We start from the raw sequence: 55,732 nt of genomic DNA, 5'->3' as shown, positions 1-55,732 counted from the left end.
GCCGAATTGATCTCGCGCCACGCAGCCGCCGATGCCGCGGTGATCAGCCTGCAGAATGGCGTCGGCAATGTGCCGCTGCTGCGCGACCGCCTGCCGGCCCGCAAGGTGCTCGGCGGCATGGTGCCGTTCAATGTGGTCGCGCTCGGCGACGGCCGCTTCCATCGCTCGACCTCGGGCGACATCGTGATCGCGCAGGACGATGCCGGCACCGCCGCGCGGCTCTCGGTGCCGGGTCTTGCGATGAAGGGCACCGGCAACATCGACGGCGTGCAGTGGGGCAAGCTGATCGTCAATCTCAACAACGCGCTCAACGCGCTGTCCAACATTCCGCTGCGGCAGCAGCTCGCACAGCGCGGCTGGCGACGACTGTTCGCCGACCAGATGGCCGAGGGTTTGGCCGCGATTCGCGCCGAAGGGATTGTGCCGGCGTCGCCGACGCCGCTGCCTTCGAGCTGGATGCCCGCATTGTTGCGGCTGCCGGACGCGCTGTTCGACATGCTGCTCGGCCGTACCATGAAGATCGATCCCGAAGCGCGCTCCTCGATGTGGGAGGATCTGCAGCGTGGCCGGCGTACTGAGATCGACTATCTGCAGGGCGTGATTACCGCGATCGCGGATCGCCGCGGCCTAGCGGCTCCGTTGTCGCGCCGCGTCATCGCATTGATCCGCAAGGCGGAGGCCGACGGCAAGGGCTCGCCGGGGCTGACACCGGAGCAGATTCGCGATGGCCGCTGACCGTGAGCGCCGACGATCGTCTGGCATAGCATTCGGATAACCGAGGAGGTGACATCGTGAAACGATCCTGCATCATGCTGCTCACGCTTGTTGCGCTTGGCACCGGCCCGGTGCGCGCGGCGCCGCCGACCGTGACACCTTCGCCGGGCTATGATGCGCGTTTGCAGGAGCAGCGCGCGGCGGCGTCGAGCCGATCGGCCGAGCCTGCGCGCAAACCGGTCACGCATCGACACCACAAGCGCGGTCGCGCGTACTGATCCATTGCAGAGAAGACCTCAGATGAAGCTGCTGTTCCTCGCGCTCGCCGTCGTACTCGGCATCACGACGGCTGCCGACGCCGCCGACTATGCCGATTCGATCAGTGCTTACCGGCGCGCCAATCATATGCCCGCGGTGAAGCTCGACGCGAAGCTGAATGCGATGGCGCTGAAGCAGGCGCAGGCGATGTCGGCGACCGGATCGGTCAGCCACTCCGCGGGCGGCAGCTTCTTCACCCGCATCGCGCCGCTGAAGAAGCAGCGCGCCGCGGAAAATATCGGCGCCGGCTTCATCGCCTTCGCCGAGATGCTGAAGCAGTGGGAGAACTCGGCGGGGCATCGCGAGAATCTCTTGATGCCAGGCGCGAAGCGCGTGGGCGTGGCCTTCGTCGACAATCCGAAGTCGCCGTACCGCCGGTTCTGGGCGATGGTGATTACCGACTGAAACTGTGAAGGTCAGTTTCGCTTCGCGAGCTTGGTCGGCGGCGGCGATGCCGGCGTGAACAGCTTCTTCAGATCGTTCAGTCCGTCGGAGAGCCGCGGCCAGTCACAGGAGAACGTACCCTTCACGCAATTCGCCGCCTGCGGCCGCACCCTGGGAAGAGGGGCGGCAGCGACCCGCGGCTTGATCGATCTTGCAACCGGGACCGGGACTTTCGCCGGCTCGCTGTGCACTGGCTCGTTGCGCACCGGCTCGTCGTGCAGTGACGCCTGCTGAAGCTGCGGCGGCCGCACCTGCTGCTTTTCCTGCCGCTCGAGCTGCTTGGCATTGAACGCCGCGACGATGCTCGAGCGGCGCTCCTTCTCGAGATAGCCGGTATATTCCTGGTCGATCTTTCTCTGCTCGTCCGGCGTCGGATTGGGGCCGGCGATGTCGAAGCTGCGGTCCTGCATGAAGTCGTAATAGGTGTAGCCGCCGCCGGGCTTGCGGCGTCCGGCAAACTTGGCATTGCAGTCGGCGAGTTGCGCGGTCTTGTCTTCCCTGGACTTCGCCTTCTCGGCGAGGTCGGCGCAATCCTCAAAATCCTTCGGCGCGCTGCGCCACCATTGCGCGTGCGCGGTCGTCGGCGCCAGCGCGAACGCGGCGACAAAAGTGGCAACAGCCAACGTCGATGATCGTGACGGCATCACGGACATTGCAACCAAATCCGAACGACACAGAGTGACCAGATTGTCGCCATTTTAGTGACGGTTGTCACCCCGGAACCGGACGATTTCCCTGATCATTTAAGTCGCAGATCAGCCGTTTGGCCTGATCGAGTAATCGCTGTACGCAATTGCTATGTATCAAGAATTCTTACCGTAACGGCGCGGCGGAAATTGGAACAATTCGCCTCGAATAGTTCATTTCACTCTATGCAGCAATGCGACGAGTTCCGCCTGCCGATGCGTGCCGGTCTTCTGGAAAATCGTCTTGAGCTGATTGCGCGCGGTGGCAAGGGCAATGCCGGCTTCCTGTGCGGCCGCTTCGATCGAATCGCCGCGTGCAAGTCGCGTGGCGAGGCGCGCCTGCGCCGGCGTCAGCTCGAACGCCGCCGCCAGCAGCGCCTGATCGAATGCGGCGTTGCCCTCGAGATCGCGGATCAACAGGATCGCGCGCGCGCCCAGGAACGGTGAGCGTGCGGCGGGAGGCACCGGCTGCATCTGGATCACGATCGGCCGCTTGTCGATCCTGCGCACCACGATCGGCGATGTCGGGAGCGGATGCAGGTCCGAGCTGTGGGCCAGCAGATCGATCAGCCTGGTCAGATCGGTATTGGCCTGCCGGTCGAGCAGGGTGAGGCGGTTGTTGCGGATCGCAAGTTCATGGCCGAGGCAGGCTTCCGCCTGGCCGTTCATGCCGATGACGGCGCCGAAGCGGCCGACGGCAATCGCCGCGACCTGGATCAGGTCGAGCGCACTGGTGATGCCCGAGATTGCGGAGCGGCCGACGATAGTGGACAGCGTCGCGGCTTCGGTCAGCCGCGCCGACATTCTCGAGAGCGCCTTGACCTCGTCGGCGTCGAACATGCCTTCCTTCGGTGAGCGCTGGATGCTGAGTGCCCACAATGCCGGGCCGGCGCGGAAGCCGATCCCCGCGAACCACTTCAGCCCGAACTGTCCAAGTGTGGCGTAGAGTGGATCGCGCAGCATCTCGGTTTCGCCGCCGAACAGGTCGGCGTCGGTGATGACGTTGGTGCCGGCGAGCATCAGCGGCACGCCGCGTGCCGCGCGAATGTCGGTGAGATGAAAATTCTGCGGGAAGTAGGTCTTGGTGAAATAGTCGGTGATCGATTGCGTGCGCGGAATGTCTTCGGTGCGGATATCGCTCTGAAGCATCGCAGCCCCGGTCGCGCCGACGGCCGCGCAGACCTCGTCCATGAAGGACGGCCAGGTCGCGGGATCGAGAACCACGTCGCCAAGGCGCGCGGTCACGTCGTCCAGCCTGTGCACGTCGACCAAAGGCTCAGCTCCGCCTGATGCAGATTGTTGTTGTTTCACAGGACGAAACAGGCCGGACCTGTTTGCTCCCGCTACCGTGCATAAGAAAGCCCGGACCGCCAGATATGCAAGTTAAATCAGCGGCGCGGCCGAGGGCCGGGCCCGCAAACCCTGGCGAAACATGATCGAAAATCGGCGAGTGGCGCGAGCCCAACGCTACAGCAAATGCAGATCCCGGCGGCGATCGGCCTCGGTCAGCGCCACGCGGCAGAAGCTGGCGGCGATCGCGACGACGTCCTCGACGGCTTGCGGATATTGCTTCGAGACCCAGCGCAGCGCGATCGAGATGACCGCGCCGACCATGCCGATCGAGAGCAGCGTGGCAGCGGCGGCCTTGTCGCCGTGTTGGGGATCAGGCGTCGGCGGCACCAGGATGTCGCTGAAGACGCGCAGGGCGTCGAGCTTGACGGCATCGACTGCCGGACTGATGCCGGAAATCTCGAGCAGGAACACCCGCGCGGGCTTCGGATGCTCCTTCAAACGCGTGAAATACAGCGTCAGCGCGGCGCGCAGCCTCATCTCGGCATCGCCGCCGGCGGCCGCCGCGGCAGCCGTCATCTCCTCGTGGAGGTGGCCGACGACATGGTTGTAGGCGGCGATCAGCAGGGCTTCGCTGTTGGAAAAGGATTCGTAGAAATAGCGTTCGGTGAGCTCGGCCGCCTCGCAGATCGCCTTCACGGTGGCGCCGCGATAGCCGACCTCGCCATAGACCTCGATCGCCGCGTCGATCAGCTTCAGCCGCCGCTCGGCGCGGCGTTCCTCGGCGTCCATACCGCCATAGAGGCGGGCTTTCCGGCTGCTTGCCATGAAAAGTGTATTGACACGCGCCGTTGTCAGATGTCAAGTTATCTGACAATACGGATTGTCAATTCTGCCGCGGGAGGGTCAGGGCATGTCTGCTCATTTCGACGTGTTGATCGTGGGTGCCGGGCTGTCGGGCATCGGTGCCGGCTATCATCTGCAGACCAATTGCCCGGACCGCAGCTACGCCATTCTCGAAGGCCGCGATTGCATCGGCGGGACCTGGGACCTGTTTCGCTATCCCGGCATCCGCTCCGACTCCGACATGTACACGCTCGGCTATTCGTTCCGGCCCTGGACCGAGCCGAAGGCGATCGCCGATGGCCCGTCGATCCTCAATTATGTGCGCGAGACCGCGCGCATGTACGGCATCGACAAGAATATTCGCTTCAATCACCGCGTCGTGCGCGCCGACTGGTCATCGGCCGACTCGCAATGGACGGTCGAAGTCGAGCGCGGGCCGGAGAAGACGATCGAGCGTCTCACCTGCAGCTTCCTGTTCATGTGCAGCGGCTACTACAAGTATGAGCACGGCTACACGCCTGACTTCCCCGGCATCGCCGATTTCGCCGGCCGCGTCGTCCATCCGCAGAAGTGGACCGATGACATCGACTATGCCGGCAAGAACGTGGTGGTGATCGGCAGCGGCGCGACCGCGGTGACGCTGGTGCCGGAAATGGCCAAGACCGCAGCTCATGTCACGATGCTGCAGCGTTCGCCGACCTATGTCGTCGCGCGGCCCGACGAGGACAAGGTCGCCAACTGGCTGCGGGCGCGACTGCCGGCAAAACTCGCTTACGGCCTCACGCGCTGGAAGAACGTGCTGTTCGGCATGTATTTCTACCGGCTCTGCAAGCGCGATCCGGAGCGCATGAAGAAGCTGATCCTCGGCGGCGTCCGCCACGCGCTCGGCCCCGATTACGACGTCGCCACCCATTTCACGCCGAGCTACAATCCGTGGGACCAGCGGCTTTGCCTGGTGCCGAACGGCGATCTCTTTCAATCGCTGCGCAGCGGCGGCTCGTCCGTTGTGACCGACCAGATCGAGACCTTCACGCCCGGCGGCATCAAGCTCAAGAGCGGCAATGTGCTCGACGCTGACGTCGTGGTGACCGCGACCGGCCTCGATCTGCAGGTGCTCGGCGGGCTCGAGATCAAGGTCGACGGCGTGCCCGTCGATCTGTCGAAGACCATGAACTACAAGGGGCTGATGTATTCGGGCGTGCCGAACCTTGCCGCGGCGTTCGGCTACACCAACGCGTCCTGGACGCTGAAATGCGACCTCACCTGCGAATATGTCTGCCGCATGCTCAACCACATGAAGGCGCATGGCTACGCACAAGTGACGCCGCGGCGGAACGATCCGACCGTGACCGAGCTGCCCTGGGTGGATTTCTCCTCGGGCTACATCCAGCGCGCCGCCGCCAGGTTCCCAAAACAGGGCTCGCGCCGGCCGTGGCGGCTCTACCAGAACTATGCGCTCGATATCATGACGCTGCGTTTCGGCTCGCTGAAGGATGAGGCGATCGAGTTTCTGCCGGCGCGCCGGGCCGGCGCGGCGAATGCCGCCGCGAATCCGGCCCGGCAGGTGGCATAACGACGACACGTAAGGCGCGCGCAATCTCGCGTGCGCCCGATGCGGCGCGGGCTGGCGATCAGGCGGCGGCTCTGCTATGGGAGGGCGACGCCCGCATGCTTCGCTGCGGGCGGTGCGGTCCCGTAGCTCAGCCGGATAGAGCGACGGTTTCCTAAACCGTAGGTCGGAAGTTCGAGTCTTCCCGGGATCGCCATTTTCCGCCTGGCCCGCTCCGCAGATCGGCATCCTATCTGTTCGGAGCTTCCTTGCGCCAATCGATGGCTGATTCCGAGATTGCGGACCATGGCCGGCGGAGTTGCGGTCGGCGCAGCACTGCAATGTCGCAAGCGTGTGCCGCCCGGCGGCGACTTTCGCTGGAGCTCCGTCGGCGGCAGTGATAACGGCTGGGAAAACCATCTCATGACGGGCCGCATGCCGAAACCTCCGCCTCCTTCCCATCGCGGGCCCAGCCCACCCCCGGCTCTGCAACGCGCCATGTTCGCGTTGCAGATGGGGCAGGTCGTCGAAGCCGAGCGGCTGGCGGCGGAGGTGTTGAAGGCAAACCGGACCGACGTCGGCGCGGCCTCGATCCTGGCACGGGCGCTGATGGCCCAGAGGCGCAACGAGGAGGCGATCGCGCCGCTCGAGCGCGCCACGCGCCGCGTCGAGGATGCCGGCCTCGAAACCCTGCTCGGCGCGGCACTCGGCGGCGCCGGTCGCCGCAGCGAGGCGATCGAACTGTTGCGGCGAACCACCGCGCGGCGGCCGCCGTTCATTCCCGCATTTCAGGAATTGGCAGGGCAATTGGCCGCGGCCGGCCGCTTCGACGAGGCGGTTGCCGTCATCGATAGCGCGCTTGCACTCGCGCCCGCGAGCCTCGAATTGCAGCTCTTGCTCGCGCAGATCCTGCCCCATCGCAATGAGCGCGGCCGCGCGCGCGAGATTCTGGAGAAGCTGCGCACGGTGGCGCCGGGCCATCCCGATATTCTGGCCGCGCTCGCGCGTGTGCTGCTGCTCGATGGCGAATACGCGGCTGCGGCGGATCTCTACCGTCAGGTGCTGGCGCAGCGCCCCGACGATCCCCTGACGCGTACCAGCTTCTCCGCCTGTCTTCTGGAAATGGGCGACCGCGCTGCCGGCGAAGCCAATCTGCGCCTGGCGTTGCGCGGCCGGCCGCAAATGATCGGCCGCACGACGTCCGCGCTGGCCATGGCATCGCATGGCCGCTTCTTCTTCCGTCCCAGCGCGGTTGCGAAATTTCTGAGCTAGGCAAACCTCGGGCAAATCATGTCGCGAGACTGTGGGTGTATGATTCACAAGCGGCGCAACACACTCGGTGTCGTCCCTGCGAAAGCAGGGACCGATAACCACAGCTAGTCATTGTTGTGCGATCGTGGAATGACGAGTCCCGTTCACAATTCGGGCCGCGGAGTATGGGTCCCTGCTTTCGCAGGGACGACGCGTGGGAAGAGAATTGCGTCTTCACTCCGGTGTCATTGCCCCGCAGAAAGCAGGCGATCCAGTACGCCGCGGCTTCTCGATCAAGCGGCTCCGCCTCTGGAATACTGGATCACCCGCTTGCGCGGGTGATGACACCGAACTTGCTCAGGATCGCGCCACATATTTGGTGTCGTCCTGGCGAAAGCCAGGACCCATTACCCCAAGAGTCAATTCTTGCGCGACGCTGGGGCCGCGATCCAGGTCACAACTACATGCGGTGGTTATGGGTCCTGGCTTTCGCCAGGACGACGGCGGTGGATGCCGAGCCTCCGACCGGGTGGCTCGCAATGACGCAGGAGGCCGCAACTTGGTCTCTTGCGCTCGCTCTACGTCCGAAACTGGCGGCGATAGAGTCCGGGCTCGCGGGCCATCCTGTTGGACAGTTCCTGTGCGCGCGATGTTTCATCCGGCGTCATCGCCGCGGTCTGCGCGACCCAGTTTTCGCGCTTCACCGGGAAGCATTGCGCAACCGGCGTGCCCTTGGGCAGGGTGCCGCTGAAATTGGTGTCGTGCCAGCGCGCCGGGAAATGAATCCAGCTGTCGTGAAACTGATCGCAATCGACCATGCCGGTCAGTGTGGTGAACGGCAGGTCGAACCGATTGACCGGATGCGTGAAGAACAGCGAGTAGCCCGCCGGCGCCTCGATGGTCCACAGATTGACGAACTTGATCACGAAGCGGTCCTGCTCGAACAGCGGTGAGCCGATCACCTGGCTTTCGTCGTGGAATCCGACCGGCGAGCGCGGGAATTCGAGCACGCCTCCGGACGGAAGGTCGTTGTCCCATGTCATCTCGCCATTCTCGATCTTGAGATCGCAGATCAGCGGCATCAGGAAACCCGATGTCATCGCATCGATGAATGGCGGGCAACGCTTGACGGTATCCTCCTCGCGGTTGCTCATCGCATTGAAGGCCTGCGTCGGCATCGCCTTGAGCCATCCGGGAAGACCCAATGACGCAGGCACCGGCGGTGGAATCTTGCCCTCGAGCTCCGCTGGGCAGCGGAATTTGATGGCTAACGCTTCGTTGTTGTTGGACACGGTTTGGCCCTTGGTTCGTTCAGTGTCGGCAGCGCCCTTGCGCCAGTCGATGCTGATCTAGCACGCGATGACAGGGCGGAGAAAGCAGCCGCAACTCGCGCAGGACGTGCCGCGGTGTAGAGCTATAAGTTGTTGTTATCATGACGGATAAGGTAAGCCCTCAATTCCCCGTGCGGCACGCATGCCGATCCCGTTTTGACGCGTCTTTCCGTTCGCCGGTGTGCAAGACTTTGCCGATAGGCATTGGCTTTCGATACCTGTCGGGCGCATCATGGCTGGTGTCGCTGACGACGAGACTTGCAGCAGGTAACGGAGGGACTGATGGCCGAATCGAAGGTTGAGACCGCCAACACTGCAGGCGCCGCGCCACCCTCCGGCGACAGCGGCGGCGTCAGCGAGCTCGCGATCGCTACCGTCCGCACCGTGCCGATCGAGCAGGCGCAGTCCCGCACCGAGCACGATCTGCTCGGCGAGGACGATGTGCCGGCCAATGCGCTGTGGGGCATCCACACCAAGCGCGCGGTGGTGAACTTTCCGATCACCGGCGTGCCGGTCGGCCATTTCCCGGAATTCGTCCGCGCGCTGGCGCTGGTGAAGCAAGCGGCCGCCCGCGCCAACAAGCGCCTGGGTTATCTCTCGCCGGAAAAGGCCGATGCGATCGACAAGGCATGCACCCGGATCGCGACCGACAAGGTCTACGCCGAGTCCTTCGTCGTCGATGCGATCCAGGGCGGCGCCGGGACCTCGACCAACATGAACGCCAACGAGGTGATCGCCAACGTCGCCCTAAAGTTGATGGGCAAGAAGCCCGGCGATTATCACACGCTGCATCCGAACGACGACGTCAACATGGCGCAGTCGACCAACGACGCCTATCCGACCGCGCTGCGGCTCGCGGTGATCTTTGCCACCCAGCCGCTGGTGCGCGCGCTCGATGACCTCGCCTATGCCTTCAAGGGCAAGGCGGTGGAGTTCGCCGATGTCCTGAAGATGGGCCGCACCCAGCTTCAGGATGCGGTGCCGATGACACTCGGCCAGGAGTTCGACGCCTTCCACGCCACCGTGAAGGAGGACGTCGCCCGATTGAACGAGATTTCGAGCCTGTTCCGCGAGGTCAATCTCGGCGCCACCGCGATCGGCACCGGCATCAATGCCGATCCGCGCTATGCGGCGCTTGCGGTCGAGGAGCTGTCGCGGCTGTCGGGCCAGCCCATGGTGCTGGCTTCGAACCTGATCGAGGCAACCTCCGACCTCGGCGCTTTCGTGCTGTTCTCCGGCGTGCTGAAACGCGTCGCGGTGAAGGTGTCGAAGATTTGCAACGACCTCCGCCTGCTGTCGTCGGGGCCGCGGACCGGCATCGGCGAGATCAGGCTGCCTGCGGTGCAGGCCGGCTCGTCGATCATGCCCGGCAAGGTCAACCCGGTGATTCCGGAGGTGGTCAACCAGGTCGCCTTCCTCGTGATCGGGCACGATCTCACGGTGACGATGTGCGCCGAGGGCGGCCAGCTCCAGCTCAATGCCTTTGAGCCGACCATCGGCTATTGCGTGTTGAGCTCGCTGCGCATGCTGACGGCGGCGATCGATACGCTGACCAAGCGCTGCGTCGATGGCATCGAGGCCGACCGCGAGCGTTGCCGCAGCCTGGTGCAGGGCTCGATCGGCCTGATCACGGCGCTGGCGCCGGCGCTCGGCTATGAGGCCTCATCGCGCGTGGCGCGCCGCGCGCTTAAGGAGAACCGCTCGGTCGCCGACATCGTGCTGGAGGAAAAGCTCCTGACCGAGGATCAACTCAACCAGCTGCTCGAGCTCGAAGCCATGACCCGCCCGGCGCGCCGTCAGCCCGTGCCCAAGTTGAAGGACAGTTGAGCGCAAGCGTTACGGATCCCGCCCGACGAACATCCATTTTGACCCTTGCAGGACGGACCTGCCGGCCGCATGCCGACGCGCGTCCGTGATGGCGCTTTTGTGAAGCCGATCACACGTCCATCGGAGATGTATGATACGATGAAGCAACTTTAGATAATTGATGTACCGCGCTCGCGGCACAGGGAATGCGAGGTTGCCATGGCCACGCCGAACCTGCCGACGCCAGATTTTGCCTTCGATCCCGATCAGCCCGGCGCCTGCATTGCCGGCGTGCGGCCTTATCGCAACGGATCGTACCGGCTCGATGCCGAAACCATCTCGCAGAGCTTCATCGTGCACAATTACGGGCATGGCGGCGCCGGCATCACGCTGAGTTTTGGCTGCGCCGCGAAGGTCCGCGACATCGTCAGGGATCATCTGGCCGCAAGCCGTGGGGTCACCGAAGCCGCCGTGCTCGGCGCCGGCGTGATGGGTCTGACCGCCGCGACATTGCTGCTCGATCTCGGGCTCAAGGTCACGGTCTATTCCGATCGCGTGCCGCTCGAGACCACCTCCGCCAAGGCCGGCGGCCAGTGGGCCGTCTCGGTGGTGGAATTCGCCGGCAAGGAGCGCGAGCTCACCGACATCATCAAGAGCGCCTATCGTGCGTTCAAGGATCGGATCGGGCAGGGGTTCGGCGTGTTCGAGCGGCCGAACTACACCGCGACGCGCGCGCACAATCTCGACATCGTGCTGCAACTTGCGCCCGGCCTGATCCCGCCGCGGCAGCCGCTGCAGCGCTTGCCGTTCGCGCACCACACCAAGCCCGGCTTCGTCTACCAGACCCTGCTGATTGAGCCGCCGGTCCTGCTCGCCAGGCTGAAGGCTGACCTCGACCAGCGCGGCGTCAGCTTCGTGTCGAAGCGGTTCGTCAACCGTTCGGATATCCTGGCCAGCGTGCCGCAGCCGATCATCGTCAACTGCACCGGGCTCGGATCGATGACGCTGTGGAGCGACACCAAAATGATGCCGATCAAGGGACAGCTTGCGCTGTTGCGGCCGCAGCCGGCGCTGCAATATCTCTACGGCCAGAACGGCTACCTGTTCCCGCGCAGCGACCACGTCGTGATCGGCGGCACCTTCGAGCCCGGCGTCAACAACGAGACCCCGGACAAGGCGGTATGCCAGGGCCTCGTCGATCACATCGCCTCGCTGTTCGGCAAGGCACCGGCGAAGCCGCTGCCCGACATCCATATCCACAACCCCGTCCACGCGCCGATCGTCAACCCGGCAATTCCCGAGGTCTGAGGGTTCGCCATGGAACATCCGCTTCGCGTCGGCGAGTTCTTGCCTTCCGATGCGCCGGTTCCCGCCGCCGACGCCGAGATCGCCGCGCCGCCGGCGGAGGAGGCCGTGGCACCGCTGCCGCCATTGCCGAACCTGCCGGCGACCGACGTTGAGTTCCTGCGGCCGCAGGACGCGCACTATGCGGATTACCTGCCTGCCGCGAGCAAGCGCAAGCAATTGGCGCCGGCGCTGCGTGCGGTCTGCAAGACCGAGCACGCGGTTGCCGTGATGGTCGACTGGGTGCGCAGCAACGGATTGAGCTTCGCCGTTCGCTGCGGCGGGCATTCCTATGAAGGCCTGTCGCAATCGTCCGGGGTTGCGATCGACGTGCGCGGATTGAAGCAGATTGTCGTCGACAAGGCCTCGAACCTCGTCACGGCAGGCTCCGGCGTATCGCTGTACGAGCTCTATTCCGCGTTGGCCGCCCAGGGCCTCGCACTGCAGGCAGGGAGTTGCCCAACCGTCGGCATCTCCGGCCATCTCACCGGCGGCGGCCACGGCCTGCTCGCGCGCTCGCATGGACTGACCTGCGACGGCCTGCTGCAGGCGAATGTCGTCGACACTCAGGCGCGTGTGCTGCAGGCCAATGCGACATCGGAGCCGGACCTCTGGTGGGCCTGCCGCGGCGGCGGTGGTGGCAGCTTCGGCATCGCGACCGAGTTCAGGATCGAGGTGTTTCCCTTGAAGACGACGCGGGTGTTCGGTGTCTCCTGGAAACTGTCGCAGGCCCACGCCGCGCAGTTGTTCGCCGCCTGGCAGGACTGGGCGCCGAATGCGCCGTCGAACATCACCTCGATCATGAAGGTCGGCCCGGCCGGCCACGGCCTGATCACGATGCGCTGCATTGGCCAGTCGGTCGGCAGCGAGAGCGAGCTGCGCAGCGAACTCCGGCGATTGACGGCGGTGCGGCCGCCGTCATCGGCGCTGTCGGTGCAATCGCTCGCCTTCCTCGATGCGGTCAAGCACTTTGCCGGACCGCTTGCCTACGAGTCGGTACTGATGAAGGCGAAGTCGGACTATGTGCTGACGCCGCTCGCCTCCGACGGCATCGAAGCCATGATGGCGGCGGTCGCGCCGATCGTGTCGGGCGGCATCGTGCTGCTGTGCGATTCCTATGGCGGTCGGATCGCCGATGTTGCCGCCGACGCCGCCGCATTCCCGCGCCGCGCCGGCACGCAGTACTGTATCCAGTATTTCTCGAGCTGGAGCCGATCCGCCGACACCGCGGCGCATCTCGCTGACGTCGCAAGGGTCTATGCGGCGATGCGCCCTTTCATGCCGGGCGCGTCCTACGTCAATTATTGCGACCTCGACCTCGACGACTATGCGTCAGCCTATTGGGGCGACAACCTCGCCCGCCTGGTTGCGGTGAAGCAGCAATACGATCCCGATGATTTGTTTCACCACGCCCAAAGCGTGCCGCTCAGCGTCCCGACGGCATGAGGAGCAGGCCGAAGCTCAAAGCGTCTTGATGAACTCGATCAAGGAGCGGCGCTCGTCTTCCTTCAACTCCGGCCCGATCACGCCGACGCGCTTCTCGTTCGAGAATTCGTGCCCGGAATTGCTGTTGCCGCGTTTGCTGGTGTCGAGCACGAAGGCGTTCTTGATGTTGTCCTTCCAGACATGGCCGAGATCCTTGGGGTCATACTCCCGGTTGCCGAGATAGAAGGTCGAGGGACGATCCTTCACCGGCGACAGCAGCGCGTAGATGGACGGCACCGATCCGTTGTGCAGATAGGGCGGGGTCGCCCAGATGCCGTTGAGCGGCCGGACCTTGTAGGCGAGCGGCGCCTGGATCTCGTTCGGCCGGTAGCCGTTGATGCGCTTGCGGTTCTCCGGCGGGGTCTTGTTCTGGTCGTACCAGTAGTCGACGGTCTTCTCGACCAGTTCGCCGAGCGCCGGTCCGAAACCACCGTCCTTGATGTTCAGATTGGCGGGCGTCTCGACGGTGCGGCTCGCAAGGCCTTCGGCCTGCGCGCTGTCGGTGCCGATATGGCTGATCGGAATCATCTCGACGTCGAGCAGCGGCTGGCCGGCGTCGTTCTTGATCCAGCGCTTCTTGTCCTTGAACAGCGCAAAGGCTTCGCTGGCAGGCAGCGCCTTGCTGTCGATCGCCGGGCCATGGCAGCCCTGACAATGCGTCTTGTAGAGCTCGCCGCCCTTCTTGGCGATATCCATGTTGATCTGCCCCAGGATATTCTCCGGCCATTTCGGTGAGGCCAGGCCGCCAAAGCCCTTGTCCTCGCTGGGCGGCTCGCCGGCGATCATCCGCTCCATCTCGTGCAGCACGTCGATCCGCGCGCTGGATTTGAACAGGCCCCTGGACTCGTCGAGCAGATTGAGCTCGGCGCTGACGCCGAGCGCCTCGCCGGCATTGCGCACCATCGGCTGCATGATCGAGCCGTCATACTGCACCCAGCTGAACCACGGCGCGTTCCAGATCCGCGGGAAATGCACCGGCGCCGAATGCGCGGCGTAATTGTTCGGATTGTTCAGGTCGATCGAGAACACCTGGTTGCCGATCCGGTTCAGCGCGTCGAGCCGTGCATAGCCTTCTTCGACGCTGTTGGCGGCGACCTTGGTCTCCAATGAATTGATGTTGGCGTATTGCTTCAGCACGAGATCGAGCTGGCCGCGCAGCGCCATGCGCTCGTCGAGGCTGGCATCCTTGCCGAGGATCTCGTCGGCGAAGCGCGAGAAGCGGCCCGGCCAGAACCGCGTCAACAGCAGCGAGACGCCGACGCTCTTCTGGAATTCGAACAAATTGGTGTTGGCGGGCCCGCCGTCGATCACGATCTCCGTGCCGCGGTAGCTGAAGCTTCCGGTGTGGCAGGCGGAGCAGGTCAGCCCGACCCCGTTCATGTCGGCCTTGCTATGCGGGTTGCGCCAGGGCGCGCCGTTGGCGTCGGCCATCGCGCCGCTCGGCGCAAAGCCGATCGGCAGTGCATCGGGGCTACCCGGGATCACGATGTCGGGAATAAAGCCGAAGCGGCCGAGATAATTGGTCTCGCTGAGCCGCGGTGCCGCTGTGAGCAGCGGCCAGACCGTCGGCTGCTCCAGCGCCATGAACCACTCAAGGGGAATGCCGAAAGTCCGCGTGCCCTGGTCGGCGTGGTAGAACCAGCGCAGCCGTTCGGCGCTGACATTCTGATCCAGCCACACCGTCTTTGCCGGCGGCTGGTAGTCGACGACCTTGACGCGGAAGCCGCTCGCCACCGTCTCGATATCGTCCTTGAGGTAGAGGACACCGGCGACAATCAGCAGCCCGATGAAGAAGATCGTCTTGCGAGGCATGCCCCATCCCCCAATTCGCGGTACCCGCGCGTCATATTGATGAGATATTAAAAATCGCCGAAACAGGTTCGCGTTAAGCGTGTGATGCGCTGTGCGCCATCCTACAGTAGCGGCGCTGGGTCTACCAACGGAAATGTTGCAAAGGAAATGTTGCAAAAGAAATGTTGGTTGGCTGTGAGCCAGTTCACTTGCGGTGTGTTCTCCCCGGCGGCATTTGCGCGCATGGCTGCCTGCGGCTAGAAATGACGGAGCAACAATTCCTCGAGATGTCATCTTGAACGCGTCAGGCGCAGAACCGCTCACGATCACGGTCTCGGACGATCACGCGGTGTCCGCACTGCTGCTGCGCCCGGCGCAGGCCCGTAGCGCCTATGTGTTTGCGCATGGCGCCGGCGCGGGCATGACGCATGCCTCGATGGAGACGATTGCGGTCGGCCTCGCCGAGCGCGGCATCGCGACCTTGCGCTATCAATTTCCCTACATGGAGAAGGGCAGCAAGCGACCCGATCCGCCCGCCGTCGCGCAGGCGACGGTGCGCGCCGCGGTGGCGGAGGCCGCGCGCCGTTGCGGCGAACTGCCGCTGTTCGCCGGCGGCAGGTCGTTCGGCGGCCGCATGACCTCGCAGGCGCAGGCCAAAGCGCCGCTCGCCGGCGTGCGCGGGCTGGTGTTCCTCGGCTTTCCCCTGCATCCCGCCGGCCAGCCGTCGAGCGAGCGGGCCAAACATCTCGCAGAGGTCAAGGTCCCGATGCTGTTCCTGCAGGGCACGCGCGACGCGCTGGCCGAGCTCGACCTGTTGGAGCCGGTGGTGAAGGGACTGGGTGCGCGCGTGACGTTGCATCTGGTGCAGGAGGCCGACCATTCCTTCCATGTCCTGAAGCGCTCCGGCCGCAACGACCGCGAGGTGATGGCCGAGGTGCTGGACGCATTCGCGACCTGGGTCGCGAAGCATTCGTAGGTGTGTAGCCCGGATGAGCGAAGCGACATCCGGGGACTGCAGATCGATCCCGGATATCGCTTCGCTCATCCGGGCTACGCTTGACCGCGAAAGGGATGCTAATCTCGACCCATGACCAAAATCCTGATCGTCAATCCCAACACCACCGCGTCGATGACCGCGACCATCGCCGCTGCGGCCCAGGCGGTTGCCGCTGATGGCACCGAGATCGTAGCCGTCACGTCATCGATGGGACCCGCCTCGATCGAAGGCTTCTACGACGAGGCCTTCGCTGTTCCCGGGCTGATCGAGGCACTGCTGAAGACGCCCGACGCCGATGTCGGCATCATCGCCTGCTTCGACGACACCGGGCTCGATGCCGCGCGGTCGGCGGCGCGCTATCCGGTGGTCGGCATCTGCGAGGCGGCGCTGGTCACGGCCGGACAGATCGCAAAGCGCATCGGCATCGTCACCACGCTGCCGCGCTCGATCGTGCCGCTGGAGGAACTGGTCCGCCGCTACGGCTTTGCCGACCGCGCCACGGTCACCGCCTGTGACGTCGCGGTGCTTGATCTGGAGAAACCGGGTTCCGGCGCCAGGCCAAAGCTGGAGGCGGAGATCGCCCACGCGCTGGAGAAGGGTGCCGACGCCATCGTGCTCGGCTGTGCCGGCATGGCCGATCTCGCGCATGAGCTGTCGGCGCAATTCGGCGTGCCTGTCGTGGACGGCGTGGCCGCCGCGGTGAAGCAGGCGGAAGCGCTCGCCGGCCTCAAGCTCACGACCTCACGCCGCGGCGCCTACGCTGCGCCGGTGGCGAAAAGATACTCGGGGTTGCTCGAAGGATTCGCGCCGGTTCCAGAGGACTAACCGCCGTCATTGCGAGCGAAGCGAAGCAATCCATGGCGCCGCACGCCGAGAAATGGATTGCTTCGTCGCTGTCGCTCCTCGCAATGACGGGGAGACGGATTTATGGCGCCGCACCGCCATAGATCCGGTCGCGCAGGCGGCGCATGCCGGACAGCCAGCGCTCGCGATTGGTGGCCTTGCGCTGCATGTATTCCTGCACCTGGGGATGCGAGAGAATCAGGAAGCGTTCCTCGGCCATCGCCTCGATCACCATCCGTGCCACTTCGCCGGGCTGCAGCACGCCGTCGACGCGCGCCGCGCTCGGGCCCGGCGTGGTCATCCCCGTCTGCACCGATTGCGGGCAGAGCACGGAGACGCGGATGCCGCGATCGCCATACTGGATGGCGAGATGCTCGGCGAGCGCGACCGCGGCGTTCTTGGTCACGCCATAAGGCATCGAGTTCAGCGAGGCCAGCAGCCCCGCCGCGGACGCCGTATTGAGCAGATAGCCGGAGCCGCGCGCGAGCATGCCGGGCACCAGCGCGCGCGCCGCGAACACGTGGCTCATCACATGCACGCGCCAGCTCACATCCCAGTCGGCATCGGACGCTGATTCCTGTCCCTTGCGCGACAGCCCGGCATTGGAGAAGAACACGTCGACCGGGCCATACTTGTCCTCGGCTGCGGCGATCAGCGCCTTGACGTCCTCCTCGAGCCCGACATCGGCGGTGACCGCAAGCCCGTCGATATCGCCGGCGACGCTGGCGAGCCGGTCGCGCGAGGTTTTGAGATCGGCGACCACGACGCCGCGGGCGCCGGCGTCGGCATAGGCCCGCGCCACCGCTTCGCCGATCCCGCTCGCGCCGCCGGTGACGATGCAGACCTTGTCCTTGACTTGCATGGTTCGATATCCCTGCTTGTTAGCGTCATGGGGCGGATTGTCAGCTCTGATAGAGCCCCTTGTCACGCGCCTTCTGGATCGCGAGCGCGGCCATCAGGTCGAGCATCGGGGTCGGAAGGTTAGCTGCGCGGGCAAACGCCGCCGGTGCGCGCACCAGCACATCGATCTCCATGGCGCGGCCGAGCTCGTAGTCCTGCAGGATCGACGGCTTGTGGTCCGGCGCCGGCCCTGAGCGGGTGACGCGCTTGACCTCCGGAATGTAGTGCGTCGCCACCGCATTGGCCTCGTCGAGCAGGCGCGGGATCACGTCCTGCATGTCGGGATCGTCGCGGACGCCGCGTGCGGTCAGCCCGGTCAGCAGGCAGAGCACCGACATCGACATGTTGGTGAGTAGCTTCGACCAGATCGTCTCGCGGATCTCCTTGACCTCGGGCGATTCGATCAAGGCGTCACTGAGCGCCGCACGCAGCCGGACGATGCGCTCGCTCCGGCGATCGTCGCATTCGCCGATCAGGAGGCGGTTGCGATCCGGCGTCAGGTTCGCCGCCACGCCGGGAGCGATCACCTCATTGGAGGAGAAGATCACGCCGCCGATGATCCGCTCCTTCGGGATGGCGCTGCGCAAGCGCCCGCCGGGATCGAGGAAGCCGAGATCGGGGATCGCAGGATGCTGCGGCGGCAGGCCGAGATCGTACCACCAGGGAATGCCGTTCTGCGCGAACACGATTGCGGTGTCGCGTTCAAATAGTGGCAACAGCCCGGTTGCGAGCGCGCCGATGCCGGTGGCCTTCAGCGTGCTGATCACGACGTCCTGCGGCCCCAGATCGGCAGGATCGGCCGACGCCTTCACCTTCGCGGTCACGCTGCTGTCGCCGACCTTCAGCATCAAGCCGTCGGACCGGACCGCGTCGAGATGCGGCCCGCGCATCACGCAGGACACATCGTGGCCGGCGCGCGCCAGCCGGACTGCGAAATGGCTGCCGACGGCGCCCGCACCGAAAATGCAAATACGCATGGGTCGAACAAGTCCTTGCAACGTGTCGCGTCAGTTTCCACAAGCGCAGGGCATTGCGCAACCCGCCATGCATGCGGCGCGGCCGCGCGCGCTCGAAAGTGATGGATCAAGGCAGCTCCTCTCGCCATAGTGGCGGGCAAGAGCAATGCCGAACGAGGGAGAACGTCATGTCGGCCAGCCCAGTCCTGTGGAGCCTCGATGCGCGCGGGGTCGCGACCGTCACGCTGAATCGCCCCGAGGTCAACAACGCCTATGACGGCGCGCTGATTGCCGGCGTGCTGGCCGCGATCGACGATCTCTCGACGAAACCGGTGCGCGTCGTCGTGCTGAACGGCAACGGCAAGCATTTCCAGGCCGGCGCCGACCTGAAATGGATCAACGGCGTGCGGCCGAAATCTTTGGAGGAGAACGAGGCGGCATCGCGCGCCACCTTCGAGGCGGTGCAGCGTCTCAACACGCTGCCGGTCCCGACCGTGGCGCTGGTGCAGGGCGGCTGTTTCGGCGGCGGTACCGGCGTGATCTCGGCCTGCGATATCGTGATCGCGGCCGATAACGCGCTGTTCTCGATCACCGAGGTGCGCTGGGGCCTGACGGCTGCGATCATCATCCCGCAGCTCTGTGATGCCATCGGCGTGCGCCAGGTGCGCCGCTACGCGCTGACCGGCGAACGTTTCGGCGCCGAGGATGCGCGGCGCATCGGCCTGGTCCATGAGGTGGTGCCATCAGCCGATCTCGAAAGCGCCGGCGCCAAGGTCGTGGAGCAGCTGCTCGGCAACGCGCCGGATGCGATGGCCGAAACAAAGAAGCTGGCGATGGAGAGCTCATTCGGCGGCATGGGCGTCGACGATGAGGCCTACAAGCGTCTCGTCCAGCTGCATTCCGCCAAGCGGCAAACCGCCGAAGCGGCGGAAGGGCTTGCGTCCTTTGCCGAGAAGCGCGCGGGCCGCTGGGGTAGCGGCGGGGCATAAGCCCGGCCGCCCAGCTCAACAGCCGCGGCAGATGCCGTGCATGCTGCGATAGACCTCTTCGTCGTCGCGGCGCATCTGCTGCAGCGATTCGAATGTCCTGGATTCGCTCGACTGGGTGATCGTCGGCTCGGGCTTGCGCTTGGCCGCCAGCTCCTGCTCCTGCCGATGGTAGCAGGCTTCGCGTTCCGGCTTGGCCTCGATGAACCGGCACGTCTCGATCGCCGCCGCCGGTCCAGCGGCGAGGATGAGGCCAAGCGACACTGACATCAGGAGTTTCAAAGCGGGCGATCCTTATCCGTCCTTGTCTCAGGTCGGCGTGCAGGGGGCAAGACTGCCGCCATGTCAAAGCGATTGCGACAGCGACTTTTTCAATGTCTTCAGCAACGCCTGCACCGCGGCGGCATTGATGCGGCGTTCCGGAACGGCGGCCTTCACCCACAGTTCCGGGATCGGAAACTCGGTGAGGATCGGCTGCAAGGCGCCGTCGCGCAGCGCGTCCGCGACCAGATAGTGCGAGAGCAGCGCGATGCCGTTGCCGGCGATCGCGCTTTGCGTCAGCACGCGGCCCTCGTTCGACGAGAGAATCGGTCGGACCTGGATATTGATGCGGCCGCGTGGTCCCTCGAACGGCCATTCCGGTCCGGTCGGCAGGAAGCTGAGGCAGCGGTGATCGACCAGGTCGCGCGGATGTTTCGGCGTGCCGTGCTTCTTCAGATACGCTGATGAGGCGCACAACAGCCGCGGCAGCCGGCACAACGGCTCGTCGACGACGCCGCCGAAGGAATGCGGGAAGGCGCCGATCGCGATATCAAAGCCTTCGGTCACCGGATCGACCGGACGGTCGATCATCACGATCTCGAGCTTCACGCTCGGGTTTTGTTTCTGGAAGACCGTGAAGGCATCGGCGAGCCGCGCCACCGTCAGCGAGGTCGGCGCCTTGACGCGTAGATGATCGGTGAGATCGCGCTGCTTCTCGCCCATCCGCGACAAGAGATCGCCGACATCGGCAACCACGCCGCGGGCGCGATGCACATATTGCTGGCCGGCTTCGGTCAACCGCAATTGGCGGGTCGAGCGGTGGAACAGCGCGGTGCCGATCCGCCCCTCGAGCTGGGTGACGCGCTTGGCGACGACCGACGTCGCGACGTTGAGCTTGCGCGCCGCGGCGGAGAAGCCGCCGGCGTCGGCGGTGGCGAGGAAGGCTTCGAGGTTGACCAGCGTGTCCATCTGCTCTTCCCCTTTTCCTTGCCTTTCTCGATTCGCGAAAGCTGATTACATAATTTGGTGGATTGTACTGCAATCCGCATCAATTCATAGTTGGCTCAATCAACTTTGTTCAGGGCGGAAATGATGCGAGCGAGCACGATCGAAGAACCTGCGCGGCAGGTCCCGGTCTATGGCGAATATGACGTGGTGGTGCTCGGCGGCGGTCCGGCCGGCATCGCGGCAGCCGTCGGCGCGGCGCGCGCCGGGCGGCGGACCCTGCTGATCGAGCGCTACGGCTTTCTCGGCGGCATGGGCACCGCGGCGGGCGTGACCAATTTCTGCGGGCTGCACGCCAACGTCTTCGGCGAGATGCATCGGGTGGTGCAGGGCATCGCCTCCGACCTGCTGGCGCGGATCGACCGGCTCGGCGGGTTGAACGCCCCGCATCTGATCCTCGGCAAGATCCTTGCGCAGGCCTATGACACTGCGGCGTACAAGATCGCGGCCGACGATCTCTTGGCGCATCACAAGGTCGATATCCTGTTCCACGCGCTCGGCGCCGGCGTCGTCATGGACGGCGCGCACATCCGCGCGCTGATGGTGGAAACCAAGGCCGGCCGGCGGGCGGTGCGAGCCGGCATCTTCATCGATTGCTCCGGGGACGGCGACCTCGCGGTGTGGGCCGGCGCGCCCTATGAGGTCGGCGACAACAAGGGCGGCATGCTCTATCCCTCGATGATGTTCCGCCTCAACGGCATCGATCCGGCGAAAGCAGGCGATGCGTGGCGGACGATCCCGGCGCTGATGGCGGAGGCTGAGGCCGCCGGCACCCACAAATTCCCGCGCAAGTCCGCGATCGTCCGGCCGCAGAAATCGCAGATCGAATGGCGGGTGAATTTCACCCAGGTGACGCGAAGCGATGGCGGCGCCATCTCGGGCATCGACCCGGATGACATGACGCGCGGTGAGGTCGAAGGCCGCCGTCAGGCGGTCGAGGCCTTTGCATTCCTGCGCACGGTGCCCGGCTTCGAGAATTCCTACATCGTCGATCTGCCGCCGCAGCTAGGCATCCGCGAGACGCGGCGCGTGATCGGCGGCTACATGCTGTCCGGCGAGGACGTCTTGAGCTGCGCGTCGTTCGAGGATTCGATCGGCGTCAACGGCTGGCCGAAGGAATCCCACGTGCCGGGCGACGTGATCTTCGAGTTTCCGCCGATCCCGGAAAGCCGCGGCTACAACGAGTTGCCGTACCGCATGCTGGTGCCTGATGGCGTCGATAATCTCCTGGTCGCCGGCCGCTGCGCCTCGATGACCCATGAAGGGCAATCGGCGGCGCGCGTCTCCGGTGCCTGTTTCGTGATGGGCGAGGCGGCGGGAACCGCGGCGGCGATGGCACTGTCGGGCAATACGATTCCGCGCGACATTTCCGTCGAAAAGTTGCAACAACAGCTTGGCAAGCAGGGCGCGTTCATCGGTCGCGATCAGGCCGTGCCTGAAGGAATCTAGAGCACTTTCAAGCGAAGTGGACACCGGTTCGCGTGAAGAAGATGCGTCAAGACAGGAATCTGGAGCCCCGTTCCGATCTAGTCGGAACGGAAAGGGCTCTCGGCGGAGGACGGCAATGAAGGGTTGGGCGCGGCTCGCACTCGCGGGTCTCTTGGTGTGGGCCGCGAGCGGCATCGCGCAGGCCGATGATCTCCTGAAGGCGAAGGTCGGTGTGTTGCGTCTGTCGTCCTCTGCGCCGGTGTTCATCGCGCAGGACAAGGGCTATTTCCACGACGCCGGGCTCGATGTCGAGCTGAAGTTCTTTGACGCGGCGCAGCCGATCGCGGTCGCGACCACGTCGGGCGATGTCGATTTCGGCATCACCGCTTTCACCGCCGGGCTCTACAATCTCGCCGGCAAGGGCACGCTGAAGGTGATCGGCGGCATGAGCCGCGAGAAGGCCGGCTATCCGCTGATCGGCTATTTTGCCAGCAACAATGCCTATGCCGCGGGCCTCAAGACCCCGAAGGATCTCGCCGGCAAGCGCGTCGCGGTGACCCAGGTCGGCTCCAGCTTCCACTATTCGCTCGGCCTGCTCGCCGACAAATACGGTTTCAAGCTGTCCGACGTGAAGGTCGTGCCGCTGCAATCGCTGTCGAACGCGGCCGCCGCGCTGAAGGGCGAAACCGTCGACGCCGCGCTGCTGCCGGTCTCGACCGCGCGGACGCTGATGGATTCCAACGGCGCGAAATTCCTCGGCTGGGTCGGCGACGAGACGCCGTGGCAGTTAGGGGCCATCTTCGCTTCGCCGAAGACGCTGACCAACGCGCCGTTGGTGACCAAGCTGCTCACCGCGCTCACCCGCGCCGACCACGAATATCACGACGTGATCCTGACCGCGATCAAGGATGGCGTGGTGCCGATCAACGAGAAAACAAAGCCGCTGCTCGAGATCATCGCCAAATACACCAATCTGCCGGTCGAGCAGGTGGTGGGCAACTGCGCCTATGTCGATCCCGACGGCAAGCTCGACGTGAAGAACGTCGACAACCAGATCAAATGGCTGCAGGAGCAGGGTTTTGTGGACAAGGGCTTTGACGCCGGCACGATCATCGCCAAGGATTACGTGAAGGCGGATTGATGTCGGATCGCGCGCACAACTCTATCCCCGTCACCCTGAGGAGCCGCGAAGCGGCGTCTCGAAGGGTCGACGGCCGAGCTGCAGCATCCGGGCCGTTCATCCTTCGAGACGCGCTTCGCGCTCCTCAGGATGACGGTCTAGCAGTGGAGAGTTGCGCGCCATGGACCTGATCGCCGACCATATCAGCCATCGCTTCGGCGCACTCGACGTGCTCGACGATGTCTCCTTCACGGTCCGCGCCGGCGAGATCGTCGCGATCGTCGGGCCGTCCGGCTGCGGCAAGAGCACGCTGCTGTCGATCCTCGGCGGCCTGCTGCGGCCGGCCGCGGGCGCCGCCGAGCTGCGCGGGACGCCGCCGGCCGGCAGCCTCAATCCGTTGACTTTCGTGTTCCAGGATTTTGCTTTGCTGCCGTGGAATACGGTCGAGGAGAACGTCGCGTTTCCGCTGCTGCACGCCGCCTTGAGCGCCGGCGAGCGCCGCGCTGTGATCGACGACGCGCTGCGCCGCACCGGACTGTCGGACTTTCGCGCGGCCTATCCGAAGCAGCTGTCCGGCGGCATGCGCCAGCGCGTCGGCATCGCGCGCGCGCTGGCGGTTCGCCCGGCGATCCTGCTGATGGACGAGCCGCTGTCGGCGCTGGATTCGCAGACCCGCGAGCTCCTGATGGAGGATTTCGTGGGTCTGCTCACCGACGGTGCGATGGGCGCGGTCTATGTCACGCATAATCTCGAGGAAGCGGTGCGGCTTGCCGACCGCGTCGTGGTGTTGTCGCGCCGCCCTGGCCGCATCAGGGAGATCGTGACCATCCCGATGACGCGCGCCGAGCGCGGCGCACCGGATGCTCGCGCGCAGTTGGCCGCCTTGCAGGGCGAATTGTGGTCGCTGATCCGGAAGGAAGCGATCGATGCCGAGCGCGAGGTCCAGCATGCTTGACCGCTCCCCACAGGAGACGAAGGACCAATCGGCGCAAGCGACGCGGCCGGTCGCGTTTCGCGGCGCCGGCTTCACTCCCGGCGGCAGCCGCTATGCCGGCTGGATCGCGCTCGCGCTCGTCATCGCGGTCTGGCAGCTCGCCGGCAGCGCAGGATGGGTCAATCCATTGTTCCTGCCGGCGCCGTCGGCGATCGCGGTCGCGATCACTAAGCTCGCGATGTCGGGGGCGCTGTGGCAGCATCTGTCGTGGTCGATCATGCGGATCGGCACCGGCTGGATCATCGGCACCTGTGCCGGTGTCGTTGTCGGCTTCGCGATCGGGCTGTCGACCATGGCGCGCGGGGTCGGCATCACCTTCATCTCGGCGCTGTTCCCGATTCCGAAGATCGCGCTGCTGCCGCTGCTTATCCTGTGGCTCGGGATCGGCGAGGAGCCGAAGATCGCGACCATTGCGCTCGGGGTGTTCTTCTCGACCGCGATCTCGGTCTATAGCGGCGTCGACGCGGTGCCGCGCAATCTGATCCGGATGGCGCAGAGCTTCAACGTGCCGTTCCACGCTATCGTGCGCCGCGTGATCTGGCCGGGCGCGTTGCCCTCGATCCTCGCCGGCTTCCGCATCACCGCATCGGTCGCGCTGTTGCTCGTCGTCAGCGCCGAGATGATCGGCGCGCAATACGGCATCGGCGCCTTCGTGCTGCAGGCCGGCAATCTGATGCAGACCGACCAGCTGCTCGCCGGCGTCGTGATCCTGTCGCTGTTCGGGCTTGCGGTGGGGAGGCTGATCAACCTGCTGGAGACGCGGCTGCTGCACTGGCGGTGAGGCCGCGCTGTTCACCACAAATTCAATGTCGTCCCTGCGAAAGCAGGGACCCATAACCACAGGATGTCGTTGTTAGAAAAGGCTGTGGCCCCAGCACCTCGAACAACAAGACACTGTGGTTATGGGTTCCGGGTCGCGCTCCGCTTGCCCGGGACGACGGGTGTTACGCATTCCCCCTGTCCTCACGGAACAGGTCGAGCTTCTGCTGCACCGGGCGGTCGGAGAACGAGAACAGCACGGAGTCGGCATCGGCCTCATGGGTGACCCAATGCCAGCTCGGCACCACGAACAGGTCGCGCGCTCCCCACTCGAAGGTCTGGTCGCCGACGCGTGTGCGGCCCTTGCCCTCGATCGCAGCGAACACGGTGGCGTCGGTTGACCGATAGCGCGCGGTCTTGAAGCCCTTCGGCAGCAGCTGGATGAAGGTGCCGATGGTCGGCATCGCAAAATCGCCGGTCTCGGGGTTGGAGAATTTCAGCTTGAGGCCGTGGCAAGCATCCCATTCGTCGCCGACCCTGGCCTTCTCCAGCGCCTCGCGGGTGTATTCATAGGGATAGTTGAAGATCGGCGAGGTCTTCGAGGTCCGCTTCTGGTCGATCGGCAGCAGATTGTGGCCGTAGCGCGCGAAGCTGGCGCCGGCGGGCTTCGAGATCGACTGCTGATCTTCCTTGGCGCCCTCGGCAAACGAGCAGTCGAAGAACTGCACCATCGGGATGTCGAGCCCGTCGAGCCAGAACATCGGCTCACTGGTTTCGTTGGAATGGTCGTGCCAGGTCATCGACGGCGTGATGACGAAGTCGCCCGGCGACATCGCGGTGCGTTCGCCGTCAACGGCAGTGAAGGCGCCCTTGCCCTCGAGCACGAAACGCAGCGCGGACTGGGCGTGACGATGGGCGGGGGCGATGTCGCCCGGCACCACCATCTGCACGCCGGCGAACAGCGAGGTCGTGATCTTGGACTGGCCGCGCAGCCCCGGATTTTCCAGCACCAGCACGCGGCGCTCGGCTTCCTTGGCCGTGATCAGCCTGCCGGCCTCGTTCATGTAATCGCGGATCTGGTCGAACTTCCACAGATGCGGCCGGCAGGCGCTCTTCGGCTCCGGCGTGATCAGATCGTTCATCACGTTCCACAGCGCCGAGAGGTTTTGGCCGTCGATCTTCTTGTAGAACGCCTCGCGCTCGGGGGTCTTCTGCACGGCTTCCATGGCAAGCCTCCCACCATCATTCTTGTCGGTTCAATTAATTGACAGTATACTCACAATATGGCTAGCGTCAATGAACCAAGCCAATGAGGAAATGCAAGGGAGGTTCCGATGAAGCTGCATGGCTATTTCCGAAGCAGCGCGTCCTACCGGGTCCGGATCGCCCTCAATCTGAAGGGGCTGACATCCGAGCATCTGCCGCATCATTTGCGCAAGGGCGAGCAATGCGCGCCCGCCTATCTCGCGATCAATCCGCAGGGGCTGGTGCCGACCTTGGAGAGCGATGCCGGCGCGATCCTCACCCAGTCGCTTGCGATCATCGAATGGCTCGACGAGACCAATCCCAATCCGCCGCTGCTGCCGAACGACCCGCTGCGGCGCGCCAAGGTGCGCGCGTTCGCACAGGCGATCGCCTGCGACACCCACCCGGTGCAGAATTTGAAAGTGCTGGCGCGGCTGCGCAAGCTCGGCCTGCCCGAGGAGCAGGTGACGGAATGGGCGGCCTGGGCCAATCGCGAGGGCTTGGCGGCCTGCGAGACCCTGATCGCGGCGGAAGCCGGGCCGTTCTGCTTCGGCGATCGGCCGACGCTCGCCGATCTCTGCCTGGTACCGCAGCTCGCCAATGCGCGACGCTTCGGCGTCGACGTGTCGGCCTATCCGCGCCTGCTCAAGGCGGAAGCGGCCGCCAAGCAAGTCAAGGCGTTCGCCGACGCCGCCCCGGACAAGCAGCCCGATGCCGAATAGCAAGCCAACGCCCGTCACCATGGACGCGGTCTACACCGCGCCCGGCTATCTGTTCCGGCGCATGCAGCAGATCGCGGTCGCGCTGTTCATCGAGGAGTGCAAGGCGTTCGACCTGACGCCGGTGCAGTACGCCGCGCTGGTCACGATCTCGACCCATCCCGGCATCGACGCCACCCGGCTCTCGGCGGTGATCGCGTTCGACCGCTCCACGCTCGGCAATGTGATCGAGCGGCTGCAGGCCAAGGAGTTCATCGTGCGCAAGCCGGCGCCGGAGGACAAGCGCGTCAAGCTGCTCTACCTCACCAAAGCCGGCGCCAGCGTGCTCAACGACATCATGCCCTCGGTCGACAAGGCGCAGGCGCGGATGCTGCAGCCGCTGAAGCCGGCCGACCGCAAGACGCTGCTGGCGCTCCTGACCCAGCTCGTCGACCTCAACAACGAGGCCTCGCGGGTGCCGCTGCGCGCCGAGGATGCGCTCGAACATCTGGGGAGGTCGGGCTGATGGCGGAGGGCAAGCCGGTCCTGATCGCGGGCGGCGGCATCGGCGGCCTCGCCGTCGCGCTCGGCCTCGCGCAGAAGGGCATTCGCTCCATCCTGCTGGAAAAGGCCTCAGCACTCGGCGAGATCGGCGCCGGCATCCAGCTTGGGCCGAACGCGTTCCACGCCTTCGACTATCTCGGCGTCGGCGAGGCCGCGCGCAACATGGCGGTCTATATCGACCAGCTGCGGCTGATGGATGCGCTGACCGCCGATGAGATCACCCATATCGACCTCGGCGACGCCTTTCGCGCGCGGTTCGGCAATCCCTATGCCGTGGTGCATCGCGGCGATCTGCATGGCGTGTTCCTGCGCGCCTGCCAGACCCATGAGCTGATCGAGCTGCGCGTGTCCAGCGAGGTGACGGGCTACGCGCAGGATGGTTCGTCGGTGACCGCAAAGCTCGCCAGTGGTGAGCGCATCACCGGACGCCTGCTGATCGGCGCCGACGGGTTGTGGTCCAACATCCGCAAGCAGGTGACGGCGGATGGCCCGCCGCGCGTTTCCGGCCACACCACCTATCGCTCCGTGATTCCGACCGAGCAGATGCCGGAAGATCTGCGCTGGAACGCGGCCACGCTGTGGGCCGGCCCGAAATGCCACATCGTGCATTATCCGCTGTCGGGCTGGAAGGTGTTCAACCTCGTCGTCACCTATCACAACGATGCGCCGGAGCCCGTCGCGGGCAAGCCGGTTTCCGAGGACGAGGTGATGAGGGGTTTTACCCATGTCCATGAGCGGGCACAGGACATCATCCGCCACGGCACCAACTGGAAGCTTTGGGTGCTGTGCGACCGCGACCCCACCGAGCGCTGGGTCGACGGCCGCGTGGTGCTGCTCGGCGATGCCGCGCATCCGATGCTGCAATATTTCGCGCAGGGCGCCTGCCAGGCGATGGAGGACGCGGTCTGTCTGTCGCACATGCTGGCCAATCACGACGAGCAGGCGGTCGCGCTCGATGCCTATCGCGGCCAGCGCTTCCCGCGCACTGCGCGCGTGCAGCTGATGTCACGCGCGATCGGCGAGCACGTCTACCATCCCGCCGGCGACCACGCCCGAATCCGCAATGCGATCATGAGCGCGAAGTCGCAAGCCGAATGGTGCGACGATATCGCGTGGCTGTATGGCGGGACGGGGCTGGGTAGCTAGCTGCTCGATGTGAGATACGCGACACGCGCCACATTCCTGGTGTCGTCCCGGACAAGCGAAGCGCGATCCGGGACCCATAACCACCGATGGGCTGTTGTCATAGCAGGCTGGGGCCCCAGCCTTCGCGTCACAAGCATTTGTGGTTATGGGTCCCTGCTTTCGCAGGGACGACAGCGAGTGTGTGGCTGTCACATGCGCATCACCGCCTGGCGATCGATCTTGCCGGTACCGGTCTTCGGCAGCTCGTCGATGAATTTTACCTCGCGCGGATATTTGTACGGCAACAGCTTTGCCTTGACGTAGTCCTGCAGCCGCCGCGTCGCTTCATGGGTGTCGAAGCCGGCCTTGTTCATCACCACCACGGCCCGGAGCGTCATGCGTCGATCCGGCAATTCGGCGGCGTAGACGGCGCATTCGCGGACGTCAGGGTGATCGGCAAGGCACAGCTCGACCTCCAGCGGATAGACCCACTGGCCGGAGATCTTGATCAGATCGTCGGCGCGGCCGCGGAAGAAGTGAAAGCCGTCGCTGTCGCGCATGAAGCGATCACCGGTGTAGATCCAGCCGTCCTCGCGCACGGTCTCGGCGGTCTTGTCCGGCCGGTTCCAGTACAGCGGCGTTGCGGAATCGCCGCGCACCCACAGGATGCCTTCCTCATTGTCGCCGACCTCGCGGCCGTCGCTGTCGCGCAGCATGATCTCGTAGCCGGGCACGCGCAGGCCCGCGGCGCCGAGCTTCTTCTGCTCCGCGCGGTTACTGAGATAGACGTGCAGCACCTCGGTCGAGCCGAGCCCTTCGATGATCTCGAGCCCGGTGAGCCGCTTCCAGCCGTTGAACACATCGGCCGACAGCACCTCGGCGGCCGAGACCGCCATCCGCAGCGAGGAGAAATCGGCTTGCTCGGCGCCCTCGGCCTTGGTCAGGGTAATGTAGAGCGTCGGCAGGCCGAAGAACACGGTCGGCCGGTACTGCCCGATGGCCGCGAAGATCGCGGCGGGCTTGGGTTGGCCCGGCAGCAGCAGCGTCGCGGCGCCGACGGAGAAGGGAAACGTGATCGAATTGCCGAAACCGTAGGCGAAGAAGATCTTCGGCACCGAGAAGCAGATGTCGCCGGGCTGAAGCTTCAGCACGTTGCGAGCAAACGCCATCTCGCTATAGGCCATGTCGTGCTGCAGATGCACGATGCCCTTGGGGCGACCGGTCGAGCCCGACGAATACATCCAGAACGCCATCTCGTTGCGGTGGGTGTCGGCCGCGTCGAGTTCGGTCGGAAATGCATGCAGCCATTCGCCGGCGTTTCGCGTCTCCGCGACGGCATGCCCGGTGCCCGTGCCATTGACCACGACCAGCGTGCGCAGCGGCGTGTCCTTGCAGGCCTCGGCGTTGAAGCGCGAACAGAACTCGGCATCGGTGATGGCAACCTGCGCGCCGGCATCGGACAGATAGAATTGCAGCAGCTCCAGCGTCGTCAGCGTGTTGATGAGCAGCGGCACGAAGCCGGCGCGCACCGCGCCGAAGAACGCCGCCGGATAGGCCGGCGTGTCGTCGAGGAACAGCAGCACGCGGTCGCCGCGCACTAGCCCAAGCGACTGGAAGGCGTGGCCCCAGCGCGCCGCCTCGGCGCACAGCTCGCGATAAGTCCGCGTGCCGGCCGGGCCGGTCAGCGCCAGCCGTTCGGCATTCCCGTTGCCGAGATTGTCGAACAGGATGCGGCTCGCATTGTAGCGCTCGGGGATCGTAAAGCCGATCTCGCGCGCACCGGGATTGTCCTGCGGAACGAGGTCGGCGATCCCGGTCATGATTGTCCCTTTGCGGCCTCAAAGCGGGCCATGAAGGCGGGCGACATCGCGCGCAGCCGCGCGTCGTCGATCCGGCCGGAGCGGGTGATGTAGCTGTAGGCGAAATCCATCAGGTCGCGCTTCATATGCGTTGGGAAATGCTCGTACCAGTCGGCGCTGGTCCGCGCCGCGGTGACGAGCTTCTTCACGATCGGCTTGCGCTCGGCCTCATAGCGGGCAAGCGCAGCGGCGATGCCGCTTTCGGACTCCAGCGCCTTGGTCAGCGCGATCGCATCCTCGATCGCCAGCCGGGTGCCCGAGCCGATCGAGAAATGCGCGGAATGCAGCGCGTCGCCGATCAGCACCATGTTGCCGTGCGACCAGCGCTCGTTCCAGATCCATGGGAAATTGCGCCACACCGATTTGTTCGAGATCAGCTTGTGACCGTCCAAGGTCGCGGCGAACACCTGTTCGCAGATCGCCTGCGATTCCTCGATCGTCTTGTCGGCGAAGCCGTAAGCCGCCCAGGTCGCAGCGTCGCACTCGACCAGGAAGGTGCTCATGTCCTTCGCATAGCGATAGTGATGGGCGTTGAAGCTGCCGAGGTCGGTCGCCACGAAGGTCTGCGACAGTGTCGCGAAGGTCTTGGTGGTGCCGTACCAGGCGAATTTGTTGGTCGAATGCGAGACCGACGCGCCGAATGCGGCCTCAAAATCGCGGCGGATCATCGAGTTCAGCCCGTCGGCGGCGACGATCAGGTCGTAACCCCTCAGCTCGTCGACCGATTGCACCACGGTGTCGAAGCGCGGCGTGACACCAGTGCTGCGCACGCGCTCTTGCAGGATCGTCAGCAGCGCCAGCCGGCCGATCGAGGAGAACCCGACGCCGTCGATCTCGACGCTCTCGCCGCGCAGATTGAGCGTGATGTTCTTCCAGCTCTCCATCCGCGGCGCGATGGCGTCAACCGTCTCGGGGTCGTCGGCGCGCAGGAACTCCAGCGCCTGTTCGGAGAACACCACGCCGAAGCCCCAGGTGGCGCCGGCAGCGTTCTGCTCGAACAGATCGATGTCGGCGTCAGGATGACGCTTCTTCCAGAGATAGGCGAAATAGAGCCCGCCGGGCCCTCCGCCAATCACGGCGATCCGCAACGTCTGCCTCCCAGATTGACAGTGTACTTACAAATTGAGTCCAGCCTAATCGCCCTCTGGCGGGAACGCCAGAGGGAAAATGCGCGCGGTGACCAGAAGCGTGGCCGCGAACGGCTCAGTAGCAGCGGCGGACCTTGACCCCGCCGACCCACACCCAGCGGCAGCCGGCGACGACGGGCTTGCGGACGACGACCGCGCCGCGATGGCCGGCGCATCCGGCACGATAGGGGCCGCGCCCGCACACGACGGCGTTGGCATCGGAGGACTCGAAGGTCATGGTCGCGGCAAAGGACAGCAGGGCCGCAGCGATCAGCAATAATGAGCGCACGATATTCCCTCTCCCGGAGTGAGGTTGGTTGGCCTGTGGATGACGACAAGGTGCTGCGGCTCCGTGCCTGGCAAATCACCGGGCACCTATCGTCTCACCGCCTGCGCGGCTATTTCTTTTCCGCTGCCGCCAGCACCTTCTTGCAGGCGGGCGTCAGCTTGTCGCTCTCCTTGGCAAGACAGGCGATGATGCGCCCGCCGCCGGGCGTCACGCTTTTGCAAAACTTCTGATAGTCGCCCATGCAGGCGTCGCGTTGCGCCGATGTCAGCTCCTGGGCGTAGACGGCGGTTGAGCCGCAAAGCAGAACGGCGGTCAGGACAAGACGCAGCATCGATCGCTCCCTTTTCGGATCAGTCGCGTGACAACAGGATCACCGCGCTGCGAACGGCGCCAGCACATCGCGGCACGCCGGCGACAGCGAGCCGGCATTGGTCGCCAGGCACTGCACGATCCGCCCGCCGCCCGGCTGCACGCCGCCGCAGATCGAGCGGACGTCGGCGCCGCAGGCCGAACGCAGCACGAAAATCTCTTCGCGCGGTCGCAGCGGCCGCAACGCGATCACCGCTGGTGCTGCCGCCGGAGCCGCGGCCGGTGCTGCCGTTGTCGCGGCACCCGCGGCGCCACCGCCGCCGGCGGCCGCCACGGCCTTCTCGCAGGCCGGCGAAAGCTTCTCCTTGTTCTTCTCGAGGCACTGCAGCGCCGGCGCACCGCCGGTCGGCACGCCCGCACAGACCTTGGGATAATCGGAGCGGCAGGCGCTGCGGATCGCGGAGATCTGTGCGCTGCTTGGCTTTGCTGCCGCGGCCTTCGGTGCCGCCGTCTCCGCGGGCTTGGCCGCCGTCGCCGCCGGAGCCGCGTCGGTCTTGGCTGCTGCGGGAGCAGCGGCCGGTGCTTCCACGGCCTTCACGGCGCTGGCGCAGCCAGGCCCGAGGCTTGCCATGTTCTTCTGCAGGCATTGCAGTGACGCTTCGCCGCCGGGCGGAACGCTGGAGCAGTGTGCGATGTAATCGTTGCGGCATTGCGACTTGATGGCGTCGCGCTGCGCCTGGGTCGGCGCCTGCGACAAGGCCGGTGCGGTGCTCATCAGTGCCGCAAGCGCGAGCCATGCGGAGAGCCTCGTTGCACGTGTCAACGCGTTGATCATTTGAATAAATCCTCTCGTCGGGCCGCAAGCTTCCGGCTCAACTGAATTGCGTTCTGAAAAAGTCTTGTCGTAACAACCTCGGCGAGCGCCATCATTTTCGCTTTCGAGTTCCGCTGCAAGCGGATTGTTGCTATGGATGACGCAGGCGAATTCTTTGCTCGCCACGACGTCTTTGAATTAAGTCATTTGAACCGAGGCTCGAAATGAGGCATGCGCGCGCATCGGCACATTTCAGTCAGAGCGATTTTGTGCGGCTGCGAAATGCGCCGCTTCCGCGCATCGCCTTCGTCGTATCGGCCTTTGTCAGTTTAAGTGCCTGCGAGCAAAACAGTTTTGTTGCGCCGCCGCCGCCCAAGGTCGAAGTCGCGCCGCCGGTGCAGCGCGCCATCACGCGCTATCTGGACGCCACCGGAAACACCGCGCCGATCAAGACCGTCGATCTGGTCGCGCGCGTGCAGGGCTTTCTGCAGTCGATCAACTATCAGGACGGCTCGCCGGTGAAGGAGGGGACCACCCTGTTCACGATCGAGCCCGAGACCTACAAGCTGAAGCTGGAGCAGGCGCAGGCGGCCGAAGTCGGCGCGCAGGCGACGCTGAAGCAGGCGGAGTCCGATTACAAACGGCAGCAGGATCTGGTGCAGCGCCAGGCGGTGTCGCAGGCGACGCTGGAAACCTCGACCTCGACGCGGGACAACGCGCAGGCCAATCTGCAACAGGCCCAGGTCAACACCAAGATCGCCGCGGTCAATTACGGCTACACCAACGTCGCCGCGCCGTTCGACGGCATCGTCAGCAATCATTTGGTCTCGGTCGGCGAGCTGGTCGGCGTGGCCTCGCCCACCCAGCTTGCCACCATCGTGCAGCTCGACCCGATCTATGTGAACTTCAACGTCAACGAGCAGGACGTGCAGCGGGTGCGGGACGAGGCGCGCCGCCGCGGCATGACGTTCAACGATCTCAGGCAGTTGCCGATCGAAGTCGGGTTGCAGACCGAGACCGGCTATCCGCACAAGGGCAAGCTCGATTATCTTTCGCCGACCGTCAGTCAGTCGACCGGTACGCTTGCCGTCCGCGGCCTGGTGCCCAATCCGGATCGCGTGCTGCTACCCGGCTTCTATGTCCGCGTTCGCGTGCCGATCGACAAGCAGGACAATGCGCTGCTGGTGCCGGATGTTGCGATCGGCAGCGACCAGGCCGGCCGCTACGTGCTGGTGGTCAATGCCGACAATGTGGTCGAGCAGCGCAAGGTGACGACCGGTCCGCTCGACGAGGGCCTGCGCGTCATCGAGAGCGGGCTGAAGGCCGATGATCGCGTCGTGACCGCCGGATTATTGCGCGCGATCCCCGGGCAGAAGGTCGATCCGCAGATGCAGAAGGGCGACGCGACGCCGGCACCGGCCAAGTGAGGGGCGCGCCATGATCTCGAAATTCTTCATCGAGCGGCCGGTTCTTTCCAACGTCATCGCGATCCTGATGATCCTGATCGGCGGCGTTGCGCTGTTCAATCTTGCGGTCGCGCAATATCCCGATGTGGTGCCGCCGACGGTCCAGGTAACGACGCGCTATCCCGGCGCGTCGGCAAGAACCGTGATCGACACCGTGGCGCTGCCGATCGAGCAGCAGGTCAACGGCGTCGAGGACATGCTCTACATGCAGTCCTACAGCGGCGCCGACGGCACCTATACGCTGACGGTGACCTTCAAGATCGGCACCGACCTCAACTTCGCGCAGGTGCTGGTGCAGAACCGCGTCTCCTCGGCATTGTCGCAACTGCCGACCGCGGTGCAGAACCAGGGCGTCACGGTGCAGAAGCGGTCGACCTCGATCCTGCTGTTCGTGACGCTGACCTCGCCGAACAAGACCTACGACAGCCTGTTCCTGTCGAACTATGCCACCATCAACATTCGCGACGAGCTGTCGCGTTTGCCTGGTGTCGGCAACGTCACCGTGTTCGGCGCCGGGCAGTATTCGATGCGGGTGTGGCTCGATCCGAACAAGCTGCAGGCACGCGGGCTTATGCCGCAGGACGTCATCCAGGCGATCCAGCAGCAGAGCCAGCAGGTCACCGCAGGTCAGGTCGGTGCGCCGCCCGCGCCGCAGGGGCAGGCGTTCCAGTATACGTTGAACGTCAACGGCCGGCTCGATGATGCGAGCCAGTTCGAGAACATCATCGTCAAGACGGGCAATGTCGGCGACGTCATCCGTGTCCGCGATCTCGGCTCGGTCGAGCTCGGCGCGCAGACCTACAGCCAGGTGTTCTCGCTCAACCAGAAGCCGGCCACCGGCATCGGCGTGTTCCTGTCGCCTGGCGCCAACGCGCTGCAGGTCGAGAAGGAAGTGCAGAAGAAGGTGGCGCAGCTCGCCAGGCAGTTCCCGCAGGACATCAAGTACGACACGCCGTTCGACACCACCAAATTCGTCCAGGCCTCGATCGACGAGGTCTACCGGACGCTGATCGAGGCCGGCCTGCTGGTGCTGGTGGTGATCCTCGTCTTCCTGCAGGACTGGCGGGCGATGCTGGTGCCTGCGACCACGGTGCCGGTCACCATCATCGGCGCGTTCGCGGCGATGGCCGCGCTCGGCTTCACCATCAATCTCTCGACGCTGTTTGCAATCGTGCTGGCGATCGGCATCGTGGTCGATGACGCCATCGTGGTGGTTGAAGGTGCTGCGCACAATATCGAGCGCGGCATGTCCGGGCACGATGCCGCGATCAAGGCGATGGACGAATTGTTCGCGCCGATCGTCGGCATCACGCTGGTGCTGATTTCGGTGTTCCTGCCGGCGGCCTTTCTGCCGGGGCTGACCGGCCGGATGTACGCGCAATTCGCCCTGGTGATCGCGGCGACCGCGCTGCTCAGCGCCGTCAATGCCGCGACCTTGAAGCCGACGCAATGTGCGCTGTGGCTGCGCCCGCCGGTGCCGCCGGAGCAGCGCAATTTCTTCTACCGCGGCTTCAACGCGGTCTATGACCGGGTGGAGCGGGGCTACACGCGGATGATCGGCGGCATTGCCGGCCACGCCAAGACCTCGGTCCTCGTCGCGCTGATCCTGATCGGAATTGCCGGCTACGGGCTGTCACGGGTGCCGACCGGCTTCATTCCGATCGAGGACCAGGGCTACCTGCTGGCCGCGGTGCAGTTGCCCGACGGTGCCGCGATCGATCGCACCCAGCGGGTGCTCGATCAGGTCACCGAGATCGCCCGCAAGACGCCGGGTGTCGAGCAGGTGGTCGCCATCGCAGGCATCTCCGCGCTCGACAACTCGTCGAGCCTCGCCAATGCCGGCGTCGCCTATGTGATCCTCAAGGATTGGGGCGCGCGCGGCCCCGGCGAGGATCTGCGCTCGCTGGTCTACGGCCTCAACGACAAGCTTGCGGTGATTCCGGAGGCGCGGATCCTGGTGATACCGCCGCCGCCGATCCAGGGCATCGGCAATGCCGCCGGCTTTGCCATGCAGGTGCAGCTCCGTGACGGCAACGCCGATTACGGCAAGCTGCAGGCGGTCACCGGCGCCGTCGTCGGCAATGCGCAGACCCAAAGTGCGCTGCAGCGGGTGCAATCGTCGTTCCGCTCGATGGTGCCGCAGTTCGACGTCCAGGTCGACCGCGTCAAGACCGAGACGCTGCACGTCACCACCGACCAGATCTTCTCGACGCTGTCGTCCTATCTCGGTGCGAGCTACGTCAACCAGTTCACCAAGTTCGGCCGCACTTTCCAGGTCTACACCCAGGCCGATGCGCAATACCGCCTGACGCTGCGTGACATCGAGAACATGATGGTGCGCAACAGCAATGGCGACATGGTCCCGCTCGGCACCGTGGCGAAGATCACGCCGTCGGTCGGGCCGTCGCTGATCAGTCTCTATAACCTCTATCCGTCCGCGACCATCATCGGCCTGCCGTCGCAGGGCTACAGCTCCGGCCAGTCGATGACGCTGATGGAGGAGATCGCCGCGAAGACGCTGCCGCCCGGGACCGGCTATGAGTGGACGGCGATGTCGTACCAGGAGAAGGAGGTCGGCAGCCAGATCTACCTCGTGTTCGCGCTGGCGCTGCTGCTGGTCTACCTCGTGCTCGCCGGACAATATGAGAGCTGGTACGCGCCGATCTCGGTGATCCTGGCGGTGCCGCTGTCGCTGCTCGGGCCCATGCTGGTGCTGACCTTGCTTCGGATCGAGAACAATCTCTACACCCAGATCGGCACCATCCTCCTGATCGCGCTGTCGGCCAAGAACGCGATCCTGATCGTGGAGGTCGCGCTCGAGCATCACATCCGCGACGGCAAGCCGGTGCTGGAATCGGCGATCGACGCCGCCCGCGCCCGATTCCGGCCGATCCTGATGACGTCGTTCGCCTTCATCCTCGGCGTGCTGCCGCTGGTGCTCGCGACCGGCGCCGGCGCCAACGCCCGCAAGTCGATCGGCATCACCGTGTTCTCCGGCATGATCGCCTCGACCTGCCTCGCGGTGCTGTTCGTGCCGGCGTTCTTCGTCGTGGTGCAGAATTTCGAGAACTGGCGCAAGGCGAAGAAAGGCAAGGCGCCCGCGCCGCAAGCCGCACCGCAGGCGTCAGGCACGGTGCATTGACTCCCTCGCCCCGCTCTTGCGGGGTCGAGACGAGTGAAGCTCGCTCTTAGAGGGTTGGGGTGAGGGGCTCCCTCCGCCAGGCGGTGCGAGTTGCGAGACCTGTACCCCCTCGCCCGGATCGCATCTTGCGATGCGATCCGACCTCTCCCCGCAAGCGGGGAGAGGTAAGAAAGATGGCTACACCCTCACCATGCGCTTGCCGCGGTTCTCGCCGGCCAAGAGTCCGATCAGCGCCTGCGGGGTGTTCTCGATGCCGTCGATGACGTCTTCCTGGACCTTGAGCTTGCCCGAGGCGACCCAGGATTGCAGGTCGGCGAGCGCGGCATCGCGCTGGTCCATGTAGTCCATCACGATGAAGCCCTGCATGATCAGCCGCTTCACCACGATCAGGCCGGGCACGCCGCGCGGGCCGTGCGCGGAGGGCACGCCGTCATATTGCGAGATCGCGCCGCAACAGGCGATCCGGCCGCGATTGTTCATCTGCGCCAGGCAGGCTTCCAGGATGTCGCCGCCGACATTGTCGAAATAGACGTCGATGCCCTTGGGCGCCGCTGCGCGCAGCGCCTTGTAGGTGGCGCCGTCCTTGTAATCGACCGCGGCGTCGAAGCCGAGCTCCGAGGTCAGCCAATGGCACTTGTCCTTGCCGCCGGCGATGCCGACCACGCGGCAGCCCTTGATCTTGGCGATCTGGCCGACGATCGAGCCGACCGAGCCGGCGGCCGCCGACACCACCACGGTCTCGCCCTCCTTCGGCTTGCCGACATGGAGCAGGCCGAAATAGGCGGTCAGGCCGGCAATGCCATAGACGCTGAGCAGATGCGTCATCGGCTCGAGCTTCGGCATCCTGGCCAGGTGCTTGGCGGGCACGGCGGCATAGTCCTGCCAGCCGGTGTCGCCGAACACGATATCGCCCGGCTTGAGGCTCGGGTCATTCGAAGCCACCACTTCGGCGATGCCGCCGCCGGCCATCACGGTGTTGGCTTCCACCGCAGCGCGGTAGGTGGCGCCGTGCATCCAGGCGCGGTTGGCGGCGTCGAGCGAGATGTAGCGCGTCCGCACCAGCGCCTCGCCGTCTTTCGGCGCGGGGACCGTGCCCTTGGTGAGGCGAAAATGCTCGGGGCCGAGCTTGCCGGTCGGCTTTTCAACAAGCAGGATCTGGCGATTGACGGTGTCGTTCATTGGCGGTGTCTCCCCTCGCGTTGGTCGTTTCGCATGCAGTTTGACTGCGACGCGCGCAGCGTGTTGCACAGATTGTGCGCTGCACGAACGCTAGAGCATTTTCGAGCGAAGTGGAAACCGGTTCGCGTAAAGAAAATGCGTCAAAACATGAATCTAGAGCCCCCGTTCCGATTCATCGGAACGGAAAAGGCTCTAGTCCCAGCGCTGGCATTCCACAACGGGAACAGATCGGCAAAGTCCCGCTCGGCGCGAAGCGTGTTGCGTAGCTGCGTAAATCTGCCACACTTGCCCTTCGCCGGGAACTTACGGGGGTAAGAGAATGTCGAACAGGTTTACGCAATACATCCTGCTTGCGATGGTCCTTGGCATCGCAATGGGAACGATTGTCTTCAACTACTTTCCTGACAGCCGCGCCGAGATCGCAGCCGACGTCAACCTGATCGCTATGCTGTTCCTGCGCCTGATCAAGATGATCATCGCGCCTCTGGTGTTCGCGACCCTCGTCGGTGGCATCGCCCATATGGGAAGCGGCGCCAAGCTCGGGCGCATCTTCGCCAAGACCATGGGCTGGTTCGTCTCCGCCTCCTTCGTTTCGCTGCTGCTCGGCCTCGTGATGGTCAACCTGTTGCAGCCCGGCGCCAATTTCCCCGGCACGCTGCCCGACAAGGCGCAGTCGACCGGCCTGCCGGTCTCGGCCTTCTCGATCGAGAAATTCCTGACCCATCTGATCCCGACCTCGATCGCGGATGCGATGGCACAGAACGAGATCCTGCAGATCGTGGTGTTCGCGGTGTTCTTCGCGGTGGCGCTCGGCGCCATGCCTGAGCGCGCCAAGCCGATCATGAGCCTGATCGACGATCTCGCCCACATCATGCTCAAGGTCACCAGCTATGTGATGCTGTTCGCACCGATCGCGGTGTGGGCCGCCATCATGGCGACCGTTTCCAAGAACGGCCTCGGCGTGCTCTGGAAGCTGATCGTCTTCATGGGCGGCTTCTATCTGTCGCTGCTGATCCTGTGGGGCATCCTGGTGATGGTCGGCTTCGTCGTGATCGGGCCGCGCTACAGCCATTTGCTGCGGCTGATCCGCGAGCCCCTGATGATCGCGTTCTCGACCGCCTCCTCGGAGGCGGCCTATCCGAAGACGCTGGAGGGGCTGAACAGGTTCGGCGCCTCCTCGCGGATCTCGGCCTTCGTGCTGCCGCTCGGTTATTCCTTCAACCTCGACGGCACGATGATGTACTGCACCTTCGCGAGCATCTTCATCGCGCAGACCTACCACATCGAGATGTCGCTCGGCACGCAGTTCGCTATGCTGGCGACGTTGATGATCACCTCGAAGGGCGTGGCCGGCGTGCCGCGCGCGTCGCTGGTGGTGATCGCCTCGACGCTGTCGCAGTTCGGTATCCCGGAGGCCGGCCTGCTGATGATCATGGGCATCGACACCTTCCTCGACATGGGCCGCAGCGCCACCAACGTGATCGGCAACTCGCTGGCCACCGCCGTGGTCGCGAAGTGGGAAGGCGAGCTGAAGGCCGAGCACGAGCTCGGGCCCGACGACGCGGTGCCGCAGGATGCGGTGCCCGGCGCCGTGATGGCCGGTCATTAACGGGAGGGATGCATGCATCGCGCCCGCTGGAGGCCGATACGGGCTGAGGCGCCTCTCCTGTCGACATGCCTGCTGTCAGCATGTCTGCTGGCGGCAAGCCTGCTGATCGGACCGGTGTCCGCACAGCCGGCGGGCGAGGGGCTCAGCCCCACGCTCGCCAACATCAAGGCCACGCACACGGTGCGGATCGGCTATCGCGAAAGCTCGCCGCCGTTCTCGTTCCTCGATCACTCCAACCGGCCGATCGGCTACAGCCTCGAGCTGTGCGATGCGATCGTCGACGAGATCGCGGCCGAGGTCGACGACGCCAGCCTCAAGGTCGACTACGTCAAGGTCACCTCCGACGACCGCATTCCGGCGGTCGTCGACAAGAAGATCGATCTCGAATGCGGATCGACCACGGCGAATGCCGAGCGCGGCAAGCAGGTCGCATTCTCGCCGCTGATGTTCGTGGCCGGCACCAAGCTGATGGTGCCGAAGGCCTCCGGCGTCAACCAGGTCGCCGACTTGAAGGGCAAGACGGTGGTGGTGACCAAGGGCACCACCAACGAGCAGGCGATGCACAATGTCGACGCCAAGCAACAGCTCGGCCTCAACATCGTGACCGCCGGCGACCATGAGCAGTCCTACCAGATGCTGGTGGACGGCAAGGCGGATGCGTTCGCGACCGACGACATCCTGCTCTATGGCCTGATTGCGCGGCACAAGTCGCAGGATAAATTCCGCGTCACCGGCGACTATCTGTCCTACGATCCCTACGGCATCATGTACCGCAAGGGCGAGCCGCAGATGAAGGACGTGGTCGAGCGCGCCTTCCGCAAGCTCGCCTCGAACCGCGACATCATCCCGCTCTACAACAAGTGGTTCGTCGCCCGCTTGCCGACCGGCGAGAAGCTCAACGTCGCGCTCTCACCGCAGCTCGAAGACGCCTTCAAGGCGCTCGACGATTCTGCGGGCGGAGCGAACTAGCCTGAAGTCCGGCCTCTCTCCTTGCGGGAGAGGCCGGATTGCGTTGCAGACGCAATCCGGGTGAGGGGTCTTGCGCAACGCGCGCGGCTTTCCAAGCGGTCCCGAACCGTGCCGACGAACCGCAACTTCGTTCATCGCCAATAGCGATGCGACAAATCCAGGCACTGCCGGACCCAGAATCCGTTCACATGGATCAACTGGCATGTGCTCGGCGGCGGCTCCTTGATGATCGGATATCCGTGGATGTCGATGTTCGTCGGGGCGGTGACGCCGCGCCAGAACACGGCGTTGGCAGGAGGAGGATTGAAGGCGGCGACGAACGCCGTGACGGCGAGGAAGCTCAAAACAAGTTTGCGCATAATCTGTATCCGGATCGATTAATCCGCATCAGCGTACTCCCTTGAGCGGGATGAGCAAGCCGCTGAATGGATCAAAATGGCGGCGAGAATTTTGCGGCAAGCTGTACTGCCGCACGCGCGTAGCCGCCGTGGACCGCCATAGAAGCGAGGGCAACGATGCCGACCGCCGCCAGAACAACCATGACCTGGAAGATCGCGCGTCCAAGGATCGCTCCCATCAAAACTCCATTGATCCGGCGGGCATCCTGGTTCGCGTTTCCGCGCCGCGATCTCTGGAGCATCATCGGCAGGCGAGATTCCGCTATTGAAGGCTGCGAACTCGTCGCTTCACCAGCTAGTGTCGCTCCGCGGCCAGCCGATCGACCTGCTGCTTGAGCTCTGCTTCCATCTCGGAAACGATATCGTGCGGCAGGCGAGCGCCGGGCGAACCGGTCGTCTCTCGCTCCATCGCCTGATGCCGCATGTCATTGGCATTCGGGACCGGGTCTTCGACCCGTCGTCGAGAGGATAGATAGCTGGGCGCGCCAGCCGCCGCGTCGGCTTTTGTAGGGTTCAGAAAAATCCTGATCCGAGCGTACAGCGTTCTTCATCAGCTTTGCCTCCTGGCACGACTTCCTGTCCCCAGGTCCGAACCATCCGGCTCGTCTCTCATCAATGACGCGGTAACCTCGAATGTTGTTCCGCTCGGAACTTGCAAACGTCCGCCGGAACCCGCCGGTTATCGAGTCCGGAACCAGAACTTTAAGCGTCCTCAGTCATTGAACACTGGGGTTGACCGTTTGGAGGTTGCCATGGGCTACACGAGGTCAATTCACCAAACCGCAATTGTGGTCGAAGACGACACGATCCAGCGCGACATGATTGCGTTGTTGTTGAAGGAAGGGCATTTCGACGTCATCCAATGCGAAGACGGCGAGACGGCTGCGCTTGCCATCAAGATGCGTCACCCGTCACTGCTGGTCACCGACATCAAGCTCACGGGCAGAATGAACGGCATCGAACTCGCACAATGGGCGCTGGATTGCGATCCGGCAGTGCGCGTGCTGGTGATCTCGGGCCTGGCGCCGCCCAGCGATCTGCCTGACGGCGTCAAATTCTTTGCCAAACCGGTTTATCCATCCACTCTGCTGCGCGAGCTTGCGTCGTAATTCCTGGCCGATCGAGACACAGACCCATGCAAGACGATCCCGAAATCGATTGGCACCGCGAGCAGATCACGAGGAATCGTGAACTGCTCGCGGAGTTGCAATCCGGAAATGCGGCAGGCGCTGACGTGTTTCCGGAGACGCAAGCCGAGATCGACCGCCTCACCGCACAGGTCGAGCAATCGGAACTGATCGTCGCCGCCTATGAGAAAGAGCACCCGCGAGAATGATCGGGGGCTCAAGGCAAGCGCGTCGCACGTCGCTTACGCGAACACGGCGTCCAGCGCCGCCGAATACGCCGCCTCGACCAGCGCCGGATGGCAGCGGCCCAGCGCTTCCATCTTCACGCCCGAATTCACTTCCAGCACCTGCCACGCGCCATCAACGTGCACGACATCGATGGAGGCGAAGCGGATGCCGACGGCCTGCGCGGCCTTGATCGCGAGCGCGACGCAGGCGTCGCGCGTCACACCATCCGTGAGCAGCACCGGCTCGGCACCGGCATCGAGATTGTGCCGCCAGTTGAGCAGAAGCCGTTCGCCGGCGGGCGGAACGGCGTCGAGCGCAGCGGCATCGAAGTCCTCGGAGAGGGCCTTCAGTTGTTCGGCCGTCGCGGTCGCCTCCGCCAGCGCGCGCAGCGAGTGGACGCCGTCGCCGACCACCGACGGCCGCGTCTTGCCGTAGACGATCAACGCGCGATCATCGAGCAACACGACGCGCACCTCGTCCTTGATCTCGACGTAAGGCGAGATCGCAAGGCTCGGATGCGCAGTGAGGATGCGGGCGACCGCCGTCTCCAGCTGCGTTAGCGTCGTGACGCGGAAGACGAGCTCGCCGGATGTCCCCTCATTCGGCTTGACGACGAGGCCGTGCGGATGCTGCGCGAGCAAAAGCCGCATCGCATCCAGCGAGTCCGATCCGGGGATGTGCTTGCTGAGCTTGCTGCCGAGAAACAGGCTGTGCGGAACGGTTGATATGCCGGCCGATGCCAGCACTTCGGCGCAGGCCGATTTGTCGTTGGCGACCTGATGCGCGACTGCGCTGTTCAGCCCGATGTCGTAGCCGATCGCAAGCCGCCGCGCGTCGCCCTTGGTCATGATGACCAGCCAGCCGCCGGACCGCACCTCGACGGCAATGGAGCGCGCCAAACAATATTTTTTGATGGTTTCCAGGAAGATTCGCTGGCTGATCAGGACCACGAGATCATTTTCCCTTCACCGCGGTTTTCGTAGCAATTAATTGCCAGATCGGTGCCGATCTCAGCAAGTAAATTACCTGCAGCACCACGTGTTAACGATGTCGTGGCTGAACCTCTGCGCGAAATCGAACGACTGCCATTCTGAGATCGCAATTGCACGCCAGTTGATCTTGACTATCTCATGCATTGGCGCAATGGACACGCGGGATCTTCAATGATTTCGGCCACTTCAGCGCCGTCGCGAGCAGTCTAGAAATCAAATCATTCTAAATCTGATCAGTCGAGAAAACGAAAACCCATGAGCGCGTTCTATCGAGAGAAGGTTCTTTCTGTCCAGCACTGGACCGATACGCTTTTCAGCTTCCGGGCCACCCGCGATTCCGGTTTCCGCTTCCAGAATGGCCAGTTTGCCATGATCGGCCTCGAGGTCGATGGCCGCCCGCTGCTGCGCGCCTATTCGATGGCGAGCGCCAATCACGAGGAAGAGCTCGAGTTCTTCTCGATCAAGGTGCAGGACGGCCCGCTCACCTCCAAGCTGCAGAAGATCCGCGAGGGCGACACCATCCTGGTCGGCCGCAAGGCGACCGGCACGCTGATCACCGACAATCTGATTCCCGGCAAGCGGCTGATGCTGCTGTCGACCGGCACCGGCCTTGCGCCGTTCGCGAGCCTGATCAAGGACCCCGAGGTCTACGATCGCTACGATCAGATCCTGCTGGTGCATGGCTGCCGCCAGGTCTCCGAGCTCGCCTATGGCGAGGAGCTGGTCGCCAAGCTGCGCGACGACGAGCTGTTCGGGCCGCTGCTGTCGGAGAAGCTCTCCTACTATCCGACCGTGACGCGCGAGCCGTTCCGCAATCGCGGCCGCATCACCGACCTGATCACCTCCAACCAGCTGTTCACCGACCTGCATCAGGGCCCGCTCGACATCGAGACCGACCGCATCATGATGTGCGGCAGCCCGGCGATGCTGGACGAGCTGAAGCAGCTGTTCGAGACCCGCGGCTTCAAGGAAGGCAGCGGCAACACCCCCGGTCACTTCGTGATCGAGAAGGCGTTCGTCGAGCGCTGATCTCTGTCGTCCCGGGCAAGCGAAGCGCGACCCGGGACCCATATCCACCGTTGCTGCTTGGACGAAGGCTGGGGCCCCATCGAGCTCCAGCCTTTTGCATTTGTGGTTATGGGTCCTGGCTCCTGTGCGCAATTGCGCACTAGGCCGGGACGACGATGGTGCTTGTGGCGCCGTCCAATCCCCGACTGCTATAACGCCCGCAACGTCGCGCAGCCGTTTCCTGAACGCGGCGATCCAGGGAGCAGCACCTTGTCCATCACCGATCCGGATGCCCCGAAGACCGCCTTTGTGTTCGCCGGCGGCGGCAGCTTTGGCGCGGTCCAGGTCGGCATGTTGCAGGCGCTGGCCGCGCATGGCGTGGCCGCCGACATGGTGGTCGGCTCCAGCGTCGGGGCCTTGAACGGCGCGTTTTATGCCGGCGACCCGACGGTCTCGGGCGTGGCGCGGCTGGCCGAGATCTGGCGCGGCCTGAACCGGCAGGATGTGTTTCCGGTAAGCTGGCGGACGCTGGTGGGCTTCCTGTGGCGGCGCGACTTCCTGATCTCGCATGACGGCGTCCGCAAGTTGATCGACGATTACATCCCGTTCCGCAATCTCGAGGACGCGCGGCTCCCGATCCACATCGTCACGACGGACATCATCAGCGGCGACAGCGTGGTGCTGTCGGAGGGCTCGGCGGCCGAAGCGATCGTCGCATCGACCGCGATCCCCGGCGCATTCACGCCGGTACATTACCGCGATCACTACCTCGCCGACGGCGCGATCTCCAGCAACACGCCGGTCCGCGTGGCCGTGAAGCAAGGGGCAAAGCGCCTGATCGTGCTGCCGACCGGGCATGCCTGCGCCAACCAGGCGCCGCCGGTCGGCGCGCTCGCCAATGCGCTGCATGCGCTGACGCTGCTGATCGCGCGGCAGCTCGTCAACGAGCTCGAGAATATCGGTCCCGACGTCGAGTATTTCGTGGTGCCGCCGCTGTGCCCGCTGGTCGGCTCGCCCTACGATTTCTCCCGGACATCCGATCATATCGCCCGCGCCCTCGACACCACCAACGCGTGGCTCGCCAGCGACGTCCTGAAGGCGGGGCATATCCCTCACGAAATGCGGCCGCACGACCATTGATACGAACAGTGCACTCTCCTCACTCCCCCGCAAGCGCAGGCAATCGCATATGCGTCTTCGCCGGCCGCGCAGGTGCTAGGCCTCGTGATTCGAGACGCGCCGCAAGCGGCGCTCCTCACCATGAGGATCTACAGTTTAGGCGCGGGCGCGAAACAGGACGCATATCGTCGTCCACCGCTGTCATCGCCCGGCTCGACCGGGCGATCCAGTACGCCGCGGCTCCTCGATTCAAGCACTACAGTCTCTGGAATACTGGATCACCCGCCTGCGCGGGTGATGACACCGCGCGGTGTGACGCCTTGAATCGCGAACCGTCCTCATCGTCGTCCCTGCCTAGTGCGCAATTGCGCACGGAGCAGGGACCCATAACCACAAATGCTAATTGTTGGGCGATCCTGGAACGACGAGTCCCTGCAACAAGGTCCGCCGCGGCGTATGGGTCCCTGCTCCCGTGCGCAATTGCGCATTAGGCGGGGACGACGTGTGGAGGGGGCCGCGGACTCAATGGCGGGCGTCTCGAAGGATGGCCGCAGGGAAGTGACGCGGCAGGGCTTTCCCATATGCGATAGCCGCGAGCGTCTGTACGATTTCTGGATAATGGAAGAATGCCGCTGATTTGCCCGACGAGTCAAGTTGCCGTGTCCGCCAGCTACTTTGCATGGGGTTGTTTTCGATATTTTGGCAGTGCGCCCTGCCCGCAAGCGGGGGAGGGGGCGCAGTCTTTGTGGAGCTCCACTGCGTTGCACTGCAAAAGGCGATTTCGTTTCAATTTGACTGGTGCCGTACCCGCCCATCCGGGCGGTTGTCACATCTGTGACTGCTCGGCCGTATAACCGTAGTGCACTTGTTCCGCGAGTTGGATTAGCTTACGGCCGACAGGGTATTCAAGGCAGACCGGAGGGATTTGATGGATACGATGCTGCTTCCGTTCTCGCCACGCTTCATCGTGCTGACGATCTGCGCCGTCGTCACTGCACTGCTGCTGCTGGTCGGGATTTTCGACCACAAGGTCTTCAAGATCGTTGTGGTCCCGCTGGCGATCTTCGGTGCGCTGACATTGCTCGGCATCCGCGACCTGACGCAGAAGAACCATGCGGTGCTCCGCAACTACCCGATCTCGGCGCATGTCCGCTTCCTGCTCGAGGAAATCCGCCCGGAGATGCGGCAGTACTTCTTCGAGAGCGAGAAGGACGGCATGCCGTTCTCCCGCGACACCCGCGCGGTGGTCTATCAGCGCGCCAAGATGGTGCTCGACAAGCGGCCGTTCGGCACCCAGGAGGACGTCTATCGCGAGGGCTATGAGTGGATGCACCACTCGGTGGCGCCGAAGCCGCATGCCGACCAGAAATTCCGCATCACGATCGGCGGCCCCGACTGCACCAAGCCGTATTCGGCCTCGGTCTTCAACATCTCGGCGATGAGCTTCGGCGCGCTCAGCCCGAACGCGGTGCGGGCGCTGAATGCCGGCGCCAAGAAAGGCGGCTTCGCCCACGACACCGGCGAGGGCGGCGTCAGTCCCTATCACCGCGAGATGGGCGGCGACATCATCTGGGAGGTCGGCTCCGGCTATTTCGGCTGCCGCAACCGCGACGGCACCTTCAATCCAGAGCTGTTCGCAAGCGTCGCGGGCGACGACCAGATCAAGATGGTCGAGCTCAAGATCAGCCAGGGCGCCAAGCCCGGCCATGGCGGCGTGCTGCCGGCCGCGAAGGTCTCCGAGGAGATTTCCAAGATCCGGGGCGTGCCGATGGGCGAGGACTGCATCTCGCCGGCCTATCACAAGGCGTTCTCGACGCCGCTGCAGATGATGGAATTCGTGGCGCAGATGCGCAAGCTGTCCGGCGGCAAGCCGGCCGGCTTCAAGATGTGTATCGGCCATCCCTGGGAATTCCTCGCGATCTGCAAGGCGATGAAGGAGAGCGGGCTCTATCCCGACTTCATCGTGGTCGACGGCAATGAAGGCGGCACCGGCGCCGCGCCGCTCGAGTTCATGGACCATCTGGGCATGCCGATGCGCGAGGGCGTCAGTTTCGTCCACAACGCGCTGATCGGCATCGGCGCGCGCGACCGCATCAAGATCGGCGCCTCCGGCAAGATCGCGACCGCCTTCGACCTGGCGCGCGCGATGGCGATCGGGGCCGACTGGTGCAATTCGGCGCGCGGCTTCATGTTCGCGCTCGGCTGCATCCAGTCCCTGAGCTGCCACACCGATCGCTGCCCGACCGGCGTCACCTCGCAGGACCCGATCCGCAACCGCGCGCTCTACGTGCCCGACAAGATCGAGCGCGTGTACAACTACCACCACTCGACCCTGCACGCGCTGACCGAGCTGCTCGCGGCCGCCGGCCTCGAGCACACCAAGGATCTGCGCCCGATCCACTTCTCGCAGCGGAGCTCGACCACCGACGTCCGCACCTTCGCACAGCTCTATCCGGCGCTGCGCCCGGGCGAACTGCTCGAAGGCACCCAGGATCCCCGCTTCCGCGACGCCTGGGCAATGGCGCGCGCGGATTCGTTCCAGCCAGCGGGATAGAGGCGCGGTTTCGGTTCACCTCTCCCGCTTGCGGGGGAGGTCGCCGCGCATAGCGCGGCGGGTGGGGGCTCTCTCCACGATGTGACACGCGGAGAGAGCCCCCACCCTAACCCTCCCCCGCAAGCGGGAGAGGGGACGCGGTCGCGATGCTGCCAACGCCGGGGCCCTATCTTGTCACGCAGCTGGCACGCCGAACCATTTGGTCAGCGCCTCGGCGAGGCCCAACTGACTCCGGTCTCCGACCCACGCCACGTAGCCGTCGGGCCGGACCAGCACCGCGCCGGGCGCCGCAACCGTTCCGAGCGCGGGAAGCTCCCACGTGCCGGCGTAATCGGCGTCGACCAGCTGAACCCGGTCAGCCCATCCCGTGATGTCGAAGCCGCCGGGCTCGCCAAAGTTGAGCAGCACCGGCCGCGCGCCGTGCAGCAGCGCGAAGACCCGCAGCGGGCCGCTGGTCGTCACCAGATCGAGATCGGGCATGCGGCGTCCGAGCAGCGGATGGCCATCACCGAGATCGTAGTGCAGGTCCAGGCCAGACATCATCGCGGCGAATTTTCGGCGCGGCTCGTCCATGCGCAGCAATTCGGAGACGATCTCGTGCAGCGCCTTGCTGCGCGCGTCGGTCCGGCTGAGCGCGACATGCGCCATGGTGTTGCGCAGCACGCGGGCCGCCACGGGATGCCGTTCGGCCTGATAGGTGTCGAGCAGGCCGTCCGGCGATGTCAGCTTGACCACCTGGGCGAGCTTCCAGCCCAGGTTCACCGCGTCCTGCACGCCGATATTGAGACCCTGTCCGCCCATCGGCGGATGCACGTGGGCGGCATCGCCGGCCAGCAGCACGCGCTGCTTGCGGTAGGTCACGGCCTGCCGCGTCATGTCGGTGAAGCGTGATATCCAGACCGGGCTGTGGATGCCGAAATCGGTGCCGTACACCGCGACCAGCCGCTCGCTGACGTCACCCAGGGTCGGTTCCCTGTCGGTGCCGAGTTGCCGCTCGGTCAGCACGAGCCGCACCCGTTCACCGTCTTCCACCTTGCCGATGGCATAGATGCCGGCGTCGTCCTGGCGAAAGCCCCATTCCGGTTCGTCTGATATCTCGACCTCGGCGATCAGCCAGCTCCTGGTCGGATCCCATCCGGCGAATTCGATGCCGGCCGTCTTGCGGACGATGCTGCGGCCGCCGTCGCAGCCGACCAGATACCGTGTGCGGAGCACCTCGCCATCCGACAGCGCGACGTCGACGCCATCGTCGTCCTGCGTGAAGCCGGTCACGTCGCGTCCGCGATCAATCGGCACCGCCAGTTGTTCGGCCCATTCGCCGAGCACGCGCTCGATATGGTTCTGCCGCAGCCCCAGCGTGAAATTGCGCCGGGTCGGGAAGTCGCTGATCTCAAGCGGAACCAGATGGGAGTGGAACAGCACCGCCGGATGGCGCGTCCCCAGCGCGACGAAGCTGTCACCGATGCCGCGCTGGTCGAGCACCTCGATGGTGCGCGCGTGCAGACCGCCCGCCCGCGCGCCGATCAGGTCCGGATTCTCGCGCCGCTCGACAATCGCAACATCGACACCGGCCAGCGCCAGCTCGCACGCCAGCATCAGCCCGGTCGGCCCTCCGCCGGCAATCACCACAGCATGTTCCCGCATCCCGCACTCCTCCGTTCGATTGGGCGCGCGTTCTACGGGATGACCCCGGGCTTGCGGCAAGCCCGGGGGGTCTACATATATCTGAGTGGGGAGAGGGCCTTTGCTCTATCGAACCGATCCCGAGACATCATTGCGAAGAGCGGCGCGGCAAATTCAATGTCGTCCCGGCCTAGTGCGCAATTGCGCACGGAGGCCGGGACCCATAGCCGCAGGGTGTTGTATTTGCCTCGCTGTGGCCCCAGCCTGCCATAACCACATACAGCGGTGGTTATGGGTCCCGGCTTTCGCCGGGACGACGTTGGGAGGTGGCGTGGCTCAAAACTCGCCGTGGATGCGGCCGGAGAAGATGTGCACCGGGCCGCGATCGGCGTTGTAGGCGGGGTTGGTGATGAACTGATAGTCCGCGGTCAGCGTCAGGCTCTTGTTCACCTGATAGGCGTAGTAGGTCTCGAAGATCCGCTCCGGACTGTAGTTGAGCGCGCCGTCGCCGATCAAAAGGCCGAGGCCGCCGGCGGCGAGGTAGTCGCGATGCGCTGACGACAGACCGTTGACTGCGCCGCCGATGCCGATCGTGTCGTTCGCCCGGCCCCAATAGCTGCCCTTGATCGACACGCCGCCGGAGACGCTGCGGTCGACGTCGGTGAACGACAGGATCTCGTTCCGGCCGTCGTTCCAGCTCAGGCGGCCGAACAGGCCGACATCGGTTGCGATCTGCTGCTCGCCGTTCAGGTAGAAGCCGTACTTGGTGTTGTCCTTGCGGATACCGGCCATTACGTCGTTGATGTCTAGCCCGGGGTTGGCGTCCTCGATCGCGAGCGCTTGGGCGTAGTTGCCGGTGTTGCCGCGATTGCCGAACACGCCGACGCGCAGCTTGCCGGGCTGATCGAAGACCGAGTAACGGCCCTCGAATTCCACCACTGCACCGCCGGTCTTGAACGTCAGCACGTCGGTGTTCGGTGCATTGGGCACCTGGAACACGCCGGCGCGCACCGCCCAATCCTTGCGGTTGAGCTCGACCACGGCGCCGCGGGTATAGCCGGGCAGGTCGGCCGGGAAGTCGTAGGCGGCCGAGGCCCACATCGCCCAGTTCATGAAGTCCGCGCGCGGGTCCTTGGCGTAGGAATTGCCGTCGAAGAAATCGCCGACCGCAAAGCGTCCGACGACGACCGTGAGGCGGTCGATGTCGCGCTTGCCCGCGATCTGGTTGGGACCGTCGGGGACGTCTTCCTGCTCGCCGCCGAAGCCGAAGGTCTGCTTGAGATAGTAGCGTTGCGGCCGGATCCTCGGATATTCGGCGCCGGCCTTCTGAGCCTCGCCGTTCGGGAAACCGGCGAGGCCGAGCGTGCCGTTGAGGCCGAAGCCCTGCGCGGTCTCCGGATTGAAATAGAACTCGCCGCCTTCCCAGAGCCGCACGCCGAGAAACGCCGTCGTGGTCCAGGTTTGTTGCGCTTGCCCCGCGCCCGGAAGGCTGTTGGTGCCGCCATAGGCCGCGCGGAACGACGGATAGCCCTGACCGATCAGCGTGGTCTGCCCATGCACGCTCCAGTCGCTGGAGTCCGGCAGCACGGACCGCGTCGGCGTCGCCGACCAGGGCGAATCGCCGAGCTGGTAGTTGAGGCCGAATTTCAGCATCTGCAGCCGCGGGTCGATACTGACGCCGGGCATGCCGAAATCGTTGAGACCGAGCGTACGGCGCGACAGGTCGACGTAGTCGTATTCGAGCTTGGCCGTCCAATTGCCGCTGAGCGCAAATTCGGCGCCGGCGCCGACAGTCCAGCCGGTCTGATACTGGCCGGGCTCCGAGATCACGTTGCCGGCGGCATCGTTGACCCTGACCTGGCTGCGTCCCCAGGCGAAGCCACCCGTGATGTACGGCATCCAGCTACCAAAGCTGTGACCGGCGCGGCCGCGCACGGTGCCGACATAGTCGATCGAGCTATTGAATGGGCCGAGCGTGCGCCGCGGCAGATCGACCGGGCCCACGAATGTCGCATCGGCCTCGACGCCGAGCACGAAGCGGTTTGCGAACTGGTGATTGTATCCGACCTGGAAGCCGCCGATCCCTCCCGTGACACTGTGAGGAAAGAAGACGCCCTGCAAGGGAAGCGGATTGGTATCGGGACCGAGGCTGCCGTCGCCATAGCCGACATGGCCGCCGACGTAAAAGCCGGTCCAGCTATAGACCGCCGCGTTCATGGCCGGTGACTTGACGGCCATATCGGCCGCGGCCGCCGGCGTGCCGAATGCCGCCGCGCCGAGCGCTGCGCCGGCGGCGATCCGAACCCGGAAGAGACGGACGCAGGTCATGACGCGGCTTTCCGCGAACGGTTGGCGGTTTCGCCCGGCATTGCAGATTTGGCGGCCACTTGCCACCCGAGATTTGAATTCATCGCCCGCCGTCCCCGGTCCGATCCGTGTCGTCCCATCCAAAGCCAGATCAGCACCTAGCATCCTCCGCGGCTTGTTGCAAGTAATTCGCAATAGCAACTGAGGCGCGCGGGATACCTCTCCGATTTGCACGCCACTATGACAGTCGCGTAACACCCCGAGGCTGTGGGCCTCATCCGCTGTGAACGCCCGCGCGTCTGTGGCAAATCGGTCGAGAACGGACCGTTCAATCGAGGCCACCATTGTCTTCGTCCCTTGTCTTGAAGAATGCCGGCTGCGAGGTGCTGCCCAGCACGACCCTCGCGCCGGCCCGTTCGACGCATCGCGCCATCGACAGCGCCGTCCGCAGGTCGGCGCCTGAAATCACACGCCGCTGATAGAGCGCGGTGGCGCCGCGCAGGATGGCGCTTGCCAGCCTGAACAACACGATCGCGCCCCATCTCCGGCCGCGGCCAAGCGCGGTCACGCCCCCACCGTGGCGAGCTGGACGATGCGCAGCAGCACGAGGCCGGCAGCGACGACGAGATAGCCGCGCAGCACCAGCATCCAGATTCGGCTCAGCGGGCTGAGCCGTGCCGGCGGCAGCCGGTCGAGCGGCGGCATCCGCCAGGTGTCGCGGTCGAACAGCGGCGGCTTGTGCGTGAAGCGGGAGGACGCGCGACCGTGCGACAACATCTCGCACAGCTTGACTGCCGCAGTGACCGCGAGCGCAAGCAGGCTGCCGCCGACCAGGATGCCGATGATCCATTGCTCGCTGAGATCCGGGAACAGCACCGCGGCAGTCAGGATCACCGACAGCATCACGAGGCCCGCCACCACCGCGCCCGTGAACAGGTTCAGCCGGGTCGAGTTGATCCAGGGCCCGAGGATGTGGCGGTCGTTGCACAGCAAGAGCAGGAACACGGTCGCGCTCGGCAGCAGCACGCCGGCCAGCGTCTGCACCGCGTTGGTGAGCAGTCCGAGCGGCGTGCCCGGCGTCAGCACCAGCACGGCGGCGAGCACGATCAGTCCGCAATAGACGCCGTAGAAGCCCTTCGCATCCCACGGCTTGCGGTGCAGCGAGTGCTTGACCGCGAACACGTCACCGATCGCATAGGCCGTTGACAGGGAGACCGCGGCCGCGCCGATGATGCAGGCATCCAGCAGTGCGAGGGCAAACAGCACCGCCGGCAGCCGCCCGGCATATTTCTCCAACCCGACCGCGGTCCCCAGCGCGTCGGTGTAATTGCCGAATTCGGGCTTTCCGGCGAACACCTCGGCGCAGAACGAGATCATCGCGACGGCGCCGATCACGACCAGTACAATGCCGATGCACAGATCCATCCGCTCATAGCGGATAAAGCGCGGCGTGATCCGCTTGTCGACGATGTAGCTCTGCTGGAAGAACAATTGCCACGGCGCCACCGTGGTGCCGACGATGGCAACGATCAAAAGCATCACTTCGCTGAGCTTGGCGTCCTGCGGCATCTTCGGTACGAAGAAATCAGCTGCGATCTGCCCGACCGGCGGATGCACCATCAGGATAATGGGCACCAGCAGCAGGCTGCCTGCGACCAGCACGATGCCGAAGCGTTCGAAACGGCGGAAGTCCCCGGTCGACACCGCGAGCATCACGATCGCCGCAGAGGCCAGCACGCCCCAGAACTGCAAGACGCCGAGAAAATGAAGCGCGAAGGTGATGCCGATGAATTCGGTGACGATGGTCAGCGCGTTCAGCACCAGGAGATCGATGATGCTGAAGGCGCCCCAGAACTTGCCGAAGCGCTCGAAGATCAGCCGCGCATGGCCGACGCCGGTGACGGCGCCGAGCCGCACCACCATTTCCTGGTTGACGTAGAGCACGGGGATCAGCAGCAGCAGCGTCCACAGCAGCGTGGTGCCGTAATTCTGACCAGCCTGGGTATAGGTGCCGAAGGCGCCGGCATCGTTGTCGCCGACCATCACGATCAGGCCCGGGCCGACGATCGCCAGCAGGGTCTTCAACCGGGCCAGCAAGGTCGCGCGTGGCGCGATGTCGTCGCGCGCGATACTGCCGAGCGCGCCATGGATGTCACCGAGATGCGCGCGGTCCAGCACCGCGGTGCGGACGGAGCTGGCGGTGGCCTCACGATCGGAGGCGTGCATGTTCAAGTCATTGACGACGGTCATGACTCATTCCTTCTCATTTGCGTGGTTTGGTAGTTTTGGAAGTTGGAAAGCGGACGATGTTGCTGGCTTCAGGCGCCGAGATGTGGGCTGCCGCAGGCCGGTACCGCGGTGGATCGCGGCCGGTGTCCAGCATCAGCGCGATGCCAAGCGCGGCGACATGGCGCACGAGGCCGGCGCTCTCGTTGATGAGACCGGCGACGCTCCGCATCACCGGGACGAGCGGGTCGTTGGCCGGTGCGGGACGCCTGACGGCATCGGCGGAGGTCGGCCGACAGGCTTGCCCGAAGATGTCACTTGTCTTGCTCATGGTCGTCTCCCCGCTGCCTGTTGGGCACGGCAGGAGGGACGCGGAGCAGCTCTATGCGCGCGCGCAGCCTCCGCTGCCGTGAGCAGCGGCAATTCCAAAAGTGATGTCGTTCCCCGGAGGGAGTCCCGTTGCCGCGCCGCGATGGCGCGCAACGGGACAACTAGGTCCTTCGTCCATGTCGGTCCTTCAGGCGCTTGCGGTCATCTTTGCTGCGCAACGCGCAGGTGTTGCGCGCGGGCCGGAATACCGGTCCGCGCGCCGCGCTCGATCGAAATCATTCGTTGATGATTCGAGGGTGGTTTCGACGCTCCACCGGCACT

At 64.8% G+C, this 55,732-nt stretch carries 52 protein-coding genes and 1 tRNA gene (2 of these 53 only partly in view); 29 read left to right on the top strand and 24 right to left on the bottom strand.

Annotated elements, in window-relative coordinates:
• The 3 genes in view from ACVIGB_RS29205 to ACVIGB_RS29195 are tightly spaced (at most 56 nt apart) and all read left to right on the top strand, a layout consistent with a single transcriptional unit that may run on beyond the window.
• Positions 1-735 carry the 3' portion of a 2-dehydropantoate 2-reductase gene (locus ACVIGB_RS29205; protein WP_456720047.1) on the top strand. The gene continues 273 nt to the left of window position 1, outside the view, so only the last 735 of its 1,008 coding nucleotides appear in the window; its start codon lies off the left edge, out of view; its stop codon occupies positions 733-735.
• 56 nt (positions 736-791) lie between these two features.
• Positions 792-992 carry a hypothetical protein gene (locus ACVIGB_RS29200; protein WP_092119930.1) on the top strand — a complete coding sequence of 67 codons (201 nt, stop codon included), beginning with the start codon at positions 792-794 and terminating at the stop codon, positions 990-992.
• 22 nt (positions 993-1,014) lie between these two features.
• Positions 1,015-1,437 (top strand): CAP domain-containing protein, encoded by a 423-nt coding sequence (locus ACVIGB_RS29195; protein ID WP_456720048.1) that lies wholly within the window; start codon positions 1,015-1,017, stop codon positions 1,435-1,437.
• A gap of 11 nt (positions 1,438-1,448) precedes the next feature.
• On the opposite strand, the gene ACVIGB_RS29190 is transcribed toward ACVIGB_RS29195, so the two are convergent.
• The 3 genes from ACVIGB_RS29190 to ACVIGB_RS29180 all read right to left on the bottom strand — a co-directional run bounded on the left by ACVIGB_RS29190 (position 1,449) and on the right by ACVIGB_RS29180 (position 4,280).
• Positions 1,449-2,120 carry a hypothetical protein gene (locus tag ACVIGB_RS29190; protein WP_456725051.1) on the bottom strand — a complete coding sequence of 224 codons (672 nt, stop codon included), beginning with the start codon at positions 2,118-2,120 and terminating at the stop codon, positions 1,449-1,451.
• A gap of 216 nt (positions 2,121-2,336) precedes the next feature.
• Positions 2,337-3,434 (bottom strand): helix-turn-helix transcriptional regulator, encoded by a 1,098-nt coding sequence (locus ACVIGB_RS29185; RefSeq protein ID WP_456720049.1) that lies wholly within the window; start codon positions 3,432-3,434, stop codon positions 2,337-2,339.
• 195 nt (positions 3,435-3,629) lie between these two features.
• Positions 3,630-4,280 carry a TetR/AcrR family transcriptional regulator gene (locus ACVIGB_RS29180; RefSeq protein ID WP_456720050.1) on the bottom strand — a complete coding sequence of 217 codons (651 nt, stop codon included), beginning with the start codon at positions 4,278-4,280 and terminating at the stop codon, positions 3,630-3,632.
• Between the two features lie 85 nt (positions 4,281-4,365).
• Here ACVIGB_RS29180 and ACVIGB_RS29175 point away from each other — a divergent pair, with 85 nt between their 5' ends.
• The 3 genes from ACVIGB_RS29175 to ACVIGB_RS29165 all read left to right on the top strand — a co-directional run bounded on the left by ACVIGB_RS29175 (position 4,366) and on the right by ACVIGB_RS29165 (position 7,119).
• Complete coding sequence (locus ACVIGB_RS29175) at positions 4,366-5,871, top strand: flavin-containing monooxygenase (protein WP_456720051.1); 1,506 nt, start codon at positions 4,366-4,368, stop codon at positions 5,869-5,871.
• A gap of 116 nt (positions 5,872-5,987) precedes the next feature.
• Positions 5,988-6,064: transfer RNA gene (locus tag ACVIGB_RS29170), tRNA-Arg, on the top strand.
• A 281-nt stretch (positions 6,065-6,345) separates the two neighbouring features.
• Positions 6,346-7,119: a tetratricopeptide repeat protein gene (locus ACVIGB_RS29165; RefSeq protein ID WP_456725052.1), complete on the top strand. Its 774-nt coding sequence runs from the start codon at positions 6,346-6,348 to the stop codon at positions 7,117-7,119.
• Positions 7,120-7,676: 557 nt separating this feature from the next.
• On the opposite strand, the gene ACVIGB_RS29160 is transcribed toward ACVIGB_RS29165, so the two are convergent.
• Positions 7,677-8,390 (bottom strand): hypothetical protein, encoded by a 714-nt coding sequence (locus ACVIGB_RS29160; protein WP_342725085.1) that lies wholly within the window; start codon positions 8,388-8,390, stop codon positions 7,677-7,679.
• Positions 8,391-8,711: 321 nt separating this feature from the next.
• Here ACVIGB_RS29160 and ACVIGB_RS29155 point away from each other — a divergent pair, with 321 nt between their 5' ends.
• From ACVIGB_RS29155 to ACVIGB_RS29145, 3 genes are all read left to right on the top strand, one after another.
• Complete coding sequence (locus ACVIGB_RS29155; protein ID WP_456720052.1) at positions 8,712-10,256, top strand: aspartate ammonia-lyase; 1,545 nt, start codon at positions 8,712-8,714, stop codon at positions 10,254-10,256.
• 198 nt (positions 10,257-10,454) lie between these two features.
• Complete coding sequence (locus ACVIGB_RS29150) at positions 10,455-11,543, top strand: FAD-dependent oxidoreductase (RefSeq protein WP_171947889.1); 1,089 nt, start codon at positions 10,455-10,457, stop codon at positions 11,541-11,543.
• 9 nt (positions 11,544-11,552) lie between these two features.
• Positions 11,553-13,025, top strand: a complete 1,473-nt coding sequence (locus ACVIGB_RS29145) for an FAD-binding oxidoreductase (RefSeq protein ID WP_456720053.1) — start codon at positions 11,553-11,555, stop codon at positions 13,023-13,025.
• Positions 13,026-13,040: 15 nt separating this feature from the next.
• On the opposite strand, the gene ACVIGB_RS29140 is transcribed toward ACVIGB_RS29145, so the two are convergent.
• Positions 13,041-14,876: a di-heme-cytochrome C peroxidase gene (locus ACVIGB_RS29140; RefSeq protein ID WP_456720054.1), complete on the bottom strand. Its 1,836-nt coding sequence runs from the start codon at positions 14,874-14,876 to the stop codon at positions 13,041-13,043.
• 274 nt (positions 14,877-15,150) lie between these two features.
• On the opposite strand from ACVIGB_RS29140, the gene ACVIGB_RS29135 reads away from it, so the two are divergent.
• Positions 15,151-15,831 carry an alpha/beta hydrolase family protein gene (locus tag ACVIGB_RS29135; protein WP_456720055.1) on the top strand — a complete coding sequence of 227 codons (681 nt, stop codon included), beginning with the start codon at positions 15,151-15,153 and terminating at the stop codon, positions 15,829-15,831.
• A gap of 111 nt (positions 15,832-15,942) precedes the next feature.
• On the top strand, positions 15,943-16,677 hold the full coding sequence (locus ACVIGB_RS29130) for an aspartate/glutamate racemase family protein (protein WP_456720056.1): 735 nt from the start codon (positions 15,943-15,945) through the stop codon (positions 16,675-16,677).
• Between the two features lie 100 nt (positions 16,678-16,777).
• On the opposite strand, the gene ACVIGB_RS29125 is transcribed toward ACVIGB_RS29130, so the two are convergent.
• Both ACVIGB_RS29125 and ACVIGB_RS29120 read right to left on the bottom strand, forming a co-directional pair.
• The gene (locus tag ACVIGB_RS29125; protein WP_456720057.1) at positions 16,778-17,557 is read right to left on the bottom strand and encodes an SDR family oxidoreductase; all 780 of its coding nucleotides are present in this window, start codon (positions 17,555-17,557) and stop codon (positions 16,778-16,780) included.
• 40 nt (positions 17,558-17,597) lie between these two features.
• On the bottom strand, positions 17,598-18,572 hold the full coding sequence (locus ACVIGB_RS29120; RefSeq protein ID WP_456720058.1) for a ketopantoate reductase family protein: 975 nt from the start codon (positions 18,570-18,572) through the stop codon (positions 17,598-17,600).
• 167 nt (positions 18,573-18,739) lie between these two features.
• On the opposite strand from ACVIGB_RS29120, the gene ACVIGB_RS29115 reads away from it, so the two are divergent.
• On the top strand, positions 18,740-19,540 hold the full coding sequence (locus ACVIGB_RS29115; RefSeq protein ID WP_456720059.1) for an enoyl-CoA hydratase-related protein: 801 nt from the start codon (positions 18,740-18,742) through the stop codon (positions 19,538-19,540).
• Positions 19,541-19,555: 15 nt separating this feature from the next.
• Here the strand turns inward: ACVIGB_RS29115 and ACVIGB_RS29110 are convergent, their stop codons facing one another.
• Positions 19,556-19,807 carry a hypothetical protein gene (locus ACVIGB_RS29110; RefSeq protein ID WP_244549697.1) on the bottom strand — a complete coding sequence of 84 codons (252 nt, stop codon included), beginning with the start codon at positions 19,805-19,807 and terminating at the stop codon, positions 19,556-19,558.
• A gap of 75 nt (positions 19,808-19,882) precedes the next feature.
• On the bottom strand, positions 19,883-20,767 hold the full coding sequence (locus tag ACVIGB_RS29105) for a LysR family transcriptional regulator (protein ID WP_456720060.1): 885 nt from the start codon (positions 20,765-20,767) through the stop codon (positions 19,883-19,885).
• A gap of 123 nt (positions 20,768-20,890) precedes the next feature.
• Here ACVIGB_RS29105 and ACVIGB_RS29100 point away from each other — a divergent pair, with 123 nt between their 5' ends.
• The 4 genes from ACVIGB_RS29100 (at position 20,891) to ACVIGB_RS29085 (ending at position 25,126) form a co-directional block, all read left to right on the top strand.
• On the top strand, positions 20,891-22,252 hold the full coding sequence (locus ACVIGB_RS29100; protein ID WP_456720061.1) for an FAD-dependent oxidoreductase: 1,362 nt from the start codon (positions 20,891-20,893) through the stop codon (positions 22,250-22,252).
• Positions 22,253-22,367: 115 nt separating this feature from the next.
• Entirely contained in the window at positions 22,368-23,372 is a 1,005-nt protein-coding gene (locus tag ACVIGB_RS29095) for an ABC transporter substrate-binding protein (RefSeq protein ID WP_456720062.1), read from the top strand.
• A gap of 160 nt (positions 23,373-23,532) precedes the next feature.
• Complete coding sequence (locus tag ACVIGB_RS29090) at positions 23,533-24,306, top strand: ABC transporter ATP-binding protein (protein ID WP_092119873.1); 774 nt, start codon at positions 23,533-23,535, stop codon at positions 24,304-24,306.
• On the top strand, positions 24,299-25,126 hold the full coding sequence (locus tag ACVIGB_RS29085; protein WP_456720063.1) for an ABC transporter permease: 828 nt from the start codon (positions 24,299-24,301) through the stop codon (positions 25,124-25,126). The genes ACVIGB_RS29090 and ACVIGB_RS29085 overlap by 8 nt, the downstream gene beginning before the upstream one ends.
• Positions 25,127-25,289: 163 nt before the next feature.
• Here the strand turns inward: ACVIGB_RS29085 and gtdA are convergent, their stop codons facing one another.
• Positions 25,290-26,330 carry a gentisate 1,2-dioxygenase gene (gene gtdA, locus ACVIGB_RS29080; RefSeq protein WP_456720064.1) on the bottom strand — a complete coding sequence of 347 codons (1,041 nt, stop codon included), beginning with the start codon at positions 26,328-26,330 and terminating at the stop codon, positions 25,290-25,292.
• A gap of 108 nt (positions 26,331-26,438) precedes the next feature.
• Between gtdA and maiA the strand changes: the two genes are divergently transcribed.
• From maiA to ACVIGB_RS29065, 3 genes are read left to right on the top strand one after another with little or no spacing between them, the layout of a single operon-like run.
• On the top strand, positions 26,439-27,071 hold the full coding sequence (gene maiA, locus ACVIGB_RS29075; RefSeq protein ID WP_456720065.1) for a maleylacetoacetate isomerase: 633 nt from the start codon (positions 26,439-26,441) through the stop codon (positions 27,069-27,071).
• Positions 27,061-27,573 (top strand): MarR family winged helix-turn-helix transcriptional regulator, encoded by a 513-nt coding sequence (locus tag ACVIGB_RS29070; protein ID WP_456720066.1) that lies wholly within the window; start codon positions 27,061-27,063, stop codon positions 27,571-27,573. Before maiA ends, ACVIGB_RS29070 begins: the two co-directional genes overlap by 11 nt.
• A complete protein-coding gene (locus tag ACVIGB_RS29065; RefSeq protein WP_456720067.1) occupies positions 27,573-28,757 on the top strand; it encodes a 3-hydroxybenzoate 6-monooxygenase in 1,185 nt (394 codons plus the stop codon). The genes ACVIGB_RS29070 and ACVIGB_RS29065 overlap by 1 nt, the downstream gene beginning before the upstream one ends.
• Positions 28,758-28,945: 188 nt before the next feature.
• On the opposite strand, the gene ACVIGB_RS29060 is transcribed toward ACVIGB_RS29065, so the two are convergent.
• From ACVIGB_RS29060 to ACVIGB_RS29040, 5 genes are all read right to left on the bottom strand, one after another.
• Positions 28,946-30,556, bottom strand: a complete 1,611-nt coding sequence (locus ACVIGB_RS29060) for a benzoate-CoA ligase family protein (RefSeq protein WP_456720068.1) — start codon at positions 30,554-30,556, stop codon at positions 28,946-28,948.
• Complete coding sequence (locus ACVIGB_RS29055; RefSeq protein ID WP_456720069.1) at positions 30,553-31,683, bottom strand: FAD-dependent monooxygenase; 1,131 nt, start codon at positions 31,681-31,683, stop codon at positions 30,553-30,555. The genes ACVIGB_RS29060 and ACVIGB_RS29055 overlap by 4 nt, the downstream gene beginning before the upstream one ends.
• Positions 31,684-31,798: 115 nt before the next feature.
• Positions 31,799-32,011 (bottom strand): hypothetical protein, encoded by a 213-nt coding sequence (locus tag ACVIGB_RS29050; RefSeq protein WP_229169023.1) that lies wholly within the window; start codon positions 32,009-32,011, stop codon positions 31,799-31,801.
• 109 nt (positions 32,012-32,120) lie between these two features.
• On the bottom strand, positions 32,121-32,342 hold the full coding sequence (locus tag ACVIGB_RS29045) for a cysteine rich repeat-containing protein (RefSeq protein ID WP_092119845.1): 222 nt from the start codon (positions 32,340-32,342) through the stop codon (positions 32,121-32,123).
• A 39-nt stretch (positions 32,343-32,381) separates the two neighbouring features.
• Positions 32,382-33,155 carry a cysteine rich repeat-containing protein gene (locus ACVIGB_RS29040; protein ID WP_456720070.1) on the bottom strand — a complete coding sequence of 258 codons (774 nt, stop codon included), beginning with the start codon at positions 33,153-33,155 and terminating at the stop codon, positions 32,382-32,384.
• Positions 33,156-33,358: 203 nt separating this feature from the next.
• Between ACVIGB_RS29040 and ACVIGB_RS29035 the strand changes: the two genes are divergently transcribed.
• Complete coding sequence (locus ACVIGB_RS29035) at positions 33,359-34,561, top strand: efflux RND transporter periplasmic adaptor subunit (protein ID WP_456720071.1); 1,203 nt, start codon at positions 33,359-33,361, stop codon at positions 34,559-34,561.
• A 10-nt stretch (positions 34,562-34,571) separates the two neighbouring features.
• Positions 34,572-37,742 (top strand): efflux RND transporter permease subunit, encoded by a 3,171-nt coding sequence (locus ACVIGB_RS29030; RefSeq protein WP_456720072.1) that lies wholly within the window; start codon positions 34,572-34,574, stop codon positions 37,740-37,742.
• Positions 37,743-37,919: 177 nt separating this feature from the next.
• On the opposite strand, the gene ACVIGB_RS29025 is transcribed toward ACVIGB_RS29030, so the two are convergent.
• Positions 37,920-38,921, bottom strand: a complete 1,002-nt coding sequence (locus tag ACVIGB_RS29025; RefSeq protein ID WP_456749245.1) for an NADP-dependent oxidoreductase — start codon at positions 38,919-38,921, stop codon at positions 37,920-37,922.
• Positions 38,922-39,240: 319 nt separating this feature from the next.
• On the opposite strand from ACVIGB_RS29025, the gene ACVIGB_RS29020 reads away from it, so the two are divergent.
• Together ACVIGB_RS29020 and ACVIGB_RS29015 are read left to right on the top strand one after the other, a co-directional pair.
• Positions 39,241-40,530 (top strand): dicarboxylate/amino acid:cation symporter, encoded by a 1,290-nt coding sequence (locus tag ACVIGB_RS29020; protein WP_456720073.1) that lies wholly within the window; start codon positions 39,241-39,243, stop codon positions 40,528-40,530.
• Positions 40,531-40,542: 12 nt separating this feature from the next.
• Positions 40,543-41,499 carry an amino acid ABC transporter substrate-binding protein gene (locus ACVIGB_RS29015; RefSeq protein WP_456720074.1) on the top strand — a complete coding sequence of 319 codons (957 nt, stop codon included), beginning with the start codon at positions 40,543-40,545 and terminating at the stop codon, positions 41,497-41,499.
• 131 nt (positions 41,500-41,630) lie between these two features.
• On the opposite strand, the gene ACVIGB_RS29010 is transcribed toward ACVIGB_RS29015, so the two are convergent.
• A complete protein-coding gene (locus ACVIGB_RS29010; protein WP_456720075.1) occupies positions 41,631-41,858 on the bottom strand; it encodes a hypothetical protein in 228 nt (75 codons plus the stop codon).
• 50 nt (positions 41,859-41,908) lie between these two features.
• Between ACVIGB_RS29010 and ACVIGB_RS29005 the strand changes: the two genes are divergently transcribed.
• The 3 genes from ACVIGB_RS29005 to ACVIGB_RS28995 all read left to right on the top strand — a co-directional run bounded on the left by ACVIGB_RS29005 (position 41,909) and on the right by ACVIGB_RS28995 (position 43,233).
• Entirely contained in the window at positions 41,909-42,166 is a 258-nt protein-coding gene (locus ACVIGB_RS29005; RefSeq protein WP_456720076.1) for a hypothetical protein, read from the top strand.
• Between the two features lie 471 nt (positions 42,167-42,637).
• Complete coding sequence (locus ACVIGB_RS29000; RefSeq protein ID WP_456720078.1) at positions 42,638-43,006, top strand: response regulator; 369 nt, start codon at positions 42,638-42,640, stop codon at positions 43,004-43,006.
• A gap of 26 nt (positions 43,007-43,032) precedes the next feature.
• Positions 43,033-43,233 carry a hypothetical protein gene (locus ACVIGB_RS28995; RefSeq protein WP_092119819.1) on the top strand — a complete coding sequence of 67 codons (201 nt, stop codon included), beginning with the start codon at positions 43,033-43,035 and terminating at the stop codon, positions 43,231-43,233.
• Positions 43,234-43,266: 33 nt separating this feature from the next.
• Here ACVIGB_RS28995 and ACVIGB_RS28990 read toward each other — a convergent pair whose 3' ends face one another.
• Positions 43,267-44,202: an ATP-grasp domain-containing protein gene (locus ACVIGB_RS28990; protein ID WP_456720079.1), complete on the bottom strand. Its 936-nt coding sequence runs from the start codon at positions 44,200-44,202 to the stop codon at positions 43,267-43,269.
• A 297-nt stretch (positions 44,203-44,499) separates the two neighbouring features.
• Between ACVIGB_RS28990 and ACVIGB_RS28985 the strand changes: the two genes are divergently transcribed.
• From ACVIGB_RS28985 to ACVIGB_RS28975, 3 genes are all read left to right on the top strand, one after another.
• Complete coding sequence (locus ACVIGB_RS28985; protein ID WP_092119813.1) at positions 44,500-45,273, top strand: ferredoxin--NADP reductase; 774 nt, start codon at positions 44,500-44,502, stop codon at positions 45,271-45,273.
• Between the two features lie 249 nt (positions 45,274-45,522).
• On the top strand, positions 45,523-46,392 hold the full coding sequence (locus tag ACVIGB_RS28980; protein WP_456720080.1) for a patatin-like phospholipase family protein: 870 nt from the start codon (positions 45,523-45,525) through the stop codon (positions 46,390-46,392).
• A 907-nt stretch (positions 46,393-47,299) separates the two neighbouring features.
• Positions 47,300-48,925, top strand: a complete 1,626-nt coding sequence (locus tag ACVIGB_RS28975) for an FMN-binding glutamate synthase family protein (RefSeq protein ID WP_456720081.1) — start codon at positions 47,300-47,302, stop codon at positions 48,923-48,925.
• Positions 48,926-49,099: 174 nt separating this feature from the next.
• Here the strand turns inward: ACVIGB_RS28975 and ACVIGB_RS28970 are convergent, their stop codons facing one another.
• From ACVIGB_RS28970 to ACVIGB_RS28945, 6 genes are all read right to left on the bottom strand, one after another.
• Complete coding sequence (locus ACVIGB_RS28970) at positions 49,100-50,569, bottom strand: FAD-dependent monooxygenase (RefSeq protein ID WP_456720082.1); 1,470 nt, start codon at positions 50,567-50,569, stop codon at positions 49,100-49,102.
• Between the two features lie 315 nt (positions 50,570-50,884).
• Complete coding sequence (locus ACVIGB_RS28965) at positions 50,885-52,876, bottom strand: carbohydrate porin (RefSeq protein WP_456720083.1); 1,992 nt, start codon at positions 52,874-52,876, stop codon at positions 50,885-50,887.
• Between the two features lie 307 nt (positions 52,877-53,183).
• Entirely contained in the window at positions 53,184-53,423 is a 240-nt protein-coding gene (locus ACVIGB_RS28960) for a hypothetical protein (protein ID WP_456720084.1), read from the bottom strand.
• Positions 53,420-55,081: an NRAMP family divalent metal transporter gene (locus ACVIGB_RS28955; RefSeq protein WP_456725053.1), complete on the bottom strand. Its 1,662-nt coding sequence runs from the start codon at positions 55,079-55,081 to the stop codon at positions 53,420-53,422. Before ACVIGB_RS28955 ends, ACVIGB_RS28960 begins: the two co-directional genes overlap by 4 nt.
• 37 nt (positions 55,082-55,118) lie before the next feature.
• On the bottom strand, positions 55,119-55,412 hold the full coding sequence (locus tag ACVIGB_RS28950) for a hypothetical protein (RefSeq protein ID WP_456720085.1): 294 nt from the start codon (positions 55,410-55,412) through the stop codon (positions 55,119-55,121).
• A 186-nt stretch (positions 55,413-55,598) separates the two neighbouring features.
• Positions 55,599-55,732 carry the end of a hypothetical protein gene (locus tag ACVIGB_RS28945; RefSeq protein ID WP_456720086.1) on the bottom strand. It continues 166 nt past the right edge of the window, so the window shows 134 of its 300 coding nt (coding positions 167-300); its start codon lies off the right edge, out of view; it ends in the stop codon at positions 55,599-55,601.

Source organism: Bradyrhizobium sp. USDA 4341 (assembly GCF_054063755.1).
This window is presented reverse-complemented; position numbering and strand designations above follow the sequence as displayed.

Coding starts and splice junctions, on each gene's coding strand:
- ACVIGB_RS29130 (WP_456720056.1), top strand. CDS start 15,943: ATGACCAAAATCCTGATCGTCAATCCCAACACCACCGCGTCGATGACC.
- ACVIGB_RS29070 (WP_456720066.1), top strand. CDS start 27,061: ATGCCGAATAGCAAGCCAACGCCCGTCACCATGGACGCGGTCTACACC.
- ACVIGB_RS29150 (WP_171947889.1), top strand. CDS start 10,455: ATGGCCACGCCGAACCTGCCGACGCCAGATTTTGCCTTCGATCCCGAT.
- ACVIGB_RS29145 (WP_456720053.1), top strand. CDS start 11,553: ATGGAACATCCGCTTCGCGTCGGCGAGTTCTTGCCTTCCGATGCGCCG.
- ACVIGB_RS28985 (WP_092119813.1), top strand. CDS start 44,500: ATGAGCGCGTTCTATCGAGAGAAGGTTCTTTCTGTCCAGCACTGGACC.
- ACVIGB_RS29060 (WP_456720068.1), bottom strand. CDS start 30,556: ATGACCGGGATCGCCGACCTCGTTCCGCAGGACAATCCCGGTGCGCGC.
- ACVIGB_RS29125 (WP_456720057.1), bottom strand. CDS start 17,557: ATGCAAGTCAAGGACAAGGTCTGCATCGTCACCGGCGGCGCGAGCGGG.
- ACVIGB_RS28965 (WP_456720083.1), bottom strand. CDS start 52,876: ATGACCTGCGTCCGTCTCTTCCGGGTTCGGATCGCCGCCGGCGCAGCG.
- ACVIGB_RS29115 (WP_456720059.1), top strand. CDS start 18,740: ATGTCGGCCAGCCCAGTCCTGTGGAGCCTCGATGCGCGCGGGGTCGCG.
- ACVIGB_RS29165 (WP_456725052.1), top strand. CDS start 6,346: ATGTTCGCGTTGCAGATGGGGCAGGTCGTCGAAGCCGAGCGGCTGGCG.
- ACVIGB_RS28995 (WP_092119819.1), top strand. CDS start 43,033: ATGCAAGACGATCCCGAAATCGATTGGCACCGCGAGCAGATCACGAGG.
- gtdA (WP_456720064.1), bottom strand. CDS start 26,330: ATGGAAGCCGTGCAGAAGACCCCCGAGCGCGAGGCGTTCTACAAGAAG.
- ACVIGB_RS29020 (WP_456720073.1), top strand. CDS start 39,241: ATGTCGAACAGGTTTACGCAATACATCCTGCTTGCGATGGTCCTTGGC.
- ACVIGB_RS29195 (WP_456720048.1), top strand. CDS start 1,015: ATGAAGCTGCTGTTCCTCGCGCTCGCCGTCGTACTCGGCATCACGACG.
- ACVIGB_RS29180 (WP_456720050.1), bottom strand. CDS start 4,280: ATGGCAAGCAGCCGGAAAGCCCGCCTCTATGGCGGTATGGACGCCGAG.
- ACVIGB_RS28955 (WP_456725053.1), bottom strand. CDS start 55,081: ATGCACGCCTCCGATCGTGAGGCCACCGCCAGCTCCGTCCGCACCGCG.
- ACVIGB_RS28975 (WP_456720081.1), top strand. CDS start 47,300: ATGGATACGATGCTGCTTCCGTTCTCGCCACGCTTCATCGTGCTGACG.
- ACVIGB_RS29035 (WP_456720071.1), top strand. CDS start 33,359: ATGAGGCATGCGCGCGCATCGGCACATTTCAGTCAGAGCGATTTTGTG.
- ACVIGB_RS29025 (WP_456749245.1), bottom strand. CDS start 38,921: ATGAACGACACCGTCAATCGCCAGATCCTGCTTGTTGAAAAGCCGACC.
- ACVIGB_RS29090 (WP_092119873.1), top strand. CDS start 23,533: ATGGACCTGATCGCCGACCATATCAGCCATCGCTTCGGCGCACTCGAC.
- ACVIGB_RS29190 (WP_456725051.1), bottom strand. CDS start 2,120: ATGCCGTCACGATCATCGACGTTGGCTGTTGCCACTTTTGTCGCCGCG.
- ACVIGB_RS29015 (WP_456720074.1), top strand. CDS start 40,543: ATGCATCGCGCCCGCTGGAGGCCGATACGGGCTGAGGCGCCTCTCCTG.
- maiA (WP_456720065.1), top strand. CDS start 26,439: ATGAAGCTGCATGGCTATTTCCGAAGCAGCGCGTCCTACCGGGTCCGG.
- ACVIGB_RS29155 (WP_456720052.1), top strand. CDS start 8,712: ATGGCCGAATCGAAGGTTGAGACCGCCAACACTGCAGGCGCCGCGCCA.
- ACVIGB_RS29175 (WP_456720051.1), top strand. CDS start 4,366: ATGTCTGCTCATTTCGACGTGTTGATCGTGGGTGCCGGGCTGTCGGGC.
- ACVIGB_RS29010 (WP_456720075.1), bottom strand. CDS start 41,858: ATGCGCAAACTTGTTTTGAGCTTCCTCGCCGTCACGGCGTTCGTCGCC.
- ACVIGB_RS29110 (WP_244549697.1), bottom strand. CDS start 19,807: ATGTCAGTGTCGCTTGGCCTCATCCTCGCCGCTGGACCGGCGGCGGCG.
- ACVIGB_RS29045 (WP_092119845.1), bottom strand. CDS start 32,342: ATGCTGCGTCTTGTCCTGACCGCCGTTCTGCTTTGCGGCTCAACCGCC.
- ACVIGB_RS29120 (WP_456720058.1), bottom strand. CDS start 18,572: ATGCGTATTTGCATTTTCGGTGCGGGCGCCGTCGGCAGCCATTTCGCA.
- ACVIGB_RS29085 (WP_456720063.1), top strand. CDS start 24,299: ATGCTTGACCGCTCCCCACAGGAGACGAAGGACCAATCGGCGCAAGCG.
- ACVIGB_RS29105 (WP_456720060.1), bottom strand. CDS start 20,767: ATGGACACGCTGGTCAACCTCGAAGCCTTCCTCGCCACCGCCGACGCC.
- ACVIGB_RS29030 (WP_456720072.1), top strand. CDS start 34,572: ATGATCTCGAAATTCTTCATCGAGCGGCCGGTTCTTTCCAACGTCATC.
- ACVIGB_RS28970 (WP_456720082.1), bottom strand. CDS start 50,569: ATGCGGGAACATGCTGTGGTGATTGCCGGCGGAGGGCCGACCGGGCTG.
- ACVIGB_RS29140 (WP_456720054.1), bottom strand. CDS start 14,876: ATGCCTCGCAAGACGATCTTCTTCATCGGGCTGCTGATTGTCGCCGGT.
- ACVIGB_RS29005 (WP_456720076.1), top strand. CDS start 41,909: ATGAGCAAGCCGCTGAATGGATCAAAATGGCGGCGAGAATTTTGCGGC.
- ACVIGB_RS28950 (WP_456720085.1), bottom strand. CDS start 55,412: ATGAGCAAGACAAGTGACATCTTCGGGCAAGCCTGTCGGCCGACCTCC.
- ACVIGB_RS29095 (WP_456720062.1), top strand. CDS start 22,368: ATGAAGGGTTGGGCGCGGCTCGCACTCGCGGGTCTCTTGGTGTGGGCC.
- ACVIGB_RS29040 (WP_456720070.1), bottom strand. CDS start 33,155: ATGATCAACGCGTTGACACGTGCAACGAGGCTCTCCGCATGGCTCGCG.
- ACVIGB_RS29100 (WP_456720061.1), top strand. CDS start 20,891: ATGCGAGCGAGCACGATCGAAGAACCTGCGCGGCAGGTCCCGGTCTAT.
- ACVIGB_RS29065 (WP_456720067.1), top strand. CDS start 27,573: ATGGCGGAGGGCAAGCCGGTCCTGATCGCGGGCGGCGGCATCGGCGGC.